This window comes from Mycobacterium sp. NPDC048908 (assembly GCF_043197955.1).
GTDB lineage: Bacteria > Actinomycetota > Actinomycetes > Mycobacteriales > Mycobacteriaceae > Mycobacterium.
On the sequence record NZ_JBICUE010000004.1, the window covers coordinates 1 to 54,329 of the forward strand.

At 65.8% G+C, this 54,329-nt stretch carries 64 protein-coding genes, 4 tRNA genes and 1 pseudogene (1 of these 69 running past the window's edge); 32 read left to right on the forward strand and 37 right to left on the reverse strand.

Features of this window, described 5'->3' with window-relative positions:
* The first annotated feature begins 309 nt into the window (after positions 1–309).
* The 3 genes from ACGFK1_RS11910 to ACGFK1_RS11920 are packed head-to-tail and all read left to right on the forward strand — an operon-like array spanning position 310 to position 1,750.
* Complete coding sequence (locus ACGFK1_RS11910) at positions 310–660, forward strand: UBP-type zinc finger domain-containing protein (protein WP_393428508.1); 351 nt, start codon at positions 310–312, stop codon at positions 658–660.
* Between the two features lie 5 nt (positions 661–665).
* Positions 666–1,610, forward strand: coding sequence for a cation diffusion facilitator family transporter (locus tag ACGFK1_RS11915; RefSeq protein WP_393428510.1), 945 nt, complete (start codon positions 666–668; stop codon positions 1,608–1,610).
* Positions 1,607–1,750: a hypothetical protein gene (locus tag ACGFK1_RS11920; protein ID WP_393428512.1), complete on the forward strand. Its 144-nt coding sequence runs from the start codon at positions 1,607–1,609 to the stop codon at positions 1,748–1,750. Before ACGFK1_RS11915 ends, ACGFK1_RS11920 begins: the two co-directional genes overlap by 4 nt.
* Here ACGFK1_RS11920 and ACGFK1_RS11925 read toward each other — a convergent pair.
* From ACGFK1_RS11925 to ACGFK1_RS11935, 3 genes are all read right to left on the reverse strand, one after another.
* Complete coding sequence (locus ACGFK1_RS11925) at positions 1,747–2,727, reverse strand: SDR family oxidoreductase (RefSeq protein WP_393428514.1); 981 nt, start codon at positions 2,725–2,727, stop codon at positions 1,747–1,749. The genes ACGFK1_RS11920 and ACGFK1_RS11925 overlap by 4 nt on opposite strands.
* A 107-nt stretch (positions 2,728–2,834) precedes the next feature.
* Entirely contained in the window at positions 2,835–4,391 is a 1,557-nt protein-coding gene (locus ACGFK1_RS11930) for a phytoene desaturase family protein (RefSeq protein WP_393428516.1), read from the reverse strand.
* A gap of 55 nt (positions 4,392–4,446) precedes the next feature.
* Positions 4,447–5,052, reverse strand: coding sequence for a TetR/AcrR family transcriptional regulator (locus ACGFK1_RS11935; protein ID WP_393428518.1), 606 nt, complete (start codon positions 5,050–5,052; stop codon positions 4,447–4,449).
* Positions 5,053–5,121: 69 nt separating this feature from the next.
* On the opposite strand from ACGFK1_RS11935, the gene ACGFK1_RS11940 reads away from it, so the two are divergent.
* From ACGFK1_RS11940 to ACGFK1_RS11965, 6 genes are all read left to right on the forward strand, one after another.
* Complete coding sequence (locus ACGFK1_RS11940; RefSeq protein WP_393428520.1) at positions 5,122–5,604, forward strand: DUF2834 domain-containing protein; 483 nt, start codon at positions 5,122–5,124, stop codon at positions 5,602–5,604.
* 10 nt (positions 5,605–5,614) lie between these two features.
* Positions 5,615–6,403 (forward strand): MBL fold metallo-hydrolase, encoded by a 789-nt coding sequence (locus ACGFK1_RS11945; protein WP_393428523.1) that lies wholly within the window; start codon positions 5,615–5,617, stop codon positions 6,401–6,403.
* 8 nt (positions 6,404–6,411) lie between these two features.
* Entirely contained in the window at positions 6,412–6,834 is a 423-nt protein-coding gene (locus ACGFK1_RS11950) for an SRPBCC family protein (protein ID WP_393428526.1), read from the forward strand.
* 72 nt (positions 6,835–6,906) lie between these two features.
* A complete protein-coding gene (locus ACGFK1_RS11955) occupies positions 6,907–7,374 on the forward strand; it encodes an ester cyclase (protein ID WP_393428529.1) in 468 nt (155 codons plus the stop codon).
* The gene (locus ACGFK1_RS11960; protein WP_393428531.1) at positions 7,367–7,990 is read left to right on the forward strand and encodes a TetR/AcrR family transcriptional regulator; all 624 of its coding nucleotides are present in this window, start codon (positions 7,367–7,369) and stop codon (positions 7,988–7,990) included. Before ACGFK1_RS11955 ends, ACGFK1_RS11960 begins: the two co-directional genes overlap by 8 nt.
* Positions 7,987–8,763: an MBL fold metallo-hydrolase gene (locus ACGFK1_RS11965; RefSeq protein ID WP_393428534.1), complete on the forward strand. Its 777-nt coding sequence runs from the start codon at positions 7,987–7,989 to the stop codon at positions 8,761–8,763. Before ACGFK1_RS11960 ends, ACGFK1_RS11965 begins: the two co-directional genes overlap by 4 nt.
* Before the next feature lie 14 nt (positions 8,764–8,777).
* Here ACGFK1_RS11965 and ACGFK1_RS11970 read toward each other — a convergent pair whose 3' ends face one another.
* From ACGFK1_RS11970 to ACGFK1_RS11995, 6 genes are all read right to left on the reverse strand, one after another.
* Positions 8,778–10,157, reverse strand: a complete 1,380-nt coding sequence (locus ACGFK1_RS11970; protein ID WP_393428537.1) for an HNH endonuclease signature motif containing protein — start codon at positions 10,155–10,157, stop codon at positions 8,778–8,780.
* 123 nt (positions 10,158–10,280) lie between these two features.
* A complete protein-coding gene (locus tag ACGFK1_RS11975; RefSeq protein ID WP_393428540.1) occupies positions 10,281–11,285 on the reverse strand; it encodes a zinc-binding dehydrogenase in 1,005 nt (334 codons plus the stop codon).
* 2 nt (positions 11,286–11,287) lie between these two features.
* Positions 11,288–12,628, reverse strand: a complete 1,341-nt coding sequence (locus ACGFK1_RS11980) for a cytochrome P450 (protein ID WP_393428543.1) — start codon at positions 12,626–12,628, stop codon at positions 11,288–11,290.
* Positions 12,625–13,488, reverse strand: a complete 864-nt coding sequence (locus ACGFK1_RS11985; RefSeq protein ID WP_393428546.1) for an SDR family NAD(P)-dependent oxidoreductase — start codon at positions 13,486–13,488, stop codon at positions 12,625–12,627. Before ACGFK1_RS11985 ends, ACGFK1_RS11980 begins: the two co-directional genes overlap by 4 nt.
* The gene (locus ACGFK1_RS11990) at positions 13,485–14,390 is read right to left on the reverse strand and encodes an alpha/beta fold hydrolase (RefSeq protein WP_393428549.1); all 906 of its coding nucleotides are present in this window, start codon (positions 14,388–14,390) and stop codon (positions 13,485–13,487) included. Before ACGFK1_RS11990 ends, ACGFK1_RS11985 begins: the two co-directional genes overlap by 4 nt.
* Positions 14,387–15,742 (reverse strand): cytochrome P450, encoded by a 1,356-nt coding sequence (locus ACGFK1_RS11995; RefSeq protein WP_393428552.1) that lies wholly within the window; start codon positions 15,740–15,742, stop codon positions 14,387–14,389. Before ACGFK1_RS11995 ends, ACGFK1_RS11990 begins: the two co-directional genes overlap by 4 nt.
* 156 nt (positions 15,743–15,898) lie before the next feature.
* On the opposite strand from ACGFK1_RS11995, the gene ACGFK1_RS12000 reads away from it, so the two are divergent.
* The gene (locus ACGFK1_RS12000) at positions 15,899–17,392 is read left to right on the forward strand and encodes a flavin-containing monooxygenase (protein WP_393428555.1); all 1,494 of its coding nucleotides are present in this window, start codon (positions 15,899–15,901) and stop codon (positions 17,390–17,392) included.
* On the opposite strand, the gene ACGFK1_RS12005 is transcribed toward ACGFK1_RS12000, so the two are convergent.
* The 8 genes and pseudogenes from ACGFK1_RS12005 to ACGFK1_RS12040 form a co-directional block, all read right to left on the reverse strand.
* The gene (locus ACGFK1_RS12005) at positions 17,343–17,942 is read right to left on the reverse strand and encodes a TetR/AcrR family transcriptional regulator (RefSeq protein WP_393428558.1); all 600 of its coding nucleotides are present in this window, start codon (positions 17,940–17,942) and stop codon (positions 17,343–17,345) included. The genes ACGFK1_RS12000 and ACGFK1_RS12005 overlap by 50 nt on opposite strands.
* Positions 17,943–18,009: 67 nt before the next feature.
* Positions 18,010–18,585 (reverse strand): annotated as a pseudogene (locus ACGFK1_RS12010) (adenylate/guanylate cyclase domain-containing protein); the annotation flags it as partial.
* 172 nt (positions 18,586–18,757) lie between these two features.
* Complete coding sequence (locus ACGFK1_RS12015; RefSeq protein ID WP_393428561.1) at positions 18,758–20,059, reverse strand: sensor histidine kinase; 1,302 nt, start codon at positions 20,057–20,059, stop codon at positions 18,758–18,760.
* Positions 20,041–20,415, reverse strand: a complete 375-nt coding sequence (locus tag ACGFK1_RS12020) for a response regulator transcription factor (RefSeq protein ID WP_393428565.1) — start codon at positions 20,413–20,415, stop codon at positions 20,041–20,043. The genes ACGFK1_RS12015 and ACGFK1_RS12020 overlap by 19 nt, the downstream gene beginning before the upstream one ends.
* Positions 20,416–20,480: 65 nt before the next feature.
* Positions 20,481–21,152, reverse strand: a complete 672-nt coding sequence (locus ACGFK1_RS12025) for a response regulator (RefSeq protein ID WP_393428567.1) — start codon at positions 21,150–21,152, stop codon at positions 20,481–20,483.
* Between the two features lie 127 nt (positions 21,153–21,279).
* Positions 21,280–21,353 (reverse strand) — tRNA-Phe (locus ACGFK1_RS12030).
* A gap of 42 nt (positions 21,354–21,395) precedes the next feature.
* A tRNA-Asp gene (locus ACGFK1_RS12035) sits at positions 21,396–21,472 on the reverse strand.
* 44 nt (positions 21,473–21,516) lie between these two features.
* Positions 21,517–21,589: transfer RNA gene (locus ACGFK1_RS12040), tRNA-Glu, on the reverse strand.
* A gap of 121 nt (positions 21,590–21,710) precedes the next feature.
* Between ACGFK1_RS12040 and ACGFK1_RS12045 the strand changes: the two genes are divergently transcribed.
* Positions 21,711–21,783: transfer RNA gene (locus tag ACGFK1_RS12045), tRNA-Lys, on the forward strand.
* Between the two features lie 10 nt (positions 21,784–21,793).
* Here the strand turns inward: ACGFK1_RS12045 and ACGFK1_RS12050 are convergent.
* Positions 21,794–22,429 (reverse strand): TetR/AcrR family transcriptional regulator, encoded by a 636-nt coding sequence (locus ACGFK1_RS12050; RefSeq protein ID WP_393428570.1) that lies wholly within the window; start codon positions 22,427–22,429, stop codon positions 21,794–21,796.
* A gap of 76 nt (positions 22,430–22,505) precedes the next feature.
* On the opposite strand from ACGFK1_RS12050, the gene ACGFK1_RS12055 reads away from it, so the two are divergent.
* Positions 22,506–23,024 (forward strand): cupin domain-containing protein, encoded by a 519-nt coding sequence (locus tag ACGFK1_RS12055; RefSeq protein ID WP_393428572.1) that lies wholly within the window; start codon positions 22,506–22,508, stop codon positions 23,022–23,024.
* Positions 23,025–23,029: 5 nt separating this feature from the next.
* Here the strand turns inward: ACGFK1_RS12055 and ACGFK1_RS12060 are convergent, their stop codons facing one another.
* From ACGFK1_RS12060 to ACGFK1_RS12070, 3 genes are read right to left on the reverse strand one after another with little or no spacing between them, the layout of a single operon-like run.
* The gene (locus tag ACGFK1_RS12060; RefSeq protein WP_393428575.1) at positions 23,030–24,181 is read right to left on the reverse strand and encodes a serine/threonine-protein kinase; all 1,152 of its coding nucleotides are present in this window, start codon (positions 24,179–24,181) and stop codon (positions 23,030–23,032) included.
* Between the two features lie 40 nt (positions 24,182–24,221).
* Entirely contained in the window at positions 24,222–24,488 is a 267-nt protein-coding gene (locus ACGFK1_RS12065; protein ID WP_393428578.1) for a hypothetical protein, read from the reverse strand.
* 52 nt (positions 24,489–24,540) lie between these two features.
* The gene (locus ACGFK1_RS12070; protein ID WP_393428580.1) at positions 24,541–25,344 is read right to left on the reverse strand and encodes an SPFH domain-containing protein; all 804 of its coding nucleotides are present in this window, start codon (positions 25,342–25,344) and stop codon (positions 24,541–24,543) included.
* Positions 25,345–25,399: 55 nt separating this feature from the next.
* Here ACGFK1_RS12070 and ACGFK1_RS12075 point away from each other — a divergent pair, with 55 nt between their 5' ends.
* Positions 25,400–25,756 (forward strand): DUF2510 domain-containing protein, encoded by a 357-nt coding sequence (locus ACGFK1_RS12075; RefSeq protein ID WP_393428583.1) that lies wholly within the window; start codon positions 25,400–25,402, stop codon positions 25,754–25,756.
* A 4-nt stretch (positions 25,757–25,760) separates the two neighbouring features.
* Here the strand turns inward: ACGFK1_RS12075 and ACGFK1_RS12080 are convergent, their stop codons facing one another.
* Complete coding sequence (locus ACGFK1_RS12080) at positions 25,761–26,768, reverse strand: oxygenase MpaB family protein (protein WP_393428586.1); 1,008 nt, start codon at positions 26,766–26,768, stop codon at positions 25,761–25,763.
* A gap of 81 nt (positions 26,769–26,849) precedes the next feature.
* On the opposite strand from ACGFK1_RS12080, the gene ACGFK1_RS12085 reads away from it, so the two are divergent.
* Positions 26,850–27,434 carry a TetR family transcriptional regulator gene (locus ACGFK1_RS12085; protein WP_393428589.1) on the forward strand — a complete coding sequence of 195 codons (585 nt, stop codon included), beginning with the start codon at positions 26,850–26,852 and terminating at the stop codon, positions 27,432–27,434.
* A 1-nt stretch (position 27,435) separates the two neighbouring features.
* On the opposite strand, the gene ACGFK1_RS12090 is transcribed toward ACGFK1_RS12085, so the two are convergent.
* Both ACGFK1_RS12090 and ACGFK1_RS12095 read right to left on the reverse strand, forming a co-directional pair.
* The gene (locus tag ACGFK1_RS12090) at positions 27,436–27,858 is read right to left on the reverse strand and encodes a hypothetical protein (protein ID WP_393428592.1); all 423 of its coding nucleotides are present in this window, start codon (positions 27,856–27,858) and stop codon (positions 27,436–27,438) included.
* Positions 27,859–27,956: 98 nt separating this feature from the next.
* The gene (locus tag ACGFK1_RS12095; RefSeq protein WP_393428594.1) at positions 27,957–28,328 is read right to left on the reverse strand and encodes a hypothetical protein; all 372 of its coding nucleotides are present in this window, start codon (positions 28,326–28,328) and stop codon (positions 27,957–27,959) included.
* Between the two features lie 221 nt (positions 28,329–28,549).
* Between ACGFK1_RS12095 and ACGFK1_RS12100 the strand changes: the two genes are divergently transcribed.
* The 4 genes from ACGFK1_RS12100 (at position 28,550) to phoU (ending at position 33,720) form a co-directional block, all read left to right on the forward strand.
* Positions 28,550–29,557 (forward strand): acyl-ACP desaturase, encoded by a 1,008-nt coding sequence (locus ACGFK1_RS12100; protein WP_393428597.1) that lies wholly within the window; start codon positions 28,550–28,552, stop codon positions 29,555–29,557.
* The gene (dusB, locus tag ACGFK1_RS12105; protein ID WP_393430052.1) at positions 29,545–30,708 is read left to right on the forward strand and encodes a tRNA dihydrouridine synthase DusB; all 1,164 of its coding nucleotides are present in this window, start codon (positions 29,545–29,547) and stop codon (positions 30,706–30,708) included. The genes ACGFK1_RS12100 and dusB overlap by 13 nt, the downstream gene beginning before the upstream one ends.
* 210 nt (positions 30,709–30,918) lie before the next feature.
* Complete coding sequence (locus ACGFK1_RS12110; protein ID WP_393430055.1) at positions 30,919–32,949, forward strand: LCP family protein; 2,031 nt, start codon at positions 30,919–30,921, stop codon at positions 32,947–32,949.
* Between the two features lie 105 nt (positions 32,950–33,054).
* Complete coding sequence (gene phoU, locus ACGFK1_RS12115) at positions 33,055–33,720, forward strand: phosphate signaling complex protein PhoU (protein ID WP_393428600.1); 666 nt, start codon at positions 33,055–33,057, stop codon at positions 33,718–33,720.
* A 17-nt stretch (positions 33,721–33,737) separates the two neighbouring features.
* Here phoU and ACGFK1_RS12120 read toward each other — a convergent pair whose 3' ends face one another.
* Positions 33,738–34,247 carry a MarR family winged helix-turn-helix transcriptional regulator gene (locus tag ACGFK1_RS12120; RefSeq protein WP_393428603.1) on the reverse strand — a complete coding sequence of 170 codons (510 nt, stop codon included), beginning with the start codon at positions 34,245–34,247 and terminating at the stop codon, positions 33,738–33,740.
* A 79-nt stretch (positions 34,248–34,326) separates the two neighbouring features.
* Here ACGFK1_RS12120 and ACGFK1_RS12125 point away from each other — a divergent pair, with 79 nt between their 5' ends.
* Entirely contained in the window at positions 34,327–35,301 is a 975-nt protein-coding gene (locus ACGFK1_RS12125) for a zinc-binding alcohol dehydrogenase family protein (protein ID WP_393428606.1), read from the forward strand.
* A gap of 92 nt (positions 35,302–35,393) precedes the next feature.
* On the opposite strand, the gene pstB is transcribed toward ACGFK1_RS12125, so the two are convergent.
* The 6 genes from pstB to ACGFK1_RS12155 all read right to left on the reverse strand — a co-directional run bounded on the left by pstB (position 35,394) and on the right by ACGFK1_RS12155 (position 41,111).
* Positions 35,394–36,170 carry a phosphate ABC transporter ATP-binding protein PstB gene (gene pstB, locus ACGFK1_RS12130; protein WP_393428609.1) on the reverse strand — a complete coding sequence of 259 codons (777 nt, stop codon included), beginning with the start codon at positions 36,168–36,170 and terminating at the stop codon, positions 35,394–35,396.
* 10 nt (positions 36,171–36,180) lie between these two features.
* Complete coding sequence (gene pstA / locus ACGFK1_RS12135; RefSeq protein WP_393428612.1) at positions 36,181–37,095, reverse strand: phosphate ABC transporter permease PstA; 915 nt, start codon at positions 37,093–37,095, stop codon at positions 36,181–36,183.
* Entirely contained in the window at positions 37,092–38,147 is a 1,056-nt protein-coding gene (pstC, locus tag ACGFK1_RS12140) for a phosphate ABC transporter permease subunit PstC (RefSeq protein WP_393428615.1), read from the reverse strand. Before pstC ends, pstA begins: the two co-directional genes overlap by 4 nt.
* A gap of 48 nt (positions 38,148–38,195) precedes the next feature.
* Positions 38,196–39,332 (reverse strand): phosphate ABC transporter substrate-binding protein PstS, encoded by a 1,137-nt coding sequence (gene pstS / locus ACGFK1_RS12145; protein WP_393428618.1) that lies wholly within the window; start codon positions 39,330–39,332, stop codon positions 38,196–38,198.
* Positions 39,333–39,432: 100 nt separating this feature from the next.
* Positions 39,433–40,329, reverse strand: coding sequence for a mycothiol synthase (gene mshD / locus ACGFK1_RS12150; protein ID WP_393428621.1), 897 nt, complete (start codon positions 40,327–40,329; stop codon positions 39,433–39,435).
* Entirely contained in the window at positions 40,326–41,111 is a 786-nt protein-coding gene (locus ACGFK1_RS12155) for a winged-helix domain-containing protein (RefSeq protein ID WP_393428624.1), read from the reverse strand. The genes mshD and ACGFK1_RS12155 overlap by 4 nt, the downstream gene beginning before the upstream one ends.
* A 177-nt stretch (positions 41,112–41,288) precedes the next feature.
* Here ACGFK1_RS12155 and lmeA point away from each other — a divergent pair, with 177 nt between their 5' ends.
* The 8 genes from lmeA (at position 41,289) to ACGFK1_RS12195 (ending at position 45,675) form a co-directional block, all read left to right on the forward strand.
* Positions 41,289–42,086, forward strand: coding sequence for a mannan chain length control protein LmeA (gene lmeA / locus ACGFK1_RS12160; protein WP_393428627.1), 798 nt, complete (start codon positions 41,289–41,291; stop codon positions 42,084–42,086).
* Positions 42,083–42,505 carry a thioredoxin family protein gene (locus ACGFK1_RS12165; RefSeq protein ID WP_393428630.1) on the forward strand — a complete coding sequence of 141 codons (423 nt, stop codon included), beginning with the start codon at positions 42,083–42,085 and terminating at the stop codon, positions 42,503–42,505. The genes lmeA and ACGFK1_RS12165 overlap by 4 nt, the downstream gene beginning before the upstream one ends.
* A 29-nt stretch (positions 42,506–42,534) precedes the next feature.
* Positions 42,535–42,627 (forward strand): Ms5788A family Cys-rich leader peptide, encoded by a 93-nt coding sequence (locus tag ACGFK1_RS12170; RefSeq protein WP_353612291.1) that lies wholly within the window; start codon positions 42,535–42,537, stop codon positions 42,625–42,627.
* 92 nt (positions 42,628–42,719) lie between these two features.
* Entirely contained in the window at positions 42,720–43,196 is a 477-nt protein-coding gene (locus tag ACGFK1_RS12175) for a DUF4395 domain-containing protein (protein ID WP_393428634.1), read from the forward strand.
* A gap of 35 nt (positions 43,197–43,231) precedes the next feature.
* Positions 43,232–44,065, forward strand: a complete 834-nt coding sequence (locus ACGFK1_RS12180; protein ID WP_393428637.1) for a sulfurtransferase — start codon at positions 43,232–43,234, stop codon at positions 44,063–44,065.
* Position 44,066: 1 nt separating this feature from the next.
* Positions 44,067–44,369 carry a DUF1416 domain-containing protein gene (locus ACGFK1_RS12185; RefSeq protein WP_067794968.1) on the forward strand — a complete coding sequence of 101 codons (303 nt, stop codon included), beginning with the start codon at positions 44,067–44,069 and terminating at the stop codon, positions 44,367–44,369.
* Positions 44,370–44,573: 204 nt separating this feature from the next.
* On the forward strand, positions 44,574–44,882 hold the full coding sequence (locus tag ACGFK1_RS12190; RefSeq protein WP_393428640.1) for a DUF732 domain-containing protein: 309 nt from the start codon (positions 44,574–44,576) through the stop codon (positions 44,880–44,882).
* Between the two features lie 163 nt (positions 44,883–45,045).
* Positions 45,046–45,675: an FABP family protein gene (locus tag ACGFK1_RS12195; RefSeq protein WP_393428643.1), complete on the forward strand. Its 630-nt coding sequence runs from the start codon at positions 45,046–45,048 to the stop codon at positions 45,673–45,675.
* Between the two features lie 285 nt (positions 45,676–45,960).
* Here the strand turns inward: ACGFK1_RS12195 and ACGFK1_RS12200 are convergent, their stop codons facing one another.
* Positions 45,961–46,164 carry a hypothetical protein gene (locus ACGFK1_RS12200; protein WP_393428646.1) on the reverse strand — a complete coding sequence of 68 codons (204 nt, stop codon included), beginning with the start codon at positions 46,162–46,164 and terminating at the stop codon, positions 45,961–45,963.
* On the reverse strand, positions 46,161–46,574 hold the full coding sequence (locus ACGFK1_RS12205) for a transporter substrate-binding domain-containing protein (RefSeq protein ID WP_393428649.1): 414 nt from the start codon (positions 46,572–46,574) through the stop codon (positions 46,161–46,163). Before ACGFK1_RS12205 ends, ACGFK1_RS12200 begins: the two co-directional genes overlap by 4 nt.
* Positions 46,575–46,582: 8 nt before the next feature.
* On the opposite strand from ACGFK1_RS12205, the gene ACGFK1_RS12210 reads away from it, so the two are divergent.
* Positions 46,583–47,821, forward strand: coding sequence for a sodium:calcium antiporter (locus ACGFK1_RS12210; RefSeq protein WP_393428652.1), 1,239 nt, complete (start codon positions 46,583–46,585; stop codon positions 47,819–47,821).
* 240 nt (positions 47,822–48,061) lie between these two features.
* On the opposite strand, the gene ACGFK1_RS12215 is transcribed toward ACGFK1_RS12210, so the two are convergent.
* Both ACGFK1_RS12215 and ACGFK1_RS12220 read right to left on the reverse strand, forming a co-directional pair.
* Entirely contained in the window at positions 48,062–48,970 is a 909-nt protein-coding gene (locus ACGFK1_RS12215) for an adenylate/guanylate cyclase domain-containing protein (protein WP_393428655.1), read from the reverse strand.
* A 32-nt stretch (positions 48,971–49,002) separates the two neighbouring features.
* Entirely contained in the window at positions 49,003–49,881 is an 879-nt protein-coding gene (locus ACGFK1_RS12220) for an aminodeoxychorismate lyase (protein ID WP_393428657.1), read from the reverse strand.
* 34 nt (positions 49,882–49,915) lie between these two features.
* Here ACGFK1_RS12220 and ACGFK1_RS12225 point away from each other — a divergent pair, with 34 nt between their 5' ends.
* Positions 49,916–50,989 (forward strand): YgfZ/GcvT domain-containing protein, encoded by a 1,074-nt coding sequence (locus ACGFK1_RS12225; protein WP_393428660.1) that lies wholly within the window; start codon positions 49,916–49,918, stop codon positions 50,987–50,989.
* A 151-nt stretch (positions 50,990–51,140) separates the two neighbouring features.
* Complete coding sequence (locus ACGFK1_RS12230) at positions 51,141–51,323, forward strand: DUF3073 domain-containing protein (protein WP_393428663.1); 183 nt, start codon at positions 51,141–51,143, stop codon at positions 51,321–51,323.
* Between the two features lie 6 nt (positions 51,324–51,329).
* Here the strand turns inward: ACGFK1_RS12230 and purM are convergent, their stop codons facing one another.
* Positions 51,330–52,403 carry a phosphoribosylformylglycinamidine cyclo-ligase gene (gene purM, locus ACGFK1_RS12235; RefSeq protein WP_393428666.1) on the reverse strand — a complete coding sequence of 358 codons (1,074 nt, stop codon included), beginning with the start codon at positions 52,401–52,403 and terminating at the stop codon, positions 51,330–51,332.
* A 107-nt stretch (positions 52,404–52,510) separates the two neighbouring features.
* Between purM and ACGFK1_RS12240 the strand changes: the two genes are divergently transcribed.
* Together ACGFK1_RS12240 and ACGFK1_RS12245 are read left to right on the forward strand one after the other, a co-directional pair.
* Positions 52,511–52,936 (forward strand): cupin domain-containing protein, encoded by a 426-nt coding sequence (locus tag ACGFK1_RS12240; protein ID WP_393428669.1) that lies wholly within the window; start codon positions 52,511–52,513, stop codon positions 52,934–52,936.
* Between the two features lie 46 nt (positions 52,937–52,982).
* The gene (locus tag ACGFK1_RS12245) at positions 52,983–53,939 is read left to right on the forward strand and encodes an NAD(P)H-binding protein (RefSeq protein WP_393428671.1); all 957 of its coding nucleotides are present in this window, start codon (positions 52,983–52,985) and stop codon (positions 53,937–53,939) included.
* Here the strand turns inward: ACGFK1_RS12245 and purF are convergent.
* Positions 53,936–54,329, reverse strand: the 3' portion of a protein-coding gene (purF, locus tag ACGFK1_RS12250) for an amidophosphoribosyltransferase (protein ID WP_393428674.1). The gene runs 1,130 nt beyond the window's last position; only the last 394 of its 1,524 coding nucleotides appear in the window; its start codon lies off the right edge, out of view; it ends in the stop codon at positions 53,936–53,938. The genes ACGFK1_RS12245 and purF overlap by 4 nt on opposite strands.

Here is a 54,329-nt window from a genome sequence, read left to right on the forward strand (position 1 = left end):
GTTCCTAGACAGCTCCACTTCACAACCGGAGGCCTTCCCTGTCACACAGGCTCACCGACAGCGACCCGGATAACCTCCCTGGACATCACAACTAGAGCGCACCCAAGTCGACGATGGCGCGTGGGCATTGACTCTGCGCCTACGGCGACAAACTGCGAGTAAGCGGCGCCCTGAGCGCAGAGTGAACGCGGGCAGTCACCGCGTCGGCGGGCGGCGGCAGCTGCGGGTCCTGACCGGCCGCGCAACGCTTTTGGTTTCGCTCTGTTCGATCGCGAGCGCGCGACAGCTTCGTCGGTAGGCTCCACACTCATGAGCACCGCTGTGGATCCGTCAGTCCCGCCGAGCGGCCCAGGCTGTGTCGAATGCGACGCCGCCGGTGGCTGGTGGGTACATCTGCGCCGCTGCGCAGCCTGTGGCCACGTGGGTTGCTGTGACGACTCGCTGGCCCGGCATGCTGCGGCGCACTGGCGGGAAACCGGACACCCGATCATCCGGTCGTTCGAACCCGGCGAGGACTGGTTCTGGAACTACGACGCGCGCGAGTACTACGACGGACCGGACCTGGCCCCGCCCGAAAGCCACCCGGCCGACCAGGCGGTGCCGGGTCCCGCCGAGCGGGTGCCCGAGGACTGGGTGGCGCAACTGCGCCAGCGCGGCTGAGCCCGATGGCCGAGGCCGGCGGCGAGAGCACACTGACAGTACTGGTTGCCTTCGGCGCGAACTTCGCGATCGCGGCCGCGAAGACGGCGGCCGCCGCGGTGTCGGGTTCGGCGTCGATGCTTGCCGAGGCGGCGCACTCGTGGGCCGACACCGGCAACGAGGTGTTCCTCATGATCGCCAATCGACGCAGCGCCCGACCCGCCGATCCCCGGCGCCCGCTGGGATACGGCCGTGAAGCATACGTGTGGTCATTGCTCGCCGCGATCGGACTTTTCGTCGTCGGCGCATCGGTGTCGATCTGGCATGGCATCACGGAGCTCACCGGCGGGCAGGAGGCGGAGGGCCGCGACTACACACTTGCCTACATTGTGTTGGCTGTTTCTCTTGTGCTGGAAGGTATTTCGTTCCTGCAGGCGGTCAGACAGCTGCGCGCGGAAGCCCACAGCCTGGATCGCGACCTGCTGACGCACGCGCTGGAGACGTCGGACCCGACCACGCGCGCGGTGTTCGCCGAGGACGCCGCCGCGTTGGTGGGCATCGTCATCGCCGGAGCCGGTATCGCGATGCATGAGCTGACCGGCGTCGCCGCGTGGGACGCAGTCGGTTCCATCCTGGTCGGCGTGCTGCTCGGCATGGTGGCCGTGGTCCTGATCGACCGCAACCGCCGGTTCCTGACGGGTGAACCTGGGTCGGCGGACCTGAAGGACGCGGCCGTCGCGCGCGTGCGGCAGCTCGACGGAGTCGCCGATGTGCGCTATCTGCGACTGGAATTCATTGGCCCCAAGCAGCTTTTCCTCGTTGCCAGTGTCGATCTCTGCGGTGACGATGTGGAGTCGTCGGTGGCACGCAGGCTGCGCCGCCTCGAGCGCGAACTGGAGACCGACCCGTACGTGGTGGACGCCGTGCTGACCGTTTCCGAACCCGACGACGCGGGTAGTCAGCAGCGGTGAACAGCAAGAAACCCGACGCTCTCGACACCGACGAAGACGTCGAAAGCGACCCTGCCAAGGGAGCGGGCGACCGCAGCGACTGGTCCGACGAGGGCGGCGCCACCCCGAGTGGGCCCGCCGAGGACACCGACGACCGCTAAATCGCCTCCCTCAACGATGACAGCGTCTCGGCGGCAGTGTATTTGGGCGTCCAGCCCAGTTCGGCTTTCGCCTTGGCGGTGTCCATCACCACCGACGTTCGGCCGGCGTGCAGCCACTCCAGCGCCGACGGCACGAACGGCAGGCGGGCGATGACTCCCGAGGCCGCGGTCGCGGCAACGTGGGGCAACCGGACGGGCCGAGCGCCGAGCGTCTCGGCCACATCGGACATCGACAACACCCCGTCGCCGGCGATGTTGTAGGCCCCGGGCGGAGCGGAAGTGGTTGCCGCCAAGGCGATTGCGGACGCGACGTCGTCGTGGTGGACGAGCTGCAGCGGGGTCCCGGGATCGGGGAACGGCGGCTTGAGCAACGGCAGCGCCTGGGTGACCCGCTTGACAGGGCCGGGCAGCTGGTTCCACGGCATCGCCTCGGCAAGCGCAGGCGCCTTCGGCCCGGCGACGATACAAGGTCGCAACACGTACACCGCCAGCGATGAGCCGCTGGTGATCTCGGTCAGCGCGGCTTCACACGCGGCTTTCTGCTCGGAGTAGTAGTGTTCCGGCGACCCGCGTGGTGGCACGTCTTCGGTGATCGGCACCGGGTTGTCGGCGTGATAGCCGTACGCGGCGACCGACGACGTGTACACCAGGCGGCGCGGTCGCGCGGCCGCGACGGTCGCCTCGAAGACGTTGCGGGTGCCCTGCAGGTTGACGCGGGCGCTCTCCTCGCGTGAACCCAGGATGATGAACGCGAGATGGATCACCACGTCGGCGTCGGCCACCAATGCATCGACGGCGTCGCGGTCGAGAATGTCGCCCTGCAGATATTCCGTGCGGGTCCAGCCATGCGCTGCCGGGTCGAACGGCCGCCGAGCCATCCCGATGATGCGCTCGACGTCGGGGTCGGCTTCCAGCGCTCTGACCGCCGAGATACCGATATCACCAGTGGGACCGGTAACGGCAACTGTGAGGGGCATACCCGGTGGCTTTCCCCGCGGCCGGGCCGGCGAAACTGCGACGAGACTACGGTTTCTGACGGATTTTCGCTGATATCTGTCAGAAACCGTAGTTTCGACGCAGACCGCTATAGCTCGGCGAGCACCGCCCTGGCCGCGTTGTAACCGGGAACGAACGTGATACCGGGACCGCCGTGGCAGCCGGCACTGCCGAGATACAGTCCGTCGATCGGAATCGGTTGATCGACATAGCCTTTCGGTCCCGGGCGGTTGATGCCAATCTGGTCGGGATGGATCAGGCCGTGGCAGTAGTCGCCGCCGGGCGCACCGAACATGGTGCCCATGTGCTTGGGCGTGAATGTGGTGTGCCTGATGATCAGGCTCTCGAAGTTCGGTGCCAGCCGAGTGATCTTGTCGATCACCCGCTGTCCCATCTGTACCTTCATCTCGCCGTAGCCGGCGTCGCCCCCCTCGATCGGGAACCACAGCGAGAACGCCGATGCGGCGTGTTTACCGGGTGGTGCGAGGCCGGGATCGTTGACCGACGGGATCTGCAGCGCGATCGACGGATCGGCGGGCACGATGCCGTGCCTGCAGTCCTCCCACTGCTGCTGCAGTTCCTCGGGCGTGCTGAAAATACCGATGTTGGACTGCATGGCCGGATCGTTGAGCAACTCGTATGGCGCCGCGAACTCCGGTATGCCATCGAGGGCGAAGTGCATCTGCAGATAGCTGCCCCTGTGGTCGACCCGCGAGAATCGCTCCCGCATGTCGGCAGGCACCGCGGCGCCTTCGACGAGGCCGACCGTCAGGTCGGGGGCTATACCGGACACCACGACCGGCGCGGTGATCGTCGCGCCGTCCTCCAGACGCACCCCGGTGACCCGATCGTCGGCGACCAGGATCTCGTTGACCTTGCTGCGCAGGCGCAATTCGCCGCCGTTGGACGTGAACATCCCGAGCAGGTGCGTGGTGAGCGCACCGATGCCACCGCGTAACTTCTTGACCAGCAGCGCATTTTCGTCCGGGACGGCGAAGCCGTACGCCAAGGCCGCCGCCGTCCCGGGGGTCTCCGGCCCACGATAGGTGGTATTGCACGCCAACAGCGCGAGCATGCCGCGCAGCGCGCCGTTCTTCTCCTTGTCCGGCAGGTAGCGGTCGATCACATCGGTGACCGACCCGAACAGCATGTCGGTGATCGTCGAGCGTTCGAATTCGCTTGTCGCACAAGCGTACATCTCGTCCAGCGTCTTCGGGGGAAGGCCCGCTTCGAAGCGTCCCAGCGCGCGCGTCGGCGCCTGACACCAGGCCATCAGACCAGCCATCCCGTTGACGGCCTCGGCGCCGTGCACCTCGTTGATGTGCGTGAGCAACTTCATCGGGTCGGTGTAGTACACCAGGGGCTCATCGCCGACGCCGCGCAGCGATACCGACATCACGTCGAGGTCGACAGTCGGTAGGTCGTCGAGTCCGAGTTCGCGGCTCACCACCGCCGAGGTCGGGATCTGCACCGAGCCTGCGATTTCGAATCGGTAACCGTCGAACAACTCCACCGTGGATGCCATCCCGCCTGCGTACAGCTTGGAATCCAGGCAGAGCGTGCGCAGTCCGGCCTTCTGCAGCAGCACGGCGGCGGTGAGCCCGTTGTGGCCTGCGCCGACGACAATCGCGTCAAAGTCCGTCATCGGCTGAGGCTGACACGGACGACACAGTTTTGTCAATAATGACAAAACTTGGGGATCAGTCCCGCTCCCCCAGTCCACTGCGCAGCGACTTCAGCGCGGCGCGGCACAGCCGATCCAGTTCCGGCAGCGACCGGTCGTCGCCGAGCATCCAGACCTCCATAGCGCCGAACACCGCGGCGGCGATGCAGCGCGCCGTGACCGTGATGCGCATCCGCTCATCGGTGCCCGCCTTCGGTGCATCGTCGCCTGCGAGTCGGTCCTCGATCGCCTCGGCGAAGTCGACCTCGAGTTGCCGGATGTGCCGGACGATTCGGCCCGGGTCGAGTTCCTGCGCGCGCAGCGCAGCGATCTCGGTGACGGCCCAGTCGTCGTAGGGTCGCGCCATGATCGCCGCCTGAACCGACTCGACGATCGGTTCATCGGCCGAGCGCTCCGCCAGCGCCTTGCGGAACCAGTGCACACCGGCGTCGTAATCGGCGAACAACAGATCGTGCTTCGAGGCGAAGTGGCGATAAAAGGTTCGCAACGACACCCCCGCGTCGGCGGCGATCTGTTCGGCCGAGGTGTCTTCGATGCCCTGCGCGGTGAACCGCACTAGAGCGGCGCGGCGCAAGGCTTCGCGTGTTCGCTCGCTGCGCGCCGTTTGGGCAGGCCGGACCATGTGCGTAAGGTACCGCAATCAGGTTATGTCAATATTGACAAAACTCGGATCGGTGGCAAGACTCCGGACATGGTCTCCCTCGTCGTGCACGCACTCCTCGGAATAGCGACCATCTGGTTCACCATCGCGTCGAACCCGAAGATCTTCAACCGGCCGGCTGGCGGTTCGCGTTTCTCCGCGCTGGAGATCCTGTTCTGGGTCGTCGGCCTCGCGTCGCTGCCCCTGTGCTGGTACTTCAACATCCAGTACGTGTACGGGTACTCGGCCAACCCGTTCTGGGGCGAGGGCGCCAATTGGGGCCAGTTCATCTCGCTGGGCTACGCCAATCCGGCGGCGGCGTCGGCCAGCGCCGACTACACGATCATCAATGTTCTTCTGCTGCCGTTCTTCACGATCGTCGACGGCCGACGGCGGGGCATCCGGCGCCCTTGGCTGTTCTTCGTGTCGAGCTTGTTCACCAGCTGCGCGTTCGCTTACGCGTTCTACTTCGCCACCATCGAGCGGCAGCACCGTCACAAGATTAGCGATCTCGAGGTGCCATCTCACGTGTGAGACTGCACATGTGAGAGTTCACCACCTCAACTGCGGGACCATCTATCCGCTCGGTTGTGGGCGAATGGTGTGTCATGTCCTGCTGGTCGAGACGGACAATGGCCTGGTATTGGTCGACACGGGCTTCGGAACGCGCGACTGCGCAGATCCTCGGCGTCGGGTGGGCGCCTCCAGGCTCTTCGTCCGGCCAGTGCTGGAACCTGCCGAGTCAGCTGTCAAACAAGTTGAGCGACTTGGCTTTCGCAGCGACGACGTCCGCCACATCATCATCACCCATTTCGACTGCGACCACATAGGCGGGATAGCCGACTTCCCCGATGCCCAGGTGCACGTCACCGCCGCGGAGGCGTTCGGCGCGCTGCGAACACCGACACGCGGCGAGAAGATGCGCTTTCGCACCGTTCAATGGGCGCACGGTCCCAAGATCGTCGAACACGCCATCGACGGCGAGAAGTGGCGAGGATTCGCGGCGGCCAGGGAACTCGACGAGGTGTCGCCGGGCATCGCGTTGATTTCGTTGCCGGGGCACACCCGAGGTCATGCCTGCGTGGCGGTCGACGCCGGACACCGTTGGGTGCTGCACTGCGGCGACGGCTACTTTCATCACGGCACCCTGGACGGAACCGCACGCATGCCCCGGTCGCTTGCCGCGTTCGAACGGGCGACCGCATTCGATTGGAAGATGGTGCAGGACAACCACGCTCGCCTTGTCGAACTGCACCGAGGCGGCGATCCCGGCATGCTCATCGTGTGCTCACATGATCGCAGGTCCTACGAGCACGCCAAGAACACCGCCTAGGGGGGCAGATGCAGGTCACGTCACAAACCACAGTCGGCGCACCAATCGACACCGTATGGGACGCGCTGAGCGATCACGTCGGGATCGGCCGATGGGCCCCCGGGCTGTCGGTGACAATGGACAAGGTGGGCGCCGCGGATCCGAACGGCGTTGGCGCCGTTCGCCGTATCGCAACGGCGGGACCGGCCCCGGACCTCGTCGAAGAAGTCGTCACGTTTCAACCGCCACACCTGCTCGCCTACCGAGCGCTGTCCGGGGTGCCGTTTCCCGGGTACGCGGGCGAGGTGCGACTCAGCGAAGCCGGGGCAGGCACTCAGATCACGTACACCCTCTCGTCGACTGCGCGTTTGCCTCTCGTCAAAGCGCCGCTGGCGGCGATCTGCCAGCTGTTGATGCGCATGCTTGCCCGCGCCTCCACCAAGAGAAATTGAGGATCACCCTTGACCCGGTACCGCTTGGTACCGTAACTTGTTCGTCAACAAGCAAGTGCCTCGGGAGGGCCGATGATCACCGACGACCTGCGTCAGCGCCGCCTCGCCATCATCCGTGAACACATGGACACCGAGGTGACCAAGGAGTTCGACGCAACGCTCGCGACGTTCAAGACCGACGGCGAGGGCCATCCGCACTACGAGATCATGGCCACCGGGCAGGTCTACGACGGCGACGACGAGGTGATGGGCTACTACCTCTCCACGCGCACCGCGTTTCCGGACCAGCGCCATGAAAACGCCCGCTTTCACGTCTGCGATGATGCGGTCATCGTCGAGTTCGACCTTCTGGGAACGAATCTCGGCGAGTTCTACGGCATGCCGCCCACGGGCAAGTCGTTTCGGGTGCCGCTGATCGCGGTGTTCTTCTTCGAGGGTGACCGCATCGTCAACGAACGCATCTATTTCGACACCGCGAGCCTTGTCACTCAGATCGGCCGCGGCGAACTCCTTGCGCTGGCCGGGACGCTCGGTGACTGAGTCGGGTCCGCCCCGTACCCAGCAGCAGCGCAGGATCGAAGCCGAGCGCCGGTTGGTGCGCGCGGCCGCGGAACTGGTCGGCGAAGTCGGGCCCGCGGGAGTGACGCTGGCCAACGTCGGCCAGCGTGCCGGTTACAGCCGTGGCTTGGCCACGCATCACTTCGGATCGAAGAGCGCGTTGATGCAGCGGCTCGTCGAGGTGGTCACCAGCCAGTTCCGCGAAGCGATAACCCAAGAGAGCCAATCGGATTCGCCGGTCGACCAACTGCGCCAGCTGATCGACTTCTACTTCCGGGTGGTGTCGGACCTTCAACCGGTGAATCGAGCCCGGTTAGTGCTGTGGGCCGATGCGGTCGCTGGCCCGTCGGAGGACGTCAGGCCGCAGATGATCTCTGCCGACCGTGAATTCCGCGAGGAGATCGAGAAGCGGATCCAATTGGCGGTGACCGCCGGCGATGTGAACAACACCGTCGATGCGCAGGGCCTAGCCACGGTGATCGTCGCGATGCTGCGCGGGGTGGCGCTGCAATACGTGCTCGACGACAAGGTCGACCTGGTCGCGGCCCGCCGAGAGGTGGAACAACTGCTCGCGTCACGGCTGGAGAGTCGGCCGTGAAGGTTCACCACCTCAACTGCGGCACGATGACGATGCCCAGCCCGATGGTCTGCCACGTGCTGCTCGTCGAAACAGATGACGGGCTGGTCCTCGTCGACAGCGGCTACGGCAGTCACGATTGTGACAATCCCAAGCGGGTGGGCCCGGCCCGCCGGATGGTCAGACCGGTGCTGCGTCACGCCGAGACCGTCGCGCACCAGATCGAAGGTCTCGGGTTCGCACGAGATGACGTGCGGCACATCGTCATCACGCACCTGGATATGGACCACGCAGGTGGGCTGTCCGATTTCCCGGAGGCGCAGGTTCATCTGACGGCCGCGGAGGCGCTCGGCGCGATGAGGGCACCATCGAGGCGGGAGAAGGCCCGTTACCGCTCCGTGCAGTGGGCCCACAATCCGAAGATCGTCGAACACGATCCCCGTGGCGAGAAGTGGCGCGGCTTCGCCGCAGCCAAGGAACTGACCGAGATCGCGCCGGGCATCGCGTTGGTTTCAATGCCAGGGCACACCCGCGGCCATGCATGTGTGGCGGTCGACGCCGGCCATCGCTGGGTGCTGCACGCCGGTGACGCTTTCTACCACTACGGCACCCTCGACGGGACACCGGTGCCGAAGGCCCTGACCGCCATGGAGACGATGTTCGCGTTCGACCGAAAAGCCGTGTTGGACAACCGCGCTCGTCTCACCGAGCTGTACCGTCGCCAGGAGCCGGACCTGTTGGTCGTGTGCGCACACGATCCGACACTGCTCGAACGGGCGCGGGCCACTGCCTAGGTGGCGATTGACACTCAGAAGGGTGGTGGATCTGCTGCGTAGCGGGCGTGGTTTTGGGCGCGCTCGTATTCGATGCGGTAGGCGCGGTCTTGGCTGCGGGTGCGTTTGCGTCGTGGCATGGCCAAGCCGCGGTTGGGGTTGGTGGGTGGGCTGTGGGACAGCACAAGGGTTTCGGTGGGCGTAGCCAGTTGGGGGAAGAACCTCACCCCGAGCGGTTTGGTGGGGTACAGGCGCCCGCGTGGTGAGCGCCAGATGACCGTGCCGTCGGGTAGTTGCACATCGAGCCAGCCGCAGAAGGTTTTCAACAGGTGGTGGATGCGGCATTTGTGCGAGGTGTTCGACGGATGGGTGGGCCCGTAGGGCCAGGGCACGCTGTGGTCGATGTCGCAGCCGGCGGCGGGGTGGTCACAACCGGGGAAGGTGCACGTCAGATCCCTGGCTTGCAGGAATCGGGTCAGCGCGGCCGAAGGCCGGTAGTTCGGTTCGTCGGCCAGGTCTTTGGGCACCGGCACGGGGCGCAGCGACGCAGTCTTGGCGAGGTCCCGCACTGACTGTGCGGGCAGTGCGCCGTAGCCGGGCAGGTAGCCCGGTGTGTCGCTGCGGCCCTCGACCGTGGCTGCGTCGGCGATCACGGTGATCACCACCGGGGGCACCCGACCGTCGCCGGCCGCGGTGCAGTCCGGCGCATCGCACAGGCAGGGCATGGTGGTGGCGCGGGCCGAGAGCGGGCCGAGCGCATCGGTGCGGCGCTGTTCATGGGTCCGCGGATCGTTGGGACACACGGTGGCGGCCAGGTTGTCGAGGGAGGCGTCGAACGCCGCGCCGTCAGGTGAGCGGACCTCGCCCCAGATCTCGGCCGTCCCGTTCTGCCCGGGCCGGACCTCGATATGGAGGTCGGCGTCGCGCTCGTTGGCCACCCGCACCGCGTCGGGATCCAACTCGATGACCATCCAGTCGACGAGTTCGGTGATCTTGTCCTGCGACAGCGCGTTCCACCCGGGCGCCTTGGCGGTCAATTGCTCATCGACGGCCGCCAACGCGTCTGCGTCGGTGATCAGGCCGGTGCGGAAGATGGCCGCGGCGATGATGCGGAAGTCGACCAGGCCGGCGGCGAACACCGAACTCAGTTTGGGCAGGCGTTCGATCAGGCTCTGTCCGTAGTGCATCCGGGACGAGGCGCGTTTGCGACTCAATCCGAGTTCGGCGCTGACCTCGGCGGCGATCTGTTCCCACCCGTCGACCACCCAGAACCCCTGGTCGTCAGTTTGTTCCGCGATGCGGCGCACGGTGAACGCGCCGATGGCCAGCAGTTGGCGGGCGCAGGCGGCACGCTCGTCGCGCTGGGCGGTGCTCATCAGGTCGAGCAGACCGACGTCCTCACAATTCTCGAACACACTTTCGATTCTCCGGCCCCGAAGGACACCGCGCCATCGTCCGCCGCCGCACTGTGGATGAAATCCAGCCTGTGGATAACCTCACCCGCATGTCGGACCCGGGTGGTAGGGCTTCCGACGAAGCTAGGGCACCAGCACGACCTTCCCGACGTTTTCGCGTGCCGCCAGGATGCGGTGGGCTTCGCGGGCGTCTGCGAACGGCACCGCCGCGTGCACGACAGGCTGGATGACACCGTCGGCCAGCGCAGCAGACAACGGCTCAATCCAGGGTTGCAGTGTGCCCCGGTCGTCCCACAACGCGAGCATGTTCAACCCGATCAGGCTCTTGGATTTCGACAGCTGCTTGATCAGGTTGAAACCGCGCACCATCGACAACAAGTGCGGCACCGCGATACGAATCGACCGCTTCTCCCCCTGCTGCATCGCGGATGCGCCGTATCCGACGAGCCGGCCCCCGGGCCGTAACAACTGATATGAGCGCTTGAGCGAGGTGCCGCCGATCGCATCCAATACGATGTCGTACTGCGGCAAGCCTTTCCACCACCCGTCGCGCCGGTAGTCGATCGCCCGGTCGACGCCCAACTCTTTGAGTCGGTTGTGCTTACCCGGCGATGCCGTGCCATGCACCTCGGCCCCGCCGGCCTTGGCCAATTGGATGGCCGCGATGCCGACGCCGCCTGCCGCCGCGTGGATCAACACGCGTTCGCCCGCCCGCAATGACCCGTAGCCGTGCAGCGCCGCCCACGCCGTCGCATAGTTGACCGGAATCGCAGCACCCTGCTCGAAAGTCAGCGAATCAGGCAGCGCCACCGCGTCATTAGCCTGCACATTGACGATCTCGGCGTAGCCGCCGAAGCGTGTACCCGCGAACACCTGTTGCCCCAGACGCGTTTCATCGACTCCGTCGCCGACGGCCTCGACGGTGCCTGCCACCTCGTAGCCGACGACCATGGGCGGCTTCGGCGCGTCGGGATAGAGGCCGACGCGGGCAAGGTGATCGGCGAAGTTCACTCCGGCAGCGCGCACGGCAACCCTCACCTGTCCGGGTCCCGGAGGCGGCGGGTCAGGACGGTCCTGCACCTGAAGCACAGAAAGATCGCCGTGTTTGGTGATGACGACAGCGCGCATGATCAGACGCTGACCCGCGCGCTGCTCTGACGGCCTTCTACTCCCGCCGTGCCGATCCGCCGGTACACGACCGCGCGGCCACCGTCTTTCGGCGCGAATGCGACACCGCGGTTGTGCATGCGCTCCGCCGGTGCCGCGGTCGGGACGAAGCGAAACTCGCGCAGCAACGTGCGCAGCACCACGTTCATCTCCATGTTCGCAAATGCCGCACCCAGACACCGCCTGGTCCCGCCGCCGAACGGCACCCACGAGTACATATCGGGGCTCGCCCGCAGGAACCGGTCGGGATCGAATCTGTCTGGATCCGGGTACGCGTTGCGATGCGTCAGCGGGATGTCCACCTGGACGGTGTAACCATGTGGAATCACCCATGGCCCCAATGGCATTGACTCGGCGATCACCTGGCGAGCGGCGCCGTCGATGACGGGTCGGATGCGCTGCACTTCGTGGATCGTCGCCTGCAGCAGATCCGAGCCTCCGGAATCGACCTCATTCACCAAACGCGACAGCACATCCGGATGCCTGCGCAACCGCTCGACCGCCCAAGCCAATTGGGTGGCGGTGGTTTCGTGACCAGCCGCGAGCAACGTGAACAGTTCGTCGGCCAGATCGCTGCGCGACATCGCCGTGCCGTCGTCGTACCGCGACAGCAGCATCAAAGACAACACGTCGTCGCGCTGCTCGAGGTTCGGGTCGGCGGCGACACGGTCGATCAGCGCTCCGACGATTTCGTCGAATCGTCTTCGCAGGCCGAGGAATCGGCCCCAGGGACTCCACGGACCCAGGTCGCGGTGTAACCACGGCAGGAAGACGAGCTTGGACCCCAGTTCCACCAGCGGGGGCATCACCACACGCAGCGCATCGAACTCGGCACCCTCGGCACCAAACACCGCCCGCAGGATCACGTTCAAGGTGATCCGGTTGGTCGACGGCAGCACCGAGAACTCCTGACCCTCGGGCCAGGTGGCCACCTCCTTGAGGGTCTCCTCATCGACGAGGTTCTCGTAGGCCCGCATCCGCTTGCCGTGGAACGGCGGCACCAGCAGCTTGCGCCGCCGCCGATGTTCCTCGTCTTGCAGACCGAACGTCGACCCCGGGCCCAGCACCAGGTCGAGGTTGGGTTCCACGTTGCGCACGACGTCGGTTCGCGTTTGGAAGAACTGTTTCACCAACACGGGATCGCTGATCACCACCGTCGGCCCGAAGAACGGCAACTGCACGGTGAACGCGGTGCCATAGCGCTTGCCCAGGATCGCCATCATGTGTTGGCGCGCCACGAGATACGCCGCCCCTTGGATCGGCGCGGGCCAGCGCGGGCCTGGCGGCAGGTGCGCTGCGGTCACGACCGGGTCACCTCCGGCGCGGTGTTCGCCCGGGTGCGCAGCACCGATTCGAGCTTGCCGACAATGTCGTAATAGCGGGTCGGCGCCAACCGGCCGAGCGTGTCGAACAGGTACGCGTCCGGCCCCACCAAGATGCGCGCTTTTCCTCGCTCCACACCGCGATGGATGATCTCGGCCGCCTTGTCGGGCTGTGTCAGCGTGATCGCGGCGAACTCGTGAACCATCTGTTCGTGGCTGCGGTCGCGGCCTTCGGGATCCTTGCGCCACCGAGCGTTTCGCACGATGTTGGTGTTGATGCCGCCGGGGTGGACGTTGACGGCGGTCACGCCGGTGTTCCGCAATTCCTGCCGGAGGGAATCGGTGAAGCCCCGGACAGCGAATTTGGCTGCGCAATACGCGCTTTGGTTCGGCATACCCACCAGGCCGAACACGCTCGACGTGTTGACGATCGCGCCTTCGTTCTGTTCGACGAGGATCGGCAGGAACGCGCGGGTGCCGTTGACAACGCCGTGGAAGTTGATGTTCCACAGCCAGTCGTCGTCCTCGGCGACGGTGTCGAGCACGCTCGAGGACGTCGCGACGCCGGCGTTGTTGAACACCGCGCCGATCGGCCTCGGCGCCCAGTCGCCTACCTCGGCGGCAAAGTCGCGCTGCGCATCGGCGTCCGCTACGTCGAGCACCCGCAGCAGCGTCGGGCCGCTCAGCGATGCCTCCGTGTCCTTGAGACCGGCCTCATCGATGTCGGTGATCGCCACGGGACAGCTGTGCGCCGAAAGCCGTTGCGCCAGGGCGCGACCGATGCCGGATGCCGCTCCGCTGATGACGACGGTGCGGCCGCTGATGGTGCGTCGGATGCTCATGCTCGCTCCTTTGTGTGGGGGGCTCCTGACAACGTGGTGTGCTCGGTGATCAGGTCGATGACTCGGCCCCACGCCCCGATCGGCAGATCGTGGCCGAGACCGACGATCGTTTCCAGCCTGGCGCCGAAGATCGCGTGCGCAGTCGCTGCCCCTCCGGTGGGGTGCACCATGCGATCACGGTCACCGTGGATGACCAGTGTCGGGGCGTCGATGTGTCGCAGTTCGGCGGTCCGGTCACCGGAGGCGAAGATGCCTGCGAGTTGCCTGGCGATGCCCGCTGGACTGGGGTCTCGGTCCCAAGCGATCCCCGCGTACTCGCGCACCGCGGTTTCGTCGAACGGGTACCCGTGAGACCCGATGTGCGCGAACATGCTCGCCGCCCGATCCATCGCCTGCATCCGCGTGCGCGGTGGTCGCGAAGTGAGCATCCGCCTCCACGTCGACGGCGCAGGGCGGCCCAACCGGCGCGCTCCCGTGGTCGACATGATCGATGTCAGCGTGCGGACCCGACCCGGATAGTGAGCGGCCACCGTCTGGGCGATCATTCCGCCCATCGAGATACCGACGAAGTGAGCGTCGGAGTAGCCGAGCGCGTCGAGCAGACCGGCGGTGTCGCGGGCCATGTCGCCGAGGTGGTACTGGTTGCGCCCCCTTAGCATCCCGACCGGGTTCGGCGGTCGGTACGACATATGCGTCGACCGACCCGCGTCTCGGTTGTCGAACCGCGTCACCCGATAGCCACGGCCGGCCAGCGCGGCGACGAAATCGTCCGGCCATGAATGTAACTGCTGGCCCAGGCCCGCGACCAACACGATGGGCGGATCGGCGGGGTCGCCGGTCTGGTCGTAACACAGTTCGATGCCGCGGCCGACGTCGACGAGCACCTCTTTGCGGGCGCTCATGCCGAAACGCGCTGTGCCTGGCCGGCAGTCGGCCGTGTCTTGACTACACGGCGGTATACCACCGCTCGTCCGCCGTGCGCGGGCGCATTGGCGACCCCCCGCGAACGCAGGCGCTCGCCTGGGGCGTAGGTCGTGTTGAACTCGAACTCGCGCAGTAAGGTTCGCAGTGTCACCATCATCTCCATGTTTGCGAAAGCCGCCCCGATGCAGCGGCGCACACCGCCCCCGTACGGGATCCACGCATAGTTGTCGGGCGGGTTGCCGATGAATCGGTCGGGATTGAACGCCTTGGCATCGGGAAAGCTGAGTTCGGAGGCGTGGGCGAGCGAAATGCTGACCAGAACGGCATGCCCTTCCGGAATCACCCATTCTCCCAACCGAATACGCGTCTTCGCCCGCCGACCAGTTGCGTTGATCACCGGCCGGGTGCGCTGCACCTCCCAGATGGTCGCCTGAGCCAGTTCCGAACCGCCGGCGTCGACCTCCGCAGCCAGCCGCGCCAACAGGCGCGGGTGACGGCGCAGCCGCTCCACAGCCCACGCCGGGGTGGTCGCGGTGGTTTCGTGCCCGGCGGCGAGCAGAGTGAGCAGTTCGTCGGCGACGTGATCGTCGGAGATCGGCGAACCATCCTCGTAGCCCGCGTGCAGCAGCAGGCTCAGCACGTCGTTGCGCTGGTCGAAGTTCGGGTCGTCGCGGATGTCGGCGATAAGCCGCCGGATGATCTCGTCGTAGCGGGCACGGTAAGCCGCCAGCTTCCGGCCAGGGCTCCACCGTCCGAGGTCGCGCCGCACGACCGGCGGCATCACCGCCAACCGTGACGAGTGCAGCACCATGCCGGGCAGCAGTGCACGCAGTTCATCGAGCGCGGCGCCCTCGGCCCCGAAGACGGTCCGCAGAATGGCGTTCAGGGTGATGCGCATCATCGACGGCATGGTCTCGAATTCCCTGCCCTCTGGCCATGACGCGGTTTCGCGCAGAACCTCTTCCTCGACGATGTCCTCATAGGAGGCCATTCGCTTGCCGTGGAACGGCGGCACCAGCAGCTTGCGCCGTTCGCGGTGTTCGTCTCCGTCCAGACTGAAAGTTGAACCGGGACCGAACATTTCGCCGAGAGCCCCGGCCCGGCTGACCAGATCCGGGCCGGTGGTGAACAGGTCCTTGATCAGAGCCCGGTCACTCACCACGACGGTCTCGCCGAATATCGGCAACCTCAGCGTGAAGGCCGACCCGTACCGCTTGGCCAACGCGGCGACCGACTTCTCCCTGGCGGCGACGAAGCCCACGCCCTGTAGAAGTTTCGGTATCCGCGGTGCGGGCGGTAGCCGCACCGGGTCCGTGGTCGCCACGGCCATGTGATCACCTCCGCTGGTGGTACTCCCTGGTACCGGCAACGGTACGTCAAGGTACCGATGTACACAAGCCCCCTTTCCACACGCGTCTAATAATGGTACCGTCTGGTACCGAACCTGGTACAAGGCTGTACCAAAGCGTGGACGAGAGGCGCATGGATGTCACGACCAGCGGAAACAACGGACGTATTGATTGTCGGCGCCGGACTATCCGGCGTCGGCGCCGCGTGCCAACTGCGCCGGCAGTGCCCCGACAAATCGGTGGTCGTGCTCGAAGCACGCGACGCCGTCGGCGGCACCTGGGACCTGTTCCGCTACCCGGGTATCCGATCGGACTCGGACATGTTCACACTCGGCTATCGGTTCTCACCGTGGACCAACCCCAAGGCGATCGCCGACGGACCGAGCATCCTGCGCTACATCTACGACACCGCGGCGGCATACGGCGTCGACCAGCTGATCCGAACCAATCACCGCGTTGTGAACGCCAGCTGGGACAGCGAGGAGGCGCGCTGGACCGTCGAAGTGCATCGCGCCGATACCGACGAACTGCTCTGGTTCAGCTGCTCGTTTCTGTACGTGTGCACCGGCTACTTCCGCTACGACGAGGGCTTCAGCCCGAAATTCCCTGGCGCCGAACGCTTTCAGGGTCCGGTGATCCACCCACAACACTGGCCGGAGGAACTCGACTACCGCGGCAAGCGGGTGGTCGTCATCGGCAGCGGGGCGACCGCGGTGACGCTGGTGCCGTCGCTGGCCGAAGAGGCCGCACACGTGACCATGTTGCAGCGCTCGCCGACGTACATCGCATCACGCCCGGCCAGTGACGCGGTCGCTGATCGCCTGCGGGCGTGGTTGCCGCCGAAACTCGCCTATGCAATCGTGCGGTGGAAGAACGCATTACAGGGGATTGCAATTTTCAATCTGAGCCGGCGCCGACCGGAGATGATGAAGTCGATGCTGCGCAGCGCGGCGGTCAAACAACTCCCCGATGGCTACGCCGTCGACACTCACTTCGCTCCCTCCTACAACCCGTGGGACCAGCGCATGTGCCTGGTGCCCGACGGCGATCTGTTCACCGCCATCCGTGACGGCCGCGCGTCGGTGGTCACCGACCACATCGACACCTTCACCGAAACCGGCATCCTGCTGCAGTCCGGTGCCGAGTTGGAGGCCGACATCGTCGTCAGTGCCACCGGCCTGAACCTGCTCGCCGTCGGCGGCATGCAACTCGAGGTCGACGGCCGCCCGGTCGATCTGTCAAAGACGGTGTCCTACAAGGGCATGATGCTGTCCGGCCTACCGAACTTCGCATGGACGATCGGCTACACGAACGCGTCGTGGACCCTCAAGGCCGACCTGGTGGCCGAGTATGTCTGCCGACTGCTCAAGCACATGGACCTCAACGGCTATGCCGCGGTGACACCCGATGCGGACGGCGCGACGGCGACCAACCCGTTCCTCGACCTGACGTCCGGATACGTCAAGCGCAGCCTCGCCGAACTACCGAAACAGGGCGATCGGGCGCCGTGGCGGCTGCATCAGAACTATGTGAAAGACATCCGGTTGCTCCGCCATGGCCCGATCGATGACGGCGTCGTGTTCACCGCGGGGTCAGCAAGGCGATCGACGCATCAACTGCTTCCTCAGTGATGTCGCCCATCCGGCCACCCTCTTCGACGGTGATCGCGGCGAGCTCACGCAGGCCGCCGAGCAGCATGATGATCCGCTGGCGCGAGACCGGACCGATGCCGGCGGCGCGGAACTCGTCGGAGCCGCCGAGCGCTTGCACCATCTCGATGAAATGTTCTGTCCCGTCACGCTGCAACCGGCGCGCGGCCGCGCCCAAAGACGGAACGTCACGAAACCAGCTCAGCATCAGGGGCGAGCGCGCCTCGCCGGAGGAGATCCACGTTTCGATCGCCTGCCGCACCTGGGTGCGCCACGGTGCGTGGGGGTCGACCGCCGCCGAGATCTGCCGAATCTGTGCGGCGTTCGCCTCGGTGAGCAGCGCGACGAAGCACGCTTCCTTGTGATCGAAGTGTTCGTAGAAGGTCCGCCGCGATGTTCGCGCCCGGCGCACGATGTCGGCGACCGTGGTACGCGTGTAGCCGTCCTCGGCGATCGACGCTTCGAGGGCCTCCAAGAGACGTTGACGGAAGTTGCCTGCGTCCCCGTCGCGCCGCCCGGCGGGTACCGTCACTCAATGCCGTTCATGTCACAGGCATCGTACTGCGATGTCAGGTTCCGGCCCGGGCAACCGGACCGGTTCGCAGCGGCGGAAAGTCGTTGACCAGATCGGGATGGCAGAGTTGCGCGACGTGCTCGGGACGCGTCAGGTCACGAAGCGGATGACAACCCAACCGTGCCAACCAAGTCTGGTCGGGAAGCGATGTGTGAACCAAATCGCTTGTGGCACCGGATAGTAGGGTCTGACCGCCATGGGCGATATCACGCAAACGCGCGGTGCGGTTGATGGTCGGCCCCATGTAGTTGCCGCGGTCGCGCAGCAGCACTTCACCCGTGTGCACGCCGATGCGCAGACGAATAGGCGCCAGGCCGGCCTGCTGTATCGCCAACGCACAGGCGACCGCATCGCCGGCGCGGCTGAACGCCACCACGAAACTGTCCCCCTCCCCTTGCGCGACAGGACGCACACCGTTGGTGAGGTAGACCAGTTGGGCAAGCACGCGGTCCAGCCTGGCCAGCGCGGCGGCCATCCGCTCCGGCTGCGTCTCCCACAACCGGGTGGAGCCTTCGATGTCTGCCAGCAGAAGGGTCACCGTGCCGGTCGGTAGGAGTTCGGCCGAGTCCATCGCGCTCAACGTGCTCGAAGTGATCGTCATGTCTGCCCCCGCAAGTTCGAAGGTCGACTCGGGTGTCCGCAAGGGGTTGCGAAACATATTGTCAACCTGTCGGTTTCGACGATGAGAACCATCCTGCTGCGCGGAAGGCCGGTTTGCTACCGTGCGCGCAACACGATTGGTGGTGGTGTCTACACCCCCGAGTGAAGTCCAGTCAGCTTCCGGTGAAGTCGACGCGGGCGGTGATGCGGGTGCCGCGCCCCGGCGCCGTGTCGACGACGAGTTGTCCGCCGATGGCCGAGAGCCGGTCTGTCATGTTGGTCAGCCCATGGCCGATCGTGGCTCGTTCGAACCCGCGTCCGGTGTCGCTGATCGAGAGGCTGAGCACCTGGCCATCGCAACGGGCTTTGATTGTGACCGTGGTGTCGGGACCGCCGTGTTTGACGGCGTTCTGCAACGCTTCGCTGCAGCAGTAATACAGCGCAGCCTCGGTCGAGGGCGGGTAGCGGCCGAGGCCGGCCAGATCCACGTGTACAGGGACCGATGCGCGCGCAGCAAGCGTCGGTAGGGCCTCGGTGAGGCCACCGCTGACCAGCAGCGGAGGGTAGATGCCGTGGGCGAGCCTGCGGATCTCGACGACGGAAGTCTCGACGAGCTCGGACGCCTCTGCCAACAGCGACTGGCATCGGTCGGGATCGGCTTTGCGCGCAAGCTGAATCAGCACCGAAAGGGACACGAGGTGTTGCTGGGCGCCGTCGTGCAGATCCCGTTCCAGGCGGCGCCGTTCTTCGTCCGCGGCGGTGATCAGCCGAGTACGGGAGGCCGCAAGTTCGGCGGCACGTTCAGCGAGTTGGCCTTCCGACGTCCGCAGGGCCGCGGCGTTGTTCCACACAATCACCATGAGATGAAACGCGTTGAACGGCAGCGCCACAACGATGAACGCGGTCTCCAGCCAGCGCGGCCCGTTTACCACCGCCTCCGGGATCGGCAAGAAGCGTGCCAGGATCACCATCACCAGAACGCACAGTGCGGTGATCACGGTGAAGGCAAGTCCACGTTGCCAGCGAATGTAGGGTTCGGCGAAGACAACTGGGACGAGGGCGACCAGCGCCATCACCGCAAGGAAGTTCGGGTTGACAAGCGTGACGAGTATGACGCTGGCCCAGTTCGTGACGCAGACAAGGCTGATCGACTGTGAATATCTGCCGAGCCGGGCCAGTCGCAGTCCCACCGCCAAGGCAACACATTGCGGGGCACCGACGGCGGCGAACAGCAACACGTAGGGCGTTCGGTACCAGAACACGAACTCCAGAAACGGCAACACGATTCCGGCGCCGGCCCACCCTGCAAGATGACCGGCGAGGAAAAGCTGATACCGCTCGGCCCTGAAACGGTTGATCAGGTCGTGGCCCAACAGAGACGACGAGCGCACCGCGGCGGTGAGCAACACCTGCGGTACGCGCCAGTGGGGCATCATTCCGCCGGTGGCGGGCTGTTTCAGTCCGCTGCTTGCCATATCCGGCTCAGCACTTCCGGGGACAGGTGCTCTTTGTGCAGATACGCAACCGCGCCGCACTCCGATGCGGCCGCGGGGAGATCGTCGAGGTCGTAGGTGGACATCAGCACGACGATCAAGTCGGGGTCCGCGGCGCGCAGTTGCCGGGTGGCTTCGATGCCGTCGATGCCCGGCATGTGAATGTCCATCAGCACGAGATCGGCGCCACCGTCGGGAATGCGGTCGACCGCGGATTCGCCGGTCTCACACTCTCCGGCCATCTCGAAATCATCGGTGGCAGCGAGCGTCGCGGCGGCCGCCCGCCGAAAACTGGTCTGGTCGTCGACGACCCAGACGCGCACGAGATCGTCCGCCACGGTGCCATCGTGCCGGGCCGATTTGCTGCCCACCATGGTGCACACACCACCTTTTTCGACGCTGGTCACGCGGGCCCGCTGTCGTTGAGGAACATCAACACGGCCTTGACTCGCCGATCAACGGCGTCGTCGCCGGTCAATTCCAGCTTGGCGAAGATCGAGTTGATGTGCTTTTCCACCGCACGCTGGGACAGCACCAGACGTTGGGCGACCGTCCGATTGGAGAACCCGGTCGCCAGTTCGCTGAGCACCTCACGTTCCCTCGGCGTCAGCCGACTCAACGTTGGGGCCGAGCGGGGCTGAGCGAGCAGCGCTTCGACCACCAGAGGGTCCAGCACCGTTCCGCCGCCAGCGACCTGGTGCACGGCCTCACTCAATTCGTCGAAGTGCGAGATCCGTTCTTTCAACAGGTAGCCCCGGCCCGACGTACCGTCCTCGAGTAATCCGGCCGCATAGCGTGGCTCGGCGTACTGCGACAACACGATCACACCCGCATCGGGATGCGCCGTGCGCATCCACCGCGCCAGCCGAATCCCTTCATCGGTCGAGGTGGGCGGCATCCGGATGTCGGTCATAACGACCGTCGGTCGGTGCTTGTCGACCAGTTCGACCGCGGAGTCGTAATCCCCGGCGGCGCCGACGACGGTCACCCCGGGATCGGTCGACAACGCGCGCTCAACACTGTCGCGCACCAGCAGCGAGTCCTCCGCAATGAGGATCGAGAGTCGATCACCCACCTCGTGCCCTCCCCCGATCGGCCATGATCAACAGTACGATCGCCGCAGCAAGCCCCCACTGTGCAAGTTTTCGAATTATCCACTGGTCAACGGGATTCGCAATAGGAGGGAAAACGTCACCTCGTCGTGGCCAGGGCCGGGATCGAACCGGCGACCTTCCGCTTTTCAGGCGGACGCTCATACCAACTGAGCTACCTGGCCGGAAGGCACCGAAACCACAAACCCAAGTGCCTCGCCAAACACTGGCGACCCTGACGGGACTTGAACCCGCGACCTCCGCCGTGACAGGGCGGCGCGCTAACCAACTGCGCCACAGGGCCTTGCTCTTCTTGCCGTGCGACTCCATCGTACGAGGCGCCGCGCGTACCCCCTACGGGATTCGAACCCGCGCTACCGCCTTGAAAGGGCGGCGTCCTAGGCCGCTAGACGAAGGGGGCCAGCCGAATCTCTCCGGGGTACTCACAACGCTGTGACGCTGGGAGCTTCGATAGCTTAGGTTATCGGGACCCCAATCCTCAAACGAGATGCTCGCAGGCACCCAGTATCCTGATCACCCAAGCCCCTATAGCTCAGTTGGTAGAGCTACGGACTTTTAATCCGCAGGTCCTAGGTTCGAGTCCTAGTGGGGGCACCGAAAGACGTCAGCTCGGCTGCAACAGGGCGGCGGCGGCCTGCTCTCGAAGCCAGTCTTCAGCCTCGTCCCACGTCCACCCAGACTCGGCGACCAGCGCGTGCCACGGTTGATGGCCGAAGTAGAACCAGAGCACGTCGGTGGCCCGCTCATCGGTCAAATAATCTCGGAGAACGCCCATTTCACGCAGGCGCGACACCGCCACAGCCAGCGCCTGTCGATAGGCGCGGTTGGAATTTTCCAGAATTTCGGTCGCGATTTCGTCGACGACGGACGCGGTGCGGTTCACCTCGATGATGTCGTGGTAGCGCTCGTTGTCGACCCGGGTGCCGTTGGCCACCACATCGATGACCTCGCGCGGCTCGCGCGCCGTGCGCACGGCGGCGAGGGTCTTCTCGACGATCGGGTCGTGGACCGCCTCGTCGATGATCGTGGCGAGGATCGCGGTCTTGCCGCCGGCGCTGGCGTAGACCGTCGGAACCGCGACGGCGGCCTCCCGCGCGATGTCGCTGACGGTGACCTTGCCGTATCCCTTCTCGACGAACAGGCGCATCGCGGCAGCCAGGATCCGCGCCCTGGTGTCGCCGGCCGCCTCAGCCCTGCGCACCGATCGGTACGACCTGGTTTCCTCTGTGCCTGACGTCACAAGCGCGCCTCTTTATAGGGTTCCTATAATGAATATTGAATCCACCTAATAATAGAGCGGAGAGGGCCGATGCTCCATGAAATCGGAGTTCAGCACCGTCTTTCACCGACTTGCCGCAACCCCACCGGGCCCGAGTTTCGACGTCTTCGGTGGCATCGTCGAGTTCCTCAGCTGGTCCGACGAGTTCTGCGTGCTGCGGGGCACCGTGCCGCCAGGGTCAGTGGTGCCGCTGCACAGTCATCCTGACGCCGAGGACTTCTTCATCCTGTCGGGCACCCAGCAGGTCCTCGTCGGTGGCGAAGACGGTCTGCAGTGGCGCGATGCTCAGGCAGGCGACTACATCCGCGTGCCAGGCGATGCGCCACATGCGCACCGCAACGTCACCGACAAGCCCGCGATCGATCTGATCGTCACCACCGCACGCCTCGGGCGGTTCTTCCAAGAAGTGGGCCGTCCCGTCACCGACGCCCTGGCGCCGCCGACACCGGAGGAAGTGGCGAACTTCATCGCAGCCTCGAAGAGATACGGCTATGTGTTGGGCACGCCCGAGCAGAACGCAGCCGTGGGAATCACCATGCCGGTGTTCAGCGGCTGATTCGCTCAGTCGCGATGTTTTTTCGGGCCCTTACCATTTCCGTGCCCCGGTGGCCCCTTCGGCGGCGGTGGTTGCTCGACCTGTACCGGTGTCGTCGTCGGTGGCGGCACGAATGACGTCGTAGGCGGAGGCGGCACCGTTGTGCTGGTGCTCGCGGGCTCCGGGACAGCGGGCCTCGACGACGAATCGACGATGAACGCGATCGCGATGACGAGAACCGCCACCACCGCCGCGGTCAGCAGCCACCAGCGCGAGCGGTGGTGTCGCGGCGTAGGCGCAGCCGCCACCATCGTCGTCGGGTCCGGCAGCGGGGCGGCCATCACCCGGGTGGTCGGCCGCGCGGGCGGGCCTACCCTGCCGGCCAACGCCGCGCGCATCTCCTCAGCGTTCGAGAACCGCCACGCCGGATCGAGCGCCATCGCCCGTCCGATCGCGGCCGCCAAGGCCGGGTCTGCATCGGGAAGCAGCGCGGTGACCGGCGCCAGCGCCCCCTCCAAGATGGCCCGGGCCAGCTCGCCGATGTTCTGCTGGGGGAAGGCCCGACGCCCGGTCAGTGCTTCGTAACCCACTACGCCGACCGCGTACAGATCGTCCGCGACGGACGCAGGCCTGCCTGCGATCCGGTCCGGGCTCAGGTACGCCATGGTGCCCACGATCTGGCCCGTCATCGTGTGCACGCTGCCGGGGCTCTTGGCCACCCCGAAATCGGCCACCTTCACGTGACCAGACACCGAGAACAAGATGTTCGCCGGTTTGATGTCGCGGTGCAGAATGCCTGCCGCGTGTGCGGCGGCCAGCGCGGAAAGCACGTCGTCGAGGATCGCTCGCACCTGCGGCTGCGGGAGAGGCCCATGCGCGATCACGTCGGCCAGCGTCTGCCCGGACAGCCGCTCCATGACGATGTAGGGCGTTCCGGCGTGCTCGCCGCTGTCGTGAACGGACACGATGTGCGGGTGGCTGAGCGCCGCGGCCGCGCGCGCTTCGGTCTGGAAGCGAAGCAGGTTGTCGGGCGCTTCGATCAAGATCGGATGCAGCAGTTTGACGGCGACCGGTCGGTCAAGCCGAATATCCCAGCCGTCGCGGACTTCTGCCATGCCGCCGCGCCCTAGAACGCCCCGAAGTTCGTAGCGACCGCCAAGCACCTCAGGCGCCTGCATGAGTAAAAGCTAGCCGGTCGACGTCGGCGTCAAACAATCGCTAGGTCGTAGCGTGCGGCGCGGGGACCGTGATCGGCGCGGGCGTCGCGATCAACTCGACCGCATTCGCGAGTCCCTCGGCGATCGCCTCGATGACGTGGATGCCCATCGTGAACGGCGTGGCCAGCACCGACAGGGGTGACGGCGGCGGGACATAGGCGCCCGTCACGGTGGTCGCGGACGCGGGCGCTGGCGCGGACAACCCGATGGCCACCGCGGCGATCAACGCCACCACTGCACAGCCAAGAGAGCGGATCGCACGCAACACAGATGAATCGTGCCCCATAAATCGCGTCAGGCATAGCGGAAAACGCCGAATGTCACCGGGCAGGCACGGTTGGTACCGCCGTGGTGTTCGGCCAGCAGCCCAGCGGGCTGATGTGCGCCTCCCGTGCGGCATCCAGGCACTTGCTCACCAATACGTTGGGATCGTTGGACACCGACGCGGCGAGGATCTCGTTCGCCTTGGCCTCGGCCGCAGCGGTCTTGGCCCGCTGCTCGGCCACCCGGGTGTTGGCTTTCTCGACGTTGAGCGCATTGATCCGGCTCTGGGTGGCCTCGTCGTAATTGACGAGCGGCACAATCACATTGATGATTTCGATCTGCCCGCCCATCTTGGGCGCGAGCGGGTCGAATGCGGCGAACACTTCGTTCAGTGCGGCCCTCAGTTCGCGGGTGACCAGGTTTTCGCGGACATTGTCGAAGTCGCGGTAGTCGAGGAACAGCTCGTCGGCGGCCGCGGGCTGGATGCGCCACCGCACGCTGTTGTCGACGACCGCCGTCGAATTGTTGCCAAGTCGGACCGTGGTGCCGGCATCTCCGGTGTGGTTGTCGATCTGGATGGTGCCGTTCATCTCGGTCACCGACTGCCATGGCGCCTTGGCGTGCAGGCCGTTGGGCAGTGTGCCGCCGGGGCGGCCGAACGTCGTGACCACGCCGATGTTGCGCGTCGAAACGATCGTCGTCGAGCCAAGTATCAACACGAAGACCAACAAGCCGCCGGACACCATGGCGACCCGCGTCGCCCGGGTCCGGCCCGTCTCGATACTCGATGTGACCCGCACCAGCAGAGCGATCACGGTGACTATCACGAGCAACAGCGCAGCGAACACTTGCCAAGGCACCTGGGCATCCCTTTCGAAGGCGGGAAACGTCCGTCGAATCGTATGATCAAAGTCGATGGGCTACCGGCAATCTCACAGGTCGTTTCCGCGACGGCACCCACTGCTGACCAGTGCCGGACTGCTGGTGGCGCTGTGGTGCCTGTACAGCGGGTGGTACGCGCCACTCGCGGTAACGGCGGTGGTGAGCCTTCTGATTCTTGTCGCGCGCCGCAGGCGGGCCCTCGCCGTGCGCGACGCCGGATTGCGGGCCCGTGCCGATTTCGAGCACCGACTCAACATGGCCGGTGACCCTCGGGGCATCTTCGGCCGGTTCCCGCCCGTGCAGCCGGGTTGGTTCCCCGATCCGCAAAACGGTTCACGGATGCGCTATTTCGACGGCGCGCTGTGGACGCCGTACGCACGCCGGCGCTGAGGCGTCAGACCTTCGGGCAGTAATGCATCCCGTTGTCGCGATGCTCGACCGGCGGCAGATTGCGCGCGGGCGTGTGCACCAACGGCGCGTCGGCGGGGCAGCGCCCCGTGGCGCGGTCCCAGCCCGCACGCGCACGGGGATGGAAGCGGCGCCGTGTGGGCAACAGCTTGAACGTCCGGTTCACCAACCTGCCGAACAACATGTGCAGCCGTTCATCCCTGGCCGACCAGGTGTAGCCCATCAGCTCGCGAACCGGTTGGTCGTACAGGCCGACAGTGACCCACACCGCGAAAGGCCCGAGCACTTTGAGCTGAAGGTGCCATAGCCAGTCTGGAATCCATTGCAGCGAAGGGTGTTTGGGCATCGTCGAGAGGTTGAGCACCTCGCGTGCGGCGAAGTTGTTCTCCAATACGTTGCGACACATGTGATCCCAGTAGACCTGGAAGTCTTCCCAGCTCTTGGGAACTGGCCGCATGCTCACCCCGTACATGCTGTACCAGGCGATGTGTTCGTCGAACAACTGTCGCTTCTGGGCCTCGGTCAGACCGTCTCCGAACCGTTCGGCAGTCAGGATGGTGCCCATGAAGAACGTCGAATGTGCCCAGTAGAAGACCTCGGGGTTCAGGGCGCTGTAGCGACGCCCCTGATCGTCGACGCCCTTGATGCCGATGTGGTAATCCCGCACCTCGGCACCTGTCTGCGGGGACCGGTCGCCGTCGAAGACGACGCCGCCGATCGGGTACAGCGAACGAAGCAGTCGAGGCATGCGTTCGGTGAAGAAGATGGAGTGTTGTTCGACCGCCGCGCCGAGCTGCGGGTGCATGTTCTGCATCGAGCCTGCCCACGGGCCCTGCAGCAGGCCGCGCCAGTCGCCGAACAGTTGCCAGGTCAATGAGGCGGGGCCAAGTGCTGTCGGCACGGCGTCGTAGCCGCCGTCGGTGACCGGGCAGCCCGGCGCGACAGAGGAGGACCCGGTGGTCTCCGGGCACACCTCAGACGTATCTTGAGTCACTGGTGAACTTCCGCTCGGAGTCAGAACGCGCATGCGGGAATTCTGACTACGGGTGTTGTCACCGCGAGTGTAGGGAGTGATGTGGCTTCGGGTCAACGACGGGGCCGATGGTCGGGCGTTCCGCTGCAGGATCGCCAGGGGCTGCGGCGCGACGAGCTGATCGCGGCCGGTGTCGAGCTACTTGGCAGCGAAGCGGGGCCCGGCTTGACGGTGCGAGCGGTCTGCCGGGCGGCCGGGTTGACCGAGCGCTATTTCTACGAAAGCTTCGCCGACCGCGACGAATTCGTCCGTGCCGTCTACGACGATGTGTGCGCGCGGGCGATGTCGACGCTGATGACCGCCGAAACCGCGCGTGACGCCGTCGAGCGCTTTGTCGCGCTGATGGTCGACGACCCGTCGCGGGGCCGGGTGCTGTTGCTCGCCCCCGGAGTGGAACCAGTGCTGGCCCGCTCAGGCGCGGAATGGATGCCGAGTTTCATCGACCTGCTCCAGCACAAGCTGACCCGGATCACCGATCCCGCCGTGCAGGCGATGGTGGCCACGGGCCTGATCGGCGCGCTGACCGCGTTGTTCATCGCCTACTTGAACGGCAGGCTGGCGGCCACCCGCGAGCAGTTCATCGACCACTGCGTCGACATGCTGCTCAACCGGGTGTCCAGCTACTGACCTACTCGTCGGGGGTGCTGACCTCTTCGAGCGACTGCTGCTCTTCGGCGGCGGCCTGGTCAGCGGCGGCCTTGGCCTCGCGGCCCTCCGGGCTCGCCAGCGAGGCGCCGGGGTTGTTGGCGGTGGCGTATCCACCGTTGCAGTTCAAGTAGAACTGCACCTGGCTGTCGTAGTGTGCGCCGTCATTGGCAGAGACGAACGGTGCGGTCTGCGAACGGGTGACCAAGCACTCGTCCTGCGCCAGCTTGTCGCCGACGCGGCCGGCGACCACCACAGTCTGGCCCGCATCGCTGGCGGCCGAGGAGGCGTCGGCGTAGGTCTGACCCGCGTAGTCGTCCGCCGCGGCGACTGGAGTGCCGAACAGCGCCATCAATGCAGACGCGGCCACCGCCGAGCCGGCCGAAAGAACGAGGGACTTCTTCACTGAGTCCAACCTCCGAAATGTCGTAAAACTGCCTGGAAAGATGATGGTCGGAGTGTATTGCGTGGTATGCATCACCGCTACCGATCGCGCAGTCCAGGTCAGCCGACTTGTTGAGCGGTGATCGCCTGGCGGCCCGCGGGACTGGCGGCGGAGTTGCCGGGGATTCCTGGACCCGCGATCGCGGCGTTACAGCTCAGTGCCACCAACACCTGACTCGGCCCCGATGCCTGCCGGGGTTGATCGACGCTCGGCTTGCCCCATGCGTTGGTGACAATGCATTTGTCGATGTCCGCGGACCCGCCGGTGCGCGTCGCGATGACGACCGCCGAGCCTTGGCTCTGGATGGTGTTCTTGGCGTCCCGAAATGACTGGCCCACCACATCCGGCACCGCGCCCGCGACACCCGCGCCGACGGAAATGGTTGCTGCCGCCCCGAGGGCAGCGCTTAATGAAACAGTGAGGGTCCTCATCTGAGCCCGACCTCCGAGTCGTCAGTGTGGCTGCGGCAGGAAAGCGGGCTCCCCCAAATGCCCGGCCTGATAGTACCGCGACGGCTGACAACCTATGAGGCAGATGTGACACTCCCGCGCGGCAACTTGAATGTCACCGGAGGACACAGATATATTGAGTGCAACCAACAGGTACAGATAACTGGGATGGAGCTTCCCGGCCGCGAGGAGGACGAAAACCCATGGCGCAAGATCTGACCGATCTTCAGCTGCTGCACGAGCTCGAGCCCGTCGTCGAGAAAAACCTCAATCGGCACTTGACGATGCGCAAGGACTGGAATCCGCACGACTACATCCCATGGTCGGACGGCAAGAATTTCTACGCCCTCGGTGGCAAGGACTGGGACCCGGAGGAGTCCAAACTCTCCGAGGTCGCCCAGGTTGCCATGCTGACCAACCTGCTGACCGAGGACAACCTGCCCGCCTATCACCGCGAGATCGCGATGAACTTCTCGATGGACGGCCCATGGGGCTTCTGGGTCAACCGCTGGACTGCCGAGGAGAACCGGCACGGCATCGCGCTGCGCGACTATCTCGTCGTCACCCGCGCCGTCGATCCTGTCGAGCTGGAGCAGCTGCGGCTCGAACAGGTCACCCGCGGCTTCTCCCCCGGCCAGAACCAGCAGCTGGAGGGCAACGCCGAGCTGTTCGCCGAGAGCCTTTTCGACTCCGTCATCTATGTGACGTTCCAGGAACTGGCGACGCGCGTCTCGCACCGCAACACCGGCAAGGCGTGCAACGAAACCGTCGCCGATCAACTGCTGCAACGGGTTTCGGCCGACGAGAACCTGCACATGATCTTCTACCGGGACGTGTCGGCCGCCGGGTTCGACATCGCGCCGAACCAGGCGATGCACTCGCTGCACAAAGTGCTGAAGAACTTCAAGATGCCGGGCTACACGATTCCCGACTTCCGGCGTAAGGCTGTCACCATCGCGTCTGGTGGCGTCTACGACCCGCGCATCCATCTCGATGACGTCGTGATGCCGGTGCTGAAGAAGTGGCGCATCTTCGAACGCGAAGACTTCACCGGCGAGGCGGCGCGCCAGCGCGACGAACTGGGCAAGCTCGTCGAGGAACTCGAGGACGCCTGCGTGAAGTTCGAGGTCGCCAAGCAGCGCAGGCTCGAGCGGCTGGCGCAGATGGCCGAGAAGAAGGCTGCGAAGGAGCTCGCGGCATCAGCGTCGTAACCGACCAGCGGCCCGCGCTCCGGATCGGGCCGATCGAACTGCGGAGCCCCGTTGTATTGGCCCCGATGGCCGGTGTGACAAATGTCGCATTCCGGACGTTGTGCCGTGAGCTCGAGTTGGCTCGCGCCGGCACCGTCAGCGGACTGTACGTGTGCGAGATGGTCACCGCGCGTGCGCTTGTCGAGCGACATCCGGTGACCATGCACATGACGACATTCGCGCCCGACGAGACGCCGCGCTCGCTGCAGCTGTACACCGTCGATCCGGACCACACCTTCGCCGCCGCGAAAATGGTCGCCGACGAGGGGCTGGCTGACCACATCGACATGAACTTCGGCTGCCCGGTGCCCAAAGTCACCCGGCGCGGAGGCGGTGCGGCACTGCCGTTCAAGCGGCGGCTGTTCGGCCGCATCGTGGCGGCGGCCGTGCGGGCGACACAGGGCACGGGCATCCCGGTCACCGTGAAGTTCCGCATCGGCATCGACGATGACCACCACACTCATCTGGACGCAGGCCGGATCGCCGCGGAAGAAGGTGCGGCGGCCGTGGCGCTGCACGCGCGCACCGCTGCGCAGCGCTACTCCGGCACCGCGGATTGGGAGCAGATCGGGCTGCTCAAGCAGCACGTCACGACGGTTCCGGTGCTGGGCAACGGCGACATCTTCGACGCCGACGACGCGCTGGCGATGATGTCCGCCACCGGATGCGACGGAGTGGTCATCGGTCGCGGCTGCCTCGGCAGGCCGTGGCTGTTCGCGGAGCTCTCCGCGGCGTTCACCGGCACCACCCCGGCCACGCCGCCGACCCTCGGCGAGGTCGCCACCATCATGCGGCGGCACGGACAACTGCTCGCCGAGCATTTCGGCGAGGACAAGGGCATGCGGGACATGCGTAAGCACATCGCCTGGTACCTGCACGGCTTCCCGGCCGGCGCGGACCTGCGACGGGCCTTGGCACTGGTCGAGACGCTTTCCGAGCTGGACACGCTGCTGGACCAGCTGAACGGGGACGTGCCATTCCCGCAAGCCGCTACGGGCCCTCGGGGCAGGCAGGGATCGCCGGCGTCAGTGGCGCTTCCCGACGGCTGGCTGGCCGATCCGGACGATTGCACAGTCCCCGCCGGCGCCGAGGTTATGCATTCCGGAGGCTAAACCGAGACGATCTCGGTACCTCCGGTGGACTGGCCGTTCAACGGGGTGTCTCAGTACGATGAGGATCTTGTCGTACCCGGGCTCCAACGGCGGAGCCCGCAGAGTGTTGATACGCGACCGGAAAGCAGACCGAAAGCAGGCGAAACGCACTGCATACGCCCACGCGCACCGCGGCGCGCGATGGTCCAGAACTCGGAGGCCACCAGAGACATGAGTGACGGCAAGAACGCCACTCCTGGGTCCTCCAGCGTTGGATCCAATCGATGGCTTACCCGAACTGCGCCGCCGCCGCCAGGCGCCGCGCCATGGGAGCGCAGCCCGATTTCTGACTCCGGGGAGATCGAGAAGAACGGGAAGAACGGATCGGCGGGCAACCACACCGATGGCGTCACCGTCGCCGACCTGATTGCCAAGGTGCACGGCGCCGCGAGCGTGCCCGAGGAATTGCGGCGGCCGCGACAGGCACCCGAGCCCGAACCCGCGCCGAAAGCCCCGCCCACCGAGATCATCCCTCCGGTCGTCGACGACCTGCCGGATCCGGACACCGAGGTCATTCCGACCGTGGCCGGGTACGCCTCTGAGGTGCCGGATTTGGCGGCACTGCGCGCCCATGACAGGGTGCAGCCGTCGCGCGTCGGCACCGGACGCGGCAGCAGCCCACCCACGCCCGTTCGGCGCCGTTTCAGGAAGACGGCGGTTGCAGGACGTGCCGCCGCCGCCCTGATCGCGGTGACCGCATTGGCCCTCACCGGCGGCGCCTGGCAGTGGCAGTCGTCGAAGAACAACATGCTCAACAAGGTCTCCGCGCTCGACCTCAATTCGCGCGACATCGTCGATCCCAACGCGCAGTTCGGTGACGAGAACTTCTTGATCGTCGGGGTGGACAGCCGCATCGGCGAGAACAGCGACATGGGCGCCGGCAGCACCGAAGACGCGGCCGGTGCGCGGTCCGACACGATCATGCTGGTGAACATCCCGGCCGACCGCAAACGCGTTGTCGCCGTGTCGTTTCCACGGGATCTCGAGATCACACCGACGAAGTGCGAGCATTGGGATCCCGACACCGGCCAATACGGACCCGTCACCGACACCGAGTCCGAGATGTACGGACAAGACCAGGTCTACACCGAGACGAAGATCAACTCCGCGTACGCGGTCGGCGGCCCCAAATGTCTGGTGAAGGTGGTCCAGAAGCTGTCCGGGTTGTCGGTGAACCGGTTCATGGCAGTCGATTTCGCCGGCTTCGCGAAGATGGTGGACGCGATCGGCGGCGTTGAGGTGTGCAGCACCACCCCGCTCGAGGACTACGAGTTGGGCACAGTGCTCGCCAACGCCGGCCGCCAGGTCGTGGACGGCCACACCGCGCTGAACTATGTTCGCGCCCGGCAGGTCACCACCGAGACGAACGGCGACTACGGCCGAATCAAGCGCCAGCAGTTGTTCCTGTCGTCGCTGCTGCGGTCGCTGATTTCCAAGGAAGTGTTCTTCTCGCTGTCCAAGCTCAACAACGTCGTCAACATGTTCATCGACGACAGTTACGTCGACAACATCAAGACCAAAGACCTGGTCGACCTCGGCCAGTCGATCCAGGGTGTGAACGCGGGACGGATCACCTTCGTCACCGTGCCGACGGTCGGCTATCCCGACGAGTACGGCAACGAGATACCGCGCACCGACGACATGCGGGCACTGTTCGACGCGATCATCAACGACGATCCGCTGCCCGAGGAGAAGAACCCGGACAACACCCCGGTGCCCGGCACGCCGGAGTCGCAGACCAACGCACCCGAAGCAAGTCGCGCGCCGGCCCCTGAGACCGCCGAGCTGGTGAGCGCGGTGACCACCAATCCGCAGGACATCACCGTGCGGGTGTCGAACTCGACCGGCGAGAACGGGCTGGCGGCCACCGCGGCGACCGAACTGCAGTCGCACGGCTTCAACGTGACGAGTCCCGACGACTACCCCGGGCCGCTGGCATCGACGACGGTGTTCTTCTCGCCGGGCAACGAGCAGGCGGCGGCGACCGTCGCATCGTCGTTCGCCAACCCGACCATCGAACGGGTGTCCGGCATGGGTGACGTGGTGCGGGTGGTGTTGGGAAGCGACTTCTCGTCGGTGACGCCACCGTCGCCAAGTGGCTCGCCGGTGCAGGTTCACGTCGTGAAGGGGGCCAGTGCGCCACCGACGCACCTGCCGGAGGACCTGACGGTCACCAACGCCGCCGACACGACGTGTGAATAACGCGGTGATCGCGCCGCCGGTACCGCCATTTCGGCAGGTGGCATTCACCTTTCGTTCACCGTCTGCGTCGTGACGTTTCGCCGACACACGCCGTAGGCTTGGCGCATGCGAACCGCCTACCACGTCCAACTGGATGCCCTCACAGCCCAACTCGGTGAGATGTGCGGATTGGCCGGTGCTGCGATGGAACGCGCCACCCAGGCACTGCTGCAGGCCGATCTGGTGCTGGCCGAACAGGTCATCACCGACCACGAGCAGATCGCGGCGATGAGCGCCAAGGCGGAGGAGAGCGCGTTCGTGCTGTTGGCGCTGCAGGCCCCGGTCGCGGGTGATCTGCGGGCGATCGTCAGCTCGATCCAGATCGTCGCCGATGTCGACCGGATGGGTGCGCTGGCGCTGCACGTCGCCAAGATCGCCCGGCGTCGTCATCCACAGCATGCACTGCCGGAAGAAGTCAACGGGTACTTCGCCGAAATGGGCCGGGTGGCAGTCGAATTGGGCAACAGCGCCCAAGAGGTGCTGCTCACCCGCGACCCGGAAAAGGCCGCGCGAATCCGTGACGAAGACGATGCGATGGATGATCTGCACCGGCATCTGTTCACCGTCCTGATGGACCGCGAATGGCGGCACGGGGTGGCCGCTGCCGTCGACGTGACCTTGCTTGGCCGGTTCTACGAGCGATTCGCCGACCACGCCGTCGAGATCGCTCGCCGCGTCATCTTCCAGGTCACCGGCAATCTCCCCGACGAAGAAGAGATCCCCGCACGCTGAGTTGGTCGGCGGCCTGATCAATTCGCCCCTGGCACGATCCGCACGCCGACCTTCTGCGCGGCAAGGAAATCGCTGAGGACGCGAGACAGTACGGACAACTCTGCGTTGCTGTAGCGGGACAGGAAGTCGACGATCCCGCGCTTCATCTCGGCGTGCAACTTCTCGTGCGCATCCGCGACGATCTTGCCGTCCGCCGTCAGGCGCAGCGTGACCTCCTTGCGGTTGCCAGGAATCGGAACCCGTTCGACCAGGCCGGCCTCGACCAGTCGTTGGACATGCTTGGAAACCGTGCCTTTCAGTTGACCGGCGCGTGCGGCAAGGCCCACGACACTGACCGGGCCCTCGGCGATGTGCGCGAGCAGATGCATACCGAGCGTCGGCAACCCGCGAACAACGCCCGCGAGACGCTTGGGGATGTGCTCGACCACGTAATCGCGTTCCGGGTCACCCTCTTCGGCGTCGAACTTGTCGCCAACCGCGCCGATCAAGGCGTTGATCTGGTCGACGAGTTCCGCCTTGGTTTTCATGGAAACCATCTTGCCATCGACATCGGAGTGTGCATATAGTTTCTTGCGAAACCATATTGCGGGAAACTAGGGAGAGATCATGAAAGCAGCGGTCGTCGAGAAGTGGGGGCAACCGCCCTTGTACACCGACTTCACCGATCCCGCGCCCGGGGAGGACGCCGTGGTCGTCACCGTCGAAGCGTCCGCCCTGACGAACCTGACTCGTGCCCTGATGATGGGAAACCACTACGCCAGCAGGGAGATTCAGCTACCCGCAGTGGCGGGTGTCGACGGTGTCGCCCGACTGGAAGACGGGCGGTTGGTCTACACCGGTGCCATGGCCCCATTCGGGATGATGGCAGAGCGGGCGCTTGTCGATCCGCGCGGGGCAACACCGCTGCCCGATGACGTCGATCCCGTGACGGCCGCGGCCATCCCGAATCCCGGACTATCGGCCTGGATGTCGTTAGACTACGCCGCGTCGGTCAAACCGGGGGCGCATGTGCTGGTCCTCGGCGCGACGGGAGTGACCGGATCGGTGGCAGTGCAGTTGGCAAAGTCGGTGTTCGGCGCGCGGCGCGTGGTCGCGGCGGGCCGAAACCGCGAGCGGTTGAAGTGGTTACGCGGCCTCGGCGCCGACGACGTCATCGCTCTCGGCGCAGAGGATCTGACCGCCCGCGTCTCGGCCGCCCACGCCGAGCAACCGTTCGATGCCGTCCTCGACTATCTGTGGGGCGAGCCCGCAGAGCAGACCTTGACGGCGCTGGCCGCCAGCCATCCCGCCTCGCACTTCCATGCCACCCGCTTCGTTCAGATCGGGTCAATGGCAGGCCCAACCATGCACCTGTCTGCGGGAGTCCTGCGGGGCAACGGCATCACGCTGTGCGGGGTGGGTTTGGGCAGCGTGCCCGCCGAGGTGTTCAGCACTGCCCGCGAAAAGGCACTGCCCCGCCTGCTCGCGATGGTCGCAGATGGCGAACTGCGCATCCAGACCGCACAACGACCGCTCGCCGAGGTGGCCGACGCCTGGTCCGGGTCCGAATCGTCAGGCGTCCGGGTGGTGTTGACGCCTTAGCGCCGCTCTCCTCCCCCGCACGAGCAGACGCAAAACTGCCCCTTTTGCGCCCTGAGAATAGGCAACTTTGCGTCTGCTCGCGCCAGGAGAGGTCAGCCGAAGCGGCCGGAGATGTAGTCCTCCGTCGCCTTTTCGTTGGGGTTGGAAAAGATCTTCTCGGTGTCGTCGATCTCGATCAGCCTGCCGGGTTTGCCCGTTGCTTCCAGGTTGAAGAACGCAGTCTGGTCGCTCACCCGGGCGGCCTGCTGCATGTTGTGGGTGACGATCACGATGGTGAAGTCCTGCTTGAGTTCGGCGATGAGGTCCTCGATCGCAAGCGTCGAGATGGGGTCGAGCGCAGAACACGGCTCGTCCATCAGCAACACGTCGGGCTGCACCGCGATAGCGCGGGCGATGCACAGCCGCTGCTGCTGACCACCGGACAACCCGCCGCCCGGCCTGTCGAGCCGATCCTTGACCTCGTTCCACAGGTTGGCGCCCCGAAGCGATCGCTCGCATACATCGTCGAGCGTCTTCTTGTTGCGAAGTCCCTGCAACTTCAGGCCGGCCACCACGTTGTCGCGAATCGACATGGTGGGAAAAGGGTTCGGTCGCTGGAACACCATGCCGATGGTCTTGCGGACACCGACCGGGTCGACGCCTGGGCCGTAGATGTCCTCACCGTCGAGCAACACCGAGCCCTCGACGCGGGCGCCGGGGATCACCTCGTGCATGCGGTTCAGTGTCCGCAGCACCGTCGACTTGCCGCAGCCCGAGGGCCCGATGAACGCCGTCACGCTGCGGGGCTGTACGGACAGTGCCACATCGGCGACGGCGTGGAAGGAGCCGTAGTAGATGTTGACGTCTTTGAGGTCCAGCCGCTTGGCCACTTCGCGCTCCTTAAACCTTCTTGGGGGCGAAGACCCTCGCGACGAATCGCGCCCCGATGTTGAGTATGGCGATCAACAGGATCAACGTCAGTGCCGCGCCCCAGAGCCGGTCGGTGGGCACGGGGTTGGCCCCCGCACCCGCCGAAATCTGGTCGTACATCATGCCCGGCAGCGATCCCATGAAGCCGCTGAAGATGTCGAAATTCATTGCCTGTGCATAACCCACCAGGATCAGCAGCGGAGCGGTCTCCCCCATCACGCGGGCCAACGCGAGCATGATGCCGGTGATGATGCCGGACAGCGCGGTGGGAATCACGATGCGCACGATGGTTTTCCACTTCGGCACGCCCAGTGCGTAACTCGCCTCGCGAAGGTCCATCGGAACGATGCGCAGCATCTCCTCGGTGGCGCGCACGATCACCGGGATCATCAACAACACCAAGGAAAGTGACACCGCGAAGCCAGACCGCTGGAAGCCGAGCGTGGCGACCCACAACGCGTAGATGAACAGTGCGGCCACGATCGACGGCACACCGGTGAGGATGTCCACCATGAACGTCGTGACCTTGCCGAGGCGGGTGCCACCACCGTATTCGACAAGAAAAACGGCGACCATGATCCCGATCGGGATGGAAATGGCCGCGCACACGAGGCCCTGCAGCAGGGTGCCGACGACTGCGTGGTAGACGCCGCCGCCCGCCTGGAAAGCCGTCATCCCGGCCTGGGAATGGGTGAACCAAACAGGCGAGCTGAGCGCCTTGAAGCCCTTGATGATCACCGAATACAGCACCCACAGCAGCGGCACCAATGCGATGACCAACGACGCGGTGACGAGCACGGTGGCAAGCTTGTTGGCAACCTTACGGCGCAGGCTGACACCACCGAATGTGGTGACCTTGACCGGGCGGTCCAGTGTTGAGGTCACTTCGCCCCCCTTCCGGCGACCGCGGCGCGTGCCGCCGAGTTCACCACGAACGTCAGGATGAACAGCACCAGGCCGGCGGCGATGTACGCACCCGCCTTGTACTGGTCGTTGAATTCGCTTGCCGTGGCAGCGATCTTGCTTGCGAATGTGTAGCCGCCGTCGAACAGCGACCAACTGAACGCTTTTTGCGTGCCGCGCAGCACAATCAACAGCGCGATGGTCTCACCCAACGCGCGGCCGAGGCCAAGCATCGCACCGCTGACGTAACCGGATAGGCCGAATGGCAGCACCGTGGTGCGTACCACTTCCCAGCGGGTAGCGCCCAACGCGAGTGCGGCCTCGATCTGGCCGCGTGGTGTCTGGACGAACACCTCCCGCGTCACCGCGGTGATGATCGGCAGGATCATCACCGCCAACACGATGCCCGCCGTGAAGATCGTGCCGCCGCCCGCCACCGAGGCGTTACCGGTCTTGAACAGGAAGAGCCAGCCGAGATTCTCGTTGAGCCACAACGCGAATGGCTTGAGCACCGGTGCCAGTACGTACAACCCCCACACGCCGTACACGATCGAGGGCACCGCGGCGAGCAGGTCCACCATGTAGGCCAGCGGGCCCGACAGCCGCCGTGGCGCGTAATGGGTGAGAAAGATCGCGATGCCCAGTGCGACCGGCATGGCGAGGATCAGCGCGAAAACCGAGACGAAAACCGTCACTTGGAGCAGGTCGAGGATGCCGAAGTGCATCGCCGACGTGTCGGTGGTGATCCAGTTCCCGCCGTAGAGGAAGAAGTTCTCCTTGTTGCGGGCAAGCGCGGGAATCGCCCGCCACAACAAGAAGAACCCGATCGCCGCGATGATGACGACGATCAGGACTCCGGCACCCTCAGCGAGGACGCGGAAGATCCTGTCTCCCAACCGGACCATTGCACCCTTCGAGGGGTCAGTGGGAATGGGTGCCGACTCCGGGAAGGGTGAAGCGATTACTTCACCCGAGCCCGCCTCGGCTGGGTTAGGCAGCCCGCCAGCTTCCGTCACATCAAGCCTATCGGTCATTGGTCCCGGCACCCATCCTCACCGCTTGTGTGCTGTCGCGCAGGGCAACTATGCGATTGCGTTGACGGACTTGAGCAGGCGCTCCTTGAAGGAATCCGGCAGCGGCACGTAACCGGCAGGCGACAGGTTGGCCTGCCCCTGGTTGGCGGAAACCGTGAGGAACGACTTCACCGCGGCGGCGGTGTCGGCGTCATAGCCCTTGCTGCACACGATTTCGTAGGTGGCCAGCATCAACGGGTAGACGCCCGCCTCCTTGGTCGCATACAGCGCGTTGAGGTCCAGCGTCAGATCGTTGCCCGTGCCCTTGATCTTCGCCGCAGCGACCGCGGCCTTGGTGGAGTCGTCGTTGAGGGCGACCGCGCCGGCCCCGCTGTCGATCTCGGCGGTCTTCAGGTTGGCGGCCGCTGCCGGGCTCTTCTCGACGTAGCCGATGGAGCCGGGCGTGGCCTGAATGGCCTGCACGACGCCGGAGGACTTCTGCGCGCCCTCGCCCGCGCCGCCCTGGAACTCCTTGCCCGCGCCCTTGGTCCACGCCTGCGGCGCGGCGGCGGCCAGATACCGCTGGAAATTGTCGGTGGTGCCTGACGAATCCGAACGATAGACGGGCTTGATGTCGGTGTTCGGCAGGTTGGTGCCGCTGTTCAGCGCCGCAATGGCCGGGTCGTTCCACTTGGTGATCTGGCCCTGGAAGATCTTGGCGAGCACCTCACCGTTGACGACGAGCTTGTCGACGCCGTCGATGTTGTAGGCCATTGCCACCGGACCGAACACCAGCGGCAGGTTCCACGCTTCGTTGCCGCCGCAGCGCTGCGCCGCCTTCGGCTTTTGGTCGTCGCTCAGCGCCGAGTCCGACCCGGCGAAGTCGACCTGCTTTGCGATGAACTGGTCGACGCCCGCGCCGGAGCCGGTGGGGTTGTAGGCGAGGGTCTTGCCGGAGCAGACCTGGCCCCACACCTTGTTGAACTCCGCAATCGCGTTCTGCTGAGCCGTCGAACCCTCAGCGGTGACCGAGTTCTTGCCCGCACAGTCGGCCGACGCGGACGCGGTGCCGGTGCCCGTGCCCGACGCGCTGGTGGCAGGCGCCGACGCGTTGTTGTCGCTGCCGCAGGCGGTCAGCGTCAGCGCGGCGATCGCCGTCGCGGACAGGCCGGTGCCAAGCGCGTTGCCAATGCTGTTGAGCTTCACTGATCCCACTTTCGGTTGACGACTTTGAACTCTTCGGCAACGTATGCGCCCGTAGTAGACGGCTCTCAGATGGAACATGAACGACGGGTGAACAGGTCGGCTAGATCACAGGTGGCGCTGCGTATGCCGCATCGACGCTGTAGACCTCGAAGCCAAGGCGTTCATACGTGTTCACCGCAGCGGAGTTATCTGCCTCCACGTAAAGCATCACGGTCGGTTGTTCACTCTGCGACAACCGCTCGGCAAGGTGATGCAGTCCCGCCAGTGTGAGCGCGGCACCGACGCCGCGGCCTTGTGCCGCCGGATCAACACCCACGACATACACCTCGCCGAGATCGGCGTTGTGCCGCTTCGTCCAGTGGAAGCCGACCAGCTTGTCGTGGGGGGAGTCACGGGAGTCGAAAGCCATGAACAGGCCCGCGGGGTCGAACCACGGCTCGGCGCGGCGCTCGGCGATCTCGGCTTCCGTCCAGCCGCCCTGTTCCGGATGCCAGGCGAACGCGGCGTTGTTCACGCGCAACAACTCGGCGTCGTCGGCCGGACCGGAGTACGTGGTGATCCGCACTCCGTCGGGCGTGCGGATCGGCGGCAAATCAGTAAGCGGTCTGCGCATCTGCAACAGCTCACGCGCGACGACGAGGCCGACCGCGGCGGCCGTCGCCCGCGCGGGTTCCAGGTTGCCGTGCGCCCAGATTCGAGCGTCTGCGCCGCCCGCGGACAGACCGGCGCGCATCATCTCCGAGCCGATGCCGCGGCGCCTGGCCCCGGGATGGACCACCAACTCCGCCATCGGTGGCTCGACGGTCAGGTTCAGATACCCCACCAGTTGACCTGCGTCCACGGCGAGCAGATGCCGAGTGCGGTCGTGCGCCAACTCACGCAACACTTGATCACCAACGGGCGCAACCCTATCCGCTTTTGTTGCCGCCGCGATCAGTTCGCGGATGTCTTCCTGCTCGTCACTGGAAAGGCTTGCGCGCCAACGGATTTCGGTCACTGACTATGCAACGGGTCGACCAGCGCGTCAGGCAGGCTGTCCGGCGCCTCGTAACCGCCCGCCTCGTCGACCATGTCGTCGGAAACCTCCGACCCCGTCGTGGCCGGTCTGCCGCGGGCGGGTCGGACCGCCTTGTAACCGACGTTGCGCACGGTGCCGATCAACGATTCGTATTCAGTGCCCAGCTTTGCGCGCAGCCGCCGAACGTGGACGTCCACGGTGCGGGTGCCGCCGAAGAAGTCGTAGCCCCACACTTCTTGAAGCAGTTGCGCGCGGGTGAACACACGCCCGGCGTGCTGAGCCAGATACTTCAACAGCTCGAATTCCTTGTAGGTGAGGTCGAGCGGTCTGCCGCGTAGGCGGGCGGTGTAGGTGCCCTCGTCGATGACCAACTCGCCGAGGCTGATCTTGCCGACGTTTTCCTGGTTGGCGACGCCGCCCCGACGTCCGACCAGCAGACGCAGTCGGGCGTCGATCTCGGCAGGGCCTGTGCTCGGCAGCAGGATCTCGTCCAGACCCCATTCGACGTTCACGGCGACGAGGCCGCCCTCGTTGACGACGGCCACCACGGGCACCGACGTACCCGTCGACCCCAGCAGCCGGCACAGGCCGCGGGCCGCCGCGAGGTCGGTGCGTGCGTCGACGATGGCCACATCCGCGGTGCCCGCCTCGAGCAGCGAGGACACCTCCGTCGGCGCGGTGCGCACGTTGTGCGCGAGCAACGCCAACGAGGGCAGCACGGATTCAGGATGGGGGTCGACGGTCAGTAGCAATAGATCCAACTGGCCCTCCAGCAGCCATAGGGACCTCGCCCGGACAACGATGTCGGTGGTGACTTCCCAGATTCACGCATGACACACGGCCGTTACCCGGCCGTTGGTCACCTAACGATAGCGCGCTACCTGCTCGTTAGCCGCGCCGAACAGGGCAACGCGTTTGCCGTAGGCCAGAATGTCGGGGTGCGCAGGCTGCTGATCGGAGCGATCGCGACGGTAACCGCGGTGGTCGTCGGCGCCGTCGGAGCCGACTTCGGGGCCGCCATCTACGCCGAATATCACCTGGCCAGAAGCGTGCGCACCGCCGCGCACCTGAATTTCGACCCGTGGGTCAGCATCCTCGGTTTCCCGTTCATCACCCAGGCGACCCGCCACCGGTACAACGAGATCGAGATCAAGGCCAGTGGTGTGGATCACCCGGTCGTCGGCGAGGTCGGTCTCGAGGCCACCCTGCACTCCGTCGATGCGTCTGGCACCTCCTGGCTGATTGGTCCGGACGACAGCCTGCCGGTCAGCGAGGTGGAGAGCCGCATCATCATCGATTCGACCCACGTCGGCCGCTTCATGGGCATCCCTGACCTGCTGGTCGAGGCGCCGTCACGTGAGACCAACGATGCGACCGGCGGCACCACCGAGTCGGGTATCTCCAGCAACCGGGGCCTGGTGTTCACCGGAACGCCGAAGAAGGCGAACTACGACGAAAAGGTCAGCATCGCGGTCGACCTGTCGGTCGCCGGGCCGGATCAGACGAATCTGATCTTCACTGCGACGGGGGTGCTGACCGGTGCGGGCACCGCAGACCAGCAGGTTCCGCAGGACAAGCTGCCCGCGGTGCTTGCCGCGTTCAGCACCGCCATGCCGGGCCAGAAGCTGCCGTTCGGGGTCCGCCCGACCAGCGAAGGGGCCCGTGGTTCGGACATCATCATCGAGGGCATCACCAAGGGAGTAACCATCCCACTCGATCGGTTTCGGTTGTCATGAGCTCTTCAGTGGTGCTGGCGATCACGGTGCTGATCGCGGCGCTGGGCATCGCGTTCGTGATCGGCAGGCTGCTCACGCTGCGCGCCGGCATGCTCAAGGCCGCTTCCGAGGCGGCCGACGTCGATACCTCGGGGCTGGGACTTTCCGATAGCGGGCCCACGATTCTGCATTTCAGCGCCGAGTGGTGCGGGCCGTGCGCCGCCGTGCGACGGGTAGTGGATCAGGTGTGCGACGAGCTTCCTGGTGTAAAGCACGTCGAGATCGACATGGACGTCAATCCCGAGGCCGCACGGCGGCTTTCGGTGCTGTCGCTGCCGACGACATTGATATTCGACGCGCAGGGACGGCCGCGGTACCGCACCAGCGGCGTACCCAAGGCCGCTGACCTGCGGTCGGCGGTGGAACCGCTGTTGGCTTGATCACCCTGTCATTGGGTAAGCTGTCAGCCGTGTCCGCCCGCCTCGAGCCGATGCTCACCAAGCGCCGCGCAGTCGATCTGTGCCGCGTCGCGGGTTGTTGCTGTTGTTGTTGTAGCTGCTGAGCGCAGCCGCGCGAGCTAAGCGCGTTCGCTCAGAGCAGCCGTTTCGGCCTGCTCATCGCCAGCCCGATCAACGCAACAGGAGTCTGTTTCGAATGTCGACCAACACCACCACGGCGCCCGACCAGGTGGATGTCCGCGGTCCCCGGTTCGTCGCTTGGGTGACGACCGTGGTGATCGTCGCGACACTGCTCGCGGCGGCAGTCAGCCCGTTCGCCGCGGCGGTGATCCTGGGTGTACAGGCCGTCGTCTTCGCCGCCGGCGCGTGGCAGGGCCCGCGCCGGCATCCTTACGGCGTGGTCTTCGGCCGCTTCATCGCACCGAGGCTCGGACCGGTCACCCAGAAGGAACCCGTGCCGCCGCTGAAGTTCGCGCAACTGGTCGGCTTCGTCTTCGCGGTGGCCGGCGTCGTCGGATTCGCCTGGGGCATGGAGCTTCTCGGATTGATCGCTACCGGGTTGGCGCTCGTGGCGGCCTTCCTCAACGCGGCCTTCGGCGTCTGCCTCGGCTGTCATATCTATCCGCTCGTCGCACGCGCTCGAAAAGGAGCGAGTGCACCGTCGACCGCATAACGCTCAAACAGTAAGCAATCGAAAGGATTTCGTTCATGGCACGCTCCGACGTCCTGGTCAGTACCGACTGGGCCGAGAGCAATCTCAACGCGCCTAACACCGTTTTCGTCGAGGTCGACGAGGACACCAGCGCCTACGACGGCGGCCACATCGAGGGCGCTATCAAGCTGGACTGGAGGGAAGATCTGCAGGATCCGGTGCGGCGCGACTTCGTTGATCAACAGCAGTTCTCCAAACTGCTGTCCGAGCGCGGTATCGCCAACGACGACACCGTGATCCTCTACGGCGGCAACAACAACTGGTTCGCCGCATACGCGTACTGGTACTTCAAGCTGTACGGCCACGAGAACGTCAAGCTGCTCGACGGCGGCCGCAAGAAATGGGAACTCGACGGGCGCCCCCTGTCGAAGGAGACGGTGAAGCGGCCGGAGACCAGCTACACCGCCAAGGCCCCCGACACCAGCATCCGGGCCTTCCGCGACGAGGTCATCGCGGCGATCAACCAGAAGAACCTGGTCGACGTGCGCTCCCCCGATGAGTTCTCCGGGAAGATCCTCGCTCCCGCGCATCTGCCGCAGGAGCAGAGCCAGCGGCCCGGGCATATCCCCGGTGCCATCAACGTTCCCTGGAGCAAGGCGGCCAACGAGGACGGCACCTTCAAGTCCGATGAGGAGCTGGCCAAGTTGTACGCCGAGGCCGGCCTGGACGGCGAGAAGGAGACCATCGCTTACTGCCGCATCGGTGAGCGCTCGTCGCACACGTGGTTCGTGCTGCAGGAACTGTTGGGACACAAGAACGTCAAGAACTACGACGGCAGTTGGACGGAATACGGCTCCCTAGTGGGTGCCCCGATCGAGTTGGGAAGTTGATATGTGCTCTGCACCGAAGCAAGGACTGACGTTGCCGGCCAGCGTTGACCTCGAGAAGGAAACGGTGATCACCGGCCGCGTAGTCGACGGCGCCGGTCAGGCGGTCGGCGGCGCGTTCGTGCGGTTGCTTGACTCGTCCGACGAGTTCACCGCCGAGGTTGTCGCATCGGCCACGGGTGACTTCCGGTTCTTCGCTGCCCCCGGCACGTGGACGCTGCGCGCGCTGTCGCCCGCGGGCAACGGCGACGCGAGCGTGGCACCGTCGGGAGCAGGCATCCACGAGGTCGACGTCAAGGTCGCCTGACGACGAAGGCGGCTCGGCACGAGCCGGCGAGGAGTCAGGCAGTTCAGGTCGGGCCTGACGACGAAGTGGGCAGCTGCGGCTGGGTGACCGGCCGCGGCTGAGCTTTCGGGGCGAAAACGCCTCGAAATTTGCTACCCCGGGCTCACCATAGTGGTTAGCTACTGCGTTGCCGCGCGGAGACAACCACAATGAACAGGGCCGATCATGAAATTCGCAATTGGGGGATTCGCGACGACGGTGTTCGCCCTCCTCGCCACAGCTACTTCCCCGCTGGCCGCCGCCAGCCCAGACGACGACTTTCTTGCGGCGTTGACCAGAAACGGCCTGTCGTTTCCGGCGCAGGCGGGGCCAAGCCTTCTGACGGCAGGCCACTCCGTGTGCTCGAAGCTCGGGAAGGGTGACACCTACAAGGAAGTCACCGTTTACATCGAGAAGGCGTTCGGCGGCAACAAGGGCCTCAGCGGAGGTTTCGTAAGCGCCGCGACTAGTACCTTGTGCCCCGAATTCGCCTGAGCTGAGCGCGCCGCCGCCGGCACCGGCCGCCGGGCGCCGTCGGGGTGTCGGCCGCTAGACTCGTTGCCGTGGTGTTGTTCTTCGAGATCATGCTCGTCGCGGCCGTCGTGGTGATCACGTGGTTCGCGCTGTACGCGCTGTACCGGCTCATCACCGACGAGTCGTGACCTCCGGCGACGACGCCGTCGCGGCGGCCGCCGAACGGGCGAAGAGCACCGCGGCGCGCAACATCCCGGTATTCGATGATCTGCCGTTGCCCGCAGACACCGCCAACTTGCGCGAAGGCGCCAATCTCAACGACGCGCTGCTGGCGCTGCTTCCGCTGGTTGGCGTGTGGCGCGGCGAGGGCGAGGGGCGTGGGGCCACCGGCGACTATCGATTCGGTCAGCAGATCGTGGTGTCCCACGACGGTGGCGACTACCTGAACTGGGAGGCCCGGTCCTGGCGGCTGACCGAAACCGGTGAATACGAGGCACCTGGGCTGCGTGAGACCGGCTTCTGGCGCTTCATCAACGATCCCTCCGATCCGTCGGAATCCCAAGCCATCGAGCTACTGCTCGCGCATTCCGCGGGCTACATCGAGCTGTTTTACGGCACCCCGCGTACCCAGTCGTCATGGGAGCTGGTCACCGATGCGTTGGCCCGCAGCAAGTCGGGAATGCTGGTCGGCGGCGCCAAGAGGCTCTACGGCATCGTCGAGGGCGGCGACCTTGCGTATGTGGAGGAACGCGTCGACGCCGACGGTGGACTGGTACCGCATCTGTCCGCCCGACTTTCCAGGTTCGTCGGCTAGTGCGGGCGCAAGCCATAGCCGTGGCAGTCGCCGCGGCGGGTCTGCTCGCCGCATGCTCCTCGAATACCCCTGCCCCCGAACAACCTTCGAGCACCGCCCCGTCGGCAAACCACGGCAATCTCGCTCAATGCCTCGGTGAGCATGGCGTGCCCGCCGCGCCTGGTCCTGCCCCAGAGCCACCGCCGGGCGTCGACCAGAACACCTGGCACCAGGCCCTGCAGGCCTGCTCGTCGCTCGCACCGGGGCCCGCGAGCTAAGCCAGCACGGGCGCCTTGCCCGCGTCGGTCAGCCACTTCTGCTCGAGCCGAGCCGCTCGACATCGCCTGTGCTCGTTGGCAATTGGCCCACCATCAATCCGTTGCGCAGCTCGTTGGCGACCGCGAAGGCGGTGGGCAGGTCGGCGATCAAAGCATCGATCTCGCCGGTGCCGAGGGCCATCTTGGCGTCGCCGTTGGTGTTGTACACCTCGACGGGGATGTGGCCGTTCACCGACGCTGCCGCCGTGTAGCTGGTGGTGCCGACCTGAACACCAGTCGCAGGTTCTTCAGCCCCCGCACCGACCGGACGACCGCTGCAGGCGACGACTTCACCGTGACGACCGCTTGTGTCACGGTGAAGTATGGCGAGGAGAAATCGACTGCAGCCCTTCGCTGCTCGGTGATCGAAAACTCGGAAAGGTTGGCGTCAAACGTCTTTGGGCTGGGTGCCAGCGCCGCATTGAACGGGACCCTGACCCACCGCACCTCGTCGCGCGTGTAGTCCATCATGCTCGCGACGGCGTAGGCCACCGCAGCTTCGAAACCCTCACCGCTGGCCGGGTTGTCACCCATGTACCACGGCGGATAGACCGGCTGGTCGGTGCCGAACGTGAAGATGCCCGGGTCCAGCGTGGCCAGCATGTTCCTTCTTGCACTTGTCAGCCGGGCCGGCCGCGGACTTGTCGGAGATCGGGGCGCATGAGGTGACCATCACCGGGGCGGCAACAACTACCGCTCGCCACACGCCGTGCATGCTGCGCATCATCGCGCACCCAGCTAACCGACGCCAGCTTTACCACCGTCAGGACGGGTATGCCGCCGACATGACGTCATTGCCGTCTTCGGCCCTGCTCGCTGTGTTCGTCGCCTGTGCGATCGTCATATGGGTGGCCGGCATCAAATTGTCGGATGCCACCGATGTGCTCTCGCAACGATGGCACCTCGGCGCCGCACTGGGCGGAACAACATTGCTGGCGGTCGCGACCAACCTTCCCGAGATCGCGATCACTGCCAGCGCCGCCCTCGCACACCAACTCGACGTCGCCGTAGGCAACATCCTAGGCGGCATCGCCATCCAGACCGTCGTGTTGGTCGCCCTTGACGCCGCCGGTGTTCGTCCGCGTAAACCGCTCACCTATCTGGCGTCATCGCTGACGCTGGTGTTGGAAGGCGCACTGGTGGTCGCGCTGCTGGTGATCGTCGTGATGTCGACCCAATTGCCTGCGTCCTTGATCGCCTGGCGCATTTCGCCGGGACCGGTGCTGATCGCCATTGGCTGGGCAGTCGGCTTGCTGTTGATACGCCAGGCCGATCGGGGGCTGCCATGGCATGCGAGCGGACATGCACCGGACAGCCAGCAGAAACCGCAAGGGCATTCGGTAAAGACGAAGGAAGACAAGGCCAGAGCGCAGGGTGTCAAGACTCGTCGTGTTGTGCTGACCTTCACCGTGGCGGCACTGGCCACACTCGTCGCGGGCGTCTACATCGAACGTAGCGGCGAGGAGGTGTTCGGCAGGTGGGGGATGTCCGGAGTCATCTTCGGTGCGACCGTGTTGGCCGCAGCCACGTCGCTACCCGAACTCTCCACGGGCCTGGCCTCCACTCGGATGGGTGACTACAAGTTGGCGATGAGCGATATCTTCGGCGGGAATGCCTTCCTGCCCGTGCTGTTCCTGCTGGCCACGCTCCTGTCCGGATCGGCGCTCCTGCCGTCCGCACACCACACCGACATCTACCTCACCGCACTTGCCGGCCTGCTGACCGTGGTCTACATGGTCGGTCTGATATTCCGGCCACAGCGCCAGTTCCTCCGGATGGGTGTCGACTCGATCGTCGTGCTCGTGCTCTACATCGTCGGGATCGGGGGTCTGTCGTTCGTCGCGGGGTAGGTGTGATGTCAGCTGAGCCCAGACATGAAGCGGCCCCCGAGCCGTGGTACCTCGCTGGACAACATCGAGGGGCTCGGGGGCCGGGTGACTGCGGGGAATTCGCCAGCGCACGCAGGAGACTCCCCTGGCGCTGCTAGCTCGCAGTCACCTCACATGTCCGTAAGTCAATCAATTGGTCGGACCACCTCCTTCCTTGTGTACTGGCGACGGTACCTGCGTATCCGCACGGCGACAACCGATTTAGGGCCGCCGCGGGGATTCGAACCAGCGCACGCGTTGGGCGGCGACGGGTTCGTGCTTGCCCTTGACGGCGAGATGCTCGAGCGGTCCGGCGGGTCCGTCGAGGAATGCGGCGAGGCGTTGTGCCACCACTACTTCCCCGCTGGCTGCGCACGACTGCAGCCGCGCGGCGGTGTTGACCACATCGCCGACGGCCGTGAAGTCACTGACGGCGCCGCGACCGCCGATATTGCCGACGAACGCCTCGCCGTAGTCCAAGCCGATACCGAGGTCGAGCGCGGGCCCCTGCCGACTGCCGTAGCCGACACCGGCCAGCAGCCGACGAGAGTGGTCGAGCATGACGTTCGCCACCGTTCGCCGGTCCGCATCCTCAGGCTTGAAGGAGCTTCCTGCGACGAATATCGGCAGATACAGCGCCATCACCTCGTCGCCGATCAACTTGTCGATCAGCGCCTCCGGGAACAGCACGTCCTCGGCGACCGAATACAGGCGTCGTAAGAGCGCGGTTGCTTCCTGCGGGGTGATGCACTCCGAACGCGCGGTGAACCCGCGCAGGTCGGCGAACATCACGCCGACCTCCGTCGTGATGCCGCCAGGCGGCGCCAGCTCGACACACGTCGCGCACAGGTTCGGATTCTTTCGCGACGGGCGGAATCCCAGCGGTCGAACGAACCGGCTGCCCAGCCCCGCGAACGGCGCCCCACACATACCGCATCGCGGACTTGACGGCAGCGCGCGCATCACGCGATGCACCACCCGAGTGCTCCTGACGGTCGAGAACTCGAAGTAGGCCTGCCAGTCCCGGGACGTCAGCGGCTGGCCCGGCCGCAGTCCGGCGTGCTTCATCAGACGGCGCAGCGCCAGCCGCTGGTAACGCGTCAGCGGTTGGTCCCCGGAATCATCCCCCACGCATCCAGGATGTCCCTTTTTCGGCCAGGTGTTCAGCGATCTGACACGATGGCGACGTCCACGAGTTCGGCGATGTCGGAAGCCATCGGCGATGGCCGCAGCAATTTGCCGTCGAGGGTATGTACCCTGGCCGCGAGCGTGATACTCGAGATCAGCCAAACGCCTTGCGCCGCAAAGAGATCAGTTGGACGCAGGGTGCGGTAGTCGCAGTCGTAGCCCTTGTTGCGGGCCACCTCGAACAACGCCTGCTGGGTGGTGCCGCGCAGAATCGGATACCACGGCGGCGGCGTCAGCAGCGCGGGCATCCCGTCGAGTTCGGTCGCGATCACCACTGTCGAACGCGGCCCCTCGAGGATGGTGCCGTCAGAGCTCACGAAGATCACATCGCCTGCACCGTGGCGCTCGGCGTGACGCAGCGCCGCCATGTTGATCGCATAGGACAGGGTTTTCGCGCCCGCCAGCAGCCACGGCATCTCGGTGGCGCAGTCCGACGGCAAGCCGCGCGCCAATGTCACCGCGGATACCCCCTTGCGGCGGGCGTCGGCGACCCGCGCGGGCAGGTGGCCAATCGTCGCATATGCCGTTGGGGGCGACCCGCTCTCCCGCCCCCTGCTGTACACCAACCGCAGCACGCCCTCGTCGCCACAGGCGGCGTTCCATCGCTCGACCCCGGCCGCCACCGCGGCCCGCCACCGCGGCAACTCAGGCTCGGGCAAGTCGACCATCCGGGCCGACTGCGTCAACCGGGCAAGGTGAGCCTCCAGCAGACACGGCCTGCCGTCACGCACCAGCAGAGTCTCGAAGACTCCGTCGCCGCGGACCGCGGCCAGGTCGTCCGCGAAGAGCAGCGGGACCGCGGGATCCTGCAGTTCGCCGTCGAGGGTCACGACGACCTCGGGTGCGCTGGCCATGGGCAAGAAGCCTAGCCGCCGTAGAGTTGACAGCATGTCCGCAGTTCCCGCCCCTGAGAACGGACCCGACGCGGGCGCCGTGTGGCACTACGGCGATCCGCTCGGCGAGCAGCGTGCCGCCGCGGACCATGCCGTCGTCGTCGACCGCTCACACCGGGCGGTGCTGGCGCTCACCGGAGCCGACCGCAAGACCTGGTTGCACAGCATCTCCTCGCAGCACGTCAGCGAGCTTCCCGACGGCGCCGTCACGCAGAATCTCAGCCTCGACGGGCAGGGTCGTGTCGAAGATCACTGGCTGCAGACCGAACTCGACGGCGTCACATATCTGGACACCGAGCCGTGGCGCGGCGAGCCGCTACTGACCTATCTCCGCAAGATGGTGTTCTGGTCCGACGTCGCCGTCGAACCCGCCGACTTGGCGGTGTTGTCGCTGCTCGGACCTCAGCTGGCCGACCAGTCGATGCTCGACACGCTCGGGGTGGCCGCGCTTCCCGCCGAAGGCACCGCCGTCGCCCTCCCCGATGGTGGATTCCTTCGCCGGATCCCGGGTGACGGTGTCGAACTGGACGTCGTGGTGCCGCGCGAGCAGGCCGCCGACCAGCGGCGACGGCTCGTCGACGCGGGCTTGCGGCCCGCCGGAATCTGGGCTTACGAAGCGCATCGCGTCGCGGCCATGCGGCCCCGGCTCGGTGTCGACACCGACGAACGGACCATCCCGCATGAGGTCGGCTGGATCGGCACCGCAGTGCACCTGGACAAGGGCTGCTACCGGGGCCAGGAGACCGTCGCCCGCGTCCATAACCTGGGCAAACCGCCCCGGATGTTGGTGCTGGTCCATCTCGACGGAGGCTCTGACCGGCCCGCCACCGGCGACCCGCTGCTGGCCGGCGGACGCCCGGTCGGCCGGTTGGGCACGGTGGTGGACCACGTCGATGAAGGTGCCATCGCCCTGGCATTGGTCAAGCGAGGGCTGCCCGCGGACACCGCGTTGACCACCGGCGGCCAGACGGAGGTTGCGGTTGTCATGGACCCCGACTCGCTGCCGCCCGCCGATGCGGTCGGAGCCGGGCGGCTCGCCGTGGAACAGCTACGCGGACGCGCGCGTTGAGTCCAGTGGCCTGCTTCACGGCTCAGCCGTGACCGGGCCTGCCAGCGCACAACAGCCGGGCACGGTAAAGTGTTGGCAGGACAATAAAGACACACAGATCGGAGCCGCCTAAATATTGGGCCGCTCCGTTATTGCGCGAGGGGGTACCCCCATGGGCCGCGGCCGGGCTAAGGCAAAGCAGACCAAGGTTGCTCGTGAGCTCAAATACAGCTCACCGCAGACGGATTTCGAACGGCTACAGCGCGAGCTGGCGGGTTCCGACAACTCCGGCGATCTCAACGGCGCCGACACCGAAACCGACGACTGGGCCGCCGAGGACGACTGGCGGCGTTAACCCCTCCTAGAACCGCGGGTGCTGGCCTACCAGGCTGGCACGCGGGCTGTCCTTGCTGCCCTTCTTGACGGTGCCGAGGGTCCAGCAGTCCAGATGCCTGGCGGTCAGCACGGCCAGCGCGCGGTCGGTGTCCTCCGACGCGACGACGGCGACCATGCCGACACCCATGTTGAACGTCTTCTCCATCTCGACCCGGTCGACGCGGCCGCGCTGCGCGATCATCCCGAAGACCGGCGCTGGCGTCCACGTTCCGCGGTCGATCTCGGCGATCAGCCCTGGCGGAATGACCCGCTCGAGGTTTCCGGCTAGCCCGCCGCCGGTGACGTGGCAGAAGGTTCGCACCTGGGTTTCGGCGGCCAGCGCCAGGCAGTCTTTGGTGTAGATGCGGGTGGGCTCCAGCAGCTCTTCGCCCAGTGTGCGGCCGAACTCCTCGACATGACCGGCCAGGTTCATCCTGTCGATCTCGAGCAGCACCTTGCGCGCCAGCGAGTAACCGTTGGAATGCAGCCCCGTCGACGCCATCGCGATGATGACGTCGCCCGGTTTGACCCGCTCTGGCCCGAGCACGTCGTCGGCTTCCACCACCCCAACGCCGGTGGCCGATATGTCGTAGTGGTCGGGCGCCATCAGTCCGGGGTGCTCGGCGGTCTCGCCGCCCAGCAGAGCGCAGCCTGCCATCACGCAGCCGTTGGCGATGCCCGACACCAGTTCGCTGACCCGTTCAGGCACGGTTCGCCCGACCGCGATGTAGTCCTGAAGGAACAGCGGCTCGGCCCCGCACACCACCAGGTCGTCGACCACCATCGCCACCAGATCGATGCCGACGGTGTCGTGCTTGTCCATGGCCTGCGCGACCGCCAGCTTGGTGCCCACACCGTCGGTCGACGAGGCCAGCAGCGGCTCGCGATAGCCCCCGCGCAGCGCGAACAAGCCGGCGAATCCGCCGAGTCCGCCCCGAACCTCAGGCCTGGTGGCCTTCTTGGCCAGCGGCTTGAACAGTTCGACGGCGCGATCACCGGCTTCGATGTCCACTCCAGCCGATGCGTAGGAGATGCCGTGTTGTTCGGCTTGATCCGTCATCGAAAGCAAGGCTACCGTCGTTGCCCACCGCTGGGTAACCAGTCGAACCGCCACGGTTGTCCCAGATCGTCCGCCGTGATCGCGCCGGTGTGAGAACGTGAGCGACCATGAAAACAGTTCGCTGGTTTGCGCTTGTTGCCTCGGCGATGCTGCCGGCCGCCACCGTCATGTCGGCGGCCGCGGCCGCCACCCCCTCAGAGAACGCCGACACCGAGATCATCTCCCAGGCGACCGTCAACGGAATGGACTACATCACCCGCAAGATCACCATCCAGCCCGGCGGCAGCACCGGCTGGCACTATCACGACGGCCGGGTGTTCGGCGTGATCCGGGAGGGCACGCTGACCCGCACGATGTCGGACTGCTCGGCGATTGCCTCGCCGGAAGGCTCCGCGGTGACCGAGGACAGCGGGCCCGGTCACGCACATATCGGCCGCAATCTAGGACCCGGTCCCCTGGTGATGTGGGTTGATTACATTCAGCCTGCGGGTACCCCGCTGGCTGTAGACGTGCCCGATCCCGGCTGCGGCTAGGGCCTGACCCGACCATCCGGCGGCGGATCGGCTCCGAATCACTGACATGAGGGGTGACGACATCCACTGCCTGGTGACGGGCGCAACCGGCTACATCGGAGGCCGGCTGACGCCGCAATTGCTCGACAAAGGCCATTCCGTACGGGCAATGGCCCGCAACCCCGACAAGCTCGCGGACGCTGCGTGGCGCGAGCGTGTCGACGTCGTCCGCGGCGATCTCGCCGAGCCAGACTCGTTGACCGCAGCGTTCGATGGCGTGGACGTCGTCTACTACCTCGTGCACTCCATGGGCACCTCGAAGGACTTCGTCGCCGAGGAAGCACGCTCTGCGCGCAATGTGGCGCTCGCCGCCGAGCAAGCCGGCGTGCGCCGGTTGGTGTATCTGGGTGGTCTGCACCCGGACGGCGCCGATCTGTCGCCACATCTGCGATCGCGGACCGCGGTCGGTGAAGTCTTGGTGGACTCCGGCGTCGAAACCGTGGTGCTGCAGGCAGGAATCGTGGTCGGTTCTGGATCTGCCTCGTTCGAGATGATCCGCCACCTCACCAATCGGCTTCCTGCGATGACGACACCGAAGTGGGTGCACAACAAGATTCAACCCATCGCGATCGACGACGTGCTCCACTATTTGGCCGAAGCGGCGACTGCCGTGGTGCCGTCGTCGCGGACATGGGACATCGGCGGACCGGACGTGTTGGAGTACGGCGACGCGCTGCAGATCTACGCCGAGGTGGCGGGCCTACGCAGGCGGTTGATCGTGGCGGTGCCGTTTCTCACCCCCACCATCGCGAGCCTGTGGATCGGCCTCGTCACTCCGATGCCTCCCGGCCTGGCGCGGCCGCTGATCGAATCGTTGGAATGCGATGCCATCGTGGGCAATTCAGATATCGACGGTGTCATAGCACCGCCACCGAGCGGACTGACGGGTTACCGGGACGCGGTCGCGCGCGCCCTGCAAACTGGCCCGCTGCCGGGCGATCCGAGTTGGGCGGGGCCGCGCTAGGGCCTGCGCAGCGCCGAGGCGTTGTCGTTTTCGGCTTGCAGCGGAATGCCGGTGCGCGCCGCGGTGGTCAGCATCTGTTCGATCACGTTCTTGCCCAACGCCGTTTCGCCGGGAAGCTCGATCGGGTAATTGCCGTCGAAGCAGGCCGAGCACAGCCGGGTCGTGGGTTGTTCGGTGGCCGCGACCATGCCCGCCTGTGAGATATAGCCGAGGGTGTCCGCGCCGATGGCGTGCCGCACCGCTTCGAGCATCTCGCCTTCGTCGTCGACCGCGTTGGCAATCAGTTCGGCGGGTGTGGCGAAGTCGATGCCGTAGAAGCACGGCCACTTCACCGGCGGCGAAGCAATCCGCACGTGCACCTCGATGGCACCCGCCTCACGCAGCATCCGC

Bases quoted from the DNA above. Each gene is read 5' to 3' on its own strand.
- ACGFK1_RS12175 (WP_393428634.1), top strand. From the start codon at position 42,720: ATGTCGACCAACACCACCACGGCGCCCGACCAGGTGGATGTCCGCGGT.
- ACGFK1_RS12230 (WP_393428663.1), top strand. From the start codon at position 51,141: ATGGGCCGCGGCCGGGCTAAGGCAAAGCAGACCAAGGTTGCTCGTGAG.
- ACGFK1_RS12125 (WP_393428606.1), top strand. From the start codon at position 34,327: ATGAAAGCAGCGGTCGTCGAGAAGTGGGGGCAACCGCCCTTGTACACC.
- ACGFK1_RS12180 (WP_393428637.1), top strand. From the start codon at position 43,232: ATGGCACGCTCCGACGTCCTGGTCAGTACCGACTGGGCCGAGAGCAAT.
- ACGFK1_RS12220 (WP_393428657.1), bottom strand. From the start codon at position 49,881: ATGGCCAGCGCACCCGAGGTCGTCGTGACCCTCGACGGCGAACTGCAG.
- ACGFK1_RS11955 (WP_393428529.1), top strand. From the start codon at position 6,907: ATGATCACCGACGACCTGCGTCAGCGCCGCCTCGCCATCATCCGTGAA.
- ACGFK1_RS12120 (WP_393428603.1), bottom strand. From the start codon at position 34,247: ATGAAAACCAAGGCGGAACTCGTCGACCAGATCAACGCCTTGATCGGC.
- ACGFK1_RS12240 (WP_393428669.1), top strand. From the start codon at position 52,511: ATGAAAACAGTTCGCTGGTTTGCGCTTGTTGCCTCGGCGATGCTGCCG.
- ACGFK1_RS11930 (WP_393428516.1), bottom strand. From the start codon at position 4,391: ATGACGGACTTTGACGCGATTGTCGTCGGCGCAGGCCACAACGGGCTC.
- ACGFK1_RS12075 (WP_393428583.1), top strand. From the start codon at position 25,400: ATGGGCTACCGGCAATCTCACAGGTCGTTTCCGCGACGGCACCCACTG.
- purM (WP_393428666.1), bottom strand. From the start codon at position 52,403: ATGACGGATCAAGCCGAACAACACGGCATCTCCTACGCATCGGCTGGA.
- ACGFK1_RS11935 (WP_393428518.1), bottom strand. From the start codon at position 5,052: ATGGTCCGGCCTGCCCAAACGGCGCGCAGCGAGCGAACACGCGAAGCC.
- ACGFK1_RS11975 (WP_393428540.1), bottom strand. From the start codon at position 11,285: ATGCGCGCTGTCGTCATCACCAAACACGGCGATCTTTCTGTGCTTCAG.
- ACGFK1_RS11990 (WP_393428549.1), bottom strand. From the start codon at position 14,390: ATGAGCGCCCGCAAAGAGGTGCTCGTCGACGTCGGCCGCGGCATCGAA.
- ACGFK1_RS11910 (WP_393428508.1), top strand. From the start codon at position 310: ATGAGCACCGCTGTGGATCCGTCAGTCCCGCCGAGCGGCCCAGGCTGT.
- phoU (WP_393428600.1), top strand. From the start codon at position 33,055: ATGCGAACCGCCTACCACGTCCAACTGGATGCCCTCACAGCCCAACTC.
- ACGFK1_RS12225 (WP_393428660.1), top strand. From the start codon at position 49,916: ATGTCCGCAGTTCCCGCCCCTGAGAACGGACCCGACGCGGGCGCCGTG.
- ACGFK1_RS12000 (WP_393428555.1), top strand. From the start codon at position 15,899: ATGTCACGACCAGCGGAAACAACGGACGTATTGATTGTCGGCGCCGGA.
- ACGFK1_RS12100 (WP_393428597.1), top strand. From the start codon at position 28,550: ATGGCGCAAGATCTGACCGATCTTCAGCTGCTGCACGAGCTCGAGCCC.
- ACGFK1_RS12015 (WP_393428561.1), bottom strand. From the start codon at position 20,059: ATGGCAAGCAGCGGACTGAAACAGCCCGCCACCGGCGGAATGATGCCC.
- ACGFK1_RS11985 (WP_393428546.1), bottom strand. From the start codon at position 13,488: ATGAGCATCCGACGCACCATCAGCGGCCGCACCGTCGTCATCAGCGGA.
- ACGFK1_RS12190 (WP_393428640.1), top strand. From the start codon at position 44,574: ATGAAATTCGCAATTGGGGGATTCGCGACGACGGTGTTCGCCCTCCTC.
- ACGFK1_RS12165 (WP_393428630.1), top strand. From the start codon at position 42,083: ATGAGCTCTTCAGTGGTGCTGGCGATCACGGTGCTGATCGCGGCGCTG.
- ACGFK1_RS11925 (WP_393428514.1), bottom strand. From the start codon at position 2,727: ATGCCCCTCACAGTTGCCGTTACCGGTCCCACTGGTGATATCGGTATC.
- ACGFK1_RS11995 (WP_393428552.1), bottom strand. From the start codon at position 15,742: ATGGCCGTGGCGACCACGGACCCGGTGCGGCTACCGCCCGCACCGCGG.
- ACGFK1_RS11915 (WP_393428510.1), top strand. From the start codon at position 666: ATGGCCGAGGCCGGCGGCGAGAGCACACTGACAGTACTGGTTGCCTTC.
- ACGFK1_RS12060 (WP_393428575.1), bottom strand. From the start codon at position 24,181: ATGCAGGCGCCTGAGGTGCTTGGCGGTCGCTACGAACTTCGGGGCGTT.
- pstC (WP_393428615.1), bottom strand. From the start codon at position 38,147: ATGACCGATAGGCTTGATGTGACGGAAGCTGGCGGGCTGCCTAACCCA.
- ACGFK1_RS12095 (WP_393428594.1), bottom strand. From the start codon at position 28,328: ATGAGGACCCTCACTGTTTCATTAAGCGCTGCCCTCGGGGCGGCAGCA.
- ACGFK1_RS12110 (WP_393430055.1), top strand. From the start codon at position 30,919: ATGAGTGACGGCAAGAACGCCACTCCTGGGTCCTCCAGCGTTGGATCC.
- ACGFK1_RS12055 (WP_393428572.1), top strand. From the start codon at position 22,506: ATGAAATCGGAGTTCAGCACCGTCTTTCACCGACTTGCCGCAACCCCA.
- ACGFK1_RS12245 (WP_393428671.1), top strand. From the start codon at position 52,983: ATGAGGGGTGACGACATCCACTGCCTGGTGACGGGCGCAACCGGCTAC.
- ACGFK1_RS11940 (WP_393428520.1), top strand. From the start codon at position 5,122: ATGGTCTCCCTCGTCGTGCACGCACTCCTCGGAATAGCGACCATCTGG.
- ACGFK1_RS12205 (WP_393428649.1), bottom strand. From the start codon at position 46,574: ATGCTGGCCACGCTGGACCCGGGCATCTTCACGTTCGGCACCGACCAG.
- ACGFK1_RS11950 (WP_393428526.1), top strand. From the start codon at position 6,412: ATGCAGGTCACGTCACAAACCACAGTCGGCGCACCAATCGACACCGTA.
- ACGFK1_RS12185 (WP_067794968.1), top strand. From the start codon at position 44,067: ATGTGCTCTGCACCGAAGCAAGGACTGACGTTGCCGGCCAGCGTTGAC.